The organism is Providencia sp. PROV130, assembly GCF_028482225.1.
Lineage (GTDB): Bacteria > Pseudomonadota > Gammaproteobacteria > Enterobacterales > Enterobacteriaceae > Providencia > Providencia rettgeri.
Window position 1 is genome coordinate 1 of record NZ_JAMPQC010000032.1, and the last position, 57,671, is coordinate 57,671.

The window sequence follows — 57,671 nt, forward strand, 5'->3', positions numbered from 1 at the left end:
TTTAAATACACAGTGCCAGTAATTGTCGCCATAGGATTACTCAATTCCGTTTTATAAAAGGCATAACTATGAAAAAGTACCATTCTTCTATTTTTTTCCGTTAGTTATGCTCAAGTCTTTCTTGTGCATTATTATTGGGCGGTGCATTTACAGCTTCAGCTGCTGGGGATAAATTAACAGTTAGAGCGGGTCAAACGGGTTATTTAGGGGAGTTATATCCCGCGAACCGTAGTGCTTATTTGAATACTCATGCACGGTATCTAAGCCCATTCACCTATCCATTAAGTGATCCCAATATTAACTACCCCATGTTACCTAGGCACGATACCTATCTTAAATTTGCTACTACGAGAAATCATACGATCCAATCTAATTTCCCAAGATATGAAGGTGCGCCAGGTATTCGCTTAATTAATGAAAATGATAGTAGCCGAATTATCGTTTTATTACTCAATGGTACGGTATCGACTTCTTATAAAAACTCAAGCTATCAATCTGTTATCAAAACGGCCACCTTAAAACAATCACGACAAATTGCGGGAAATTTAAAATCCAGCGGGGATTTAGCTTGGGGATTGGGATACAGCTCTACACCAATTAATAATTACTTTCAAGCGGGGGGGACTCCTACGGGGTATATTCGCGCCGATATTACGAGTTTTTCAGCGTTTGCCAGTTCTCAGTCAGGCGGGCCCACAACGGTAGTTAAAGGACGTTATCGATTATCAACCGATGAACAACTCATATTTGGTCAAGGTTCAATTTACTCCTATATGGGTTTCGGTCATGCGGATACTCAGTTACTGGCCGACAGCACACTCAGTATTGAAGCATTAGATTCTTGTACTGTCACCCCGATCACAAGTACTAATATTATCTTTAGTACACAGCTAGCGGGCTATAAACAAAATACATTACTGGAAACACGCCCTGCCAGTATGAGTATTAACTGTGTAACTACGGGTAAATTGCTGATGGTGTTATCAGCAAACCAACAATTATATGGGCAAAATAGTACAGGTACCACGGCGGGCACTAATTTAGCTGGGATGGCGTTGGATTTAGTCTCGGGTAGCTCATCTGAAACTACCGAACGGCCATATATTGTGGCTTCCCAAACCGTGCCTTCATCTGACATCTGCCGCAATGGTAACCCGGATGGTATCAGATACTATGAGCGAGTCAAATTAGGGGATATCACAACGACTAATTTGAAAAAGAACTTATACTTCAACCTATGCCACAATGGTAGTGTTAGAGCAGGTAGTTATCGCGGTAGCATTGATGTATCGTTTTTCTTAGAGTAAATCATCGTCATTGATTTACTCTGTTAGCGCTCAGTCACTTAACGTCATTGAACGCTAATATCATTGAAGTCAGCCAGAAACATGCACTGTATTCGCGGTTTTTTTCGCCATTTTTAATGCACTTTCAATCGAATCTGCAATAGCCAAAGCAACACCTAACCGGCGAGTTCCTGCAATTTCAGGTTTACCAAATAACCGTAATTGCGTATCAGCCCCCAACGCTGCGCCAATATTTGAAAAGATCACATTTTGGCTTTGTAAATTGGGTAAAATAACCGCTGAAGCACTCGGCCCATATTGACGAATCACACCGATTGGGAAGCCAAGAAATGCGCGAACATGTAAGGCAAATTCAGATAAACTCTGTGAAATCAGCGTCACCATGCCTGTATCATGGGGACGAGGCGAAACTTCATTAAAAATGATATCGTCACCACACACAAATAATTCAACACCAAATATTCCGTAGCCCCCCAAAGAGGTAACAATTTTCTCAGCAACATCTTGCGCTTTTTTCAACGCCACTTCACTCATGTACTGTGGCTGCCAAGACTCGCGATAATCCCCTTTTTCTTGTCGGTGCCCTACTGGCGCACAAAAGTGAATGCCATCCACCGCATTAACCGTTAACAATGTGATTTCAAAATCAAAATTAACCATTTTTTCAACAATTACACGGCCTTGACCTGCTCGACCACCTTGCTGTGAGTAATCCCAAGCTTGATTTAATTCGTCTCGAGAACGGATCACACTTTGCCCCTTCCCTGACGAACTCATCACAGGCTTAACAATACAAGGAAAACCGATTTTTTCTGCTACTGCGATAAAATCGGATTTGCTGTCTACAAATTGGTACTCTGATGTTGGCAACTTCAACTCTTCTGCAGCTAAACGACGGATCCCTTCTCTATCCATAGTAAGAACAATCGCTTTCGCAGATGGAACTACTTTTTGTCCTTGTTGTTCCAGTTCCATTAATACCTGTGTCGCAATCGCTTCAATTTCAGGCACAATAATATCGGGTTTTTCAATTGAAACTATTCGCTTCATCGCTTCGCCATCAAGCATGTTTATTGTATAACTGCGGTGTGCAACATGCATCGCTGGCGCATTATCATAGCGATCAACCGCAATAACTTCGATGCCCAAGCGTTGACATTCAATCGCAACTTCTTTGCCTAACTCTCCAGCACCTAATAACATCACTTTTGTTGCTGATTTACACAGCGCAGTACCTAATTGATTCATGATTGATAACCTTACCGACAAAAAAATTACTGCCAATTATATACGCAACCGTTTGCTTTTACTATCAAGGAAAAAATACCATAAGACAAAAAATTTATAATCTTTTGATAATATGGTTAATTATTTAATCTAATGGTGTTTTGTCTCGCCCGGTAATAAAGGGTTCTTTATGAGAAAATTTAATATACTGTTTGCGTAAGATTGCTAACACACAAAATATTAAACCAATCCAAATAAGTGAGAAGCTAATGCCTTTGACCCAATCAAATAGCTCATTAAATAAAAATACGGCTAATAAGAATTGAATTGTTGGTTCTATATATTGTGCTAAACCGATCACCGTTAATGACGTTCGTTTAATTGCCGCGGTAAAAAAGAGCAAAGGAATGATCGTGACTGGAGCCGCTAACATATAAAGAACTTTTATTTGCCAATCCCCTTGGGCCACGGCACTTAAACCATTAGAAGCTAACCACCAAGAGATTGCTATTGCAATAGGCAGCAACCAAAGCGCTTCTAGAAATAAAGACGTAATCACATCAAATCGAATAAATTTACGGATTAATCCATATACCGCAAAAGCACTCCCCATGACTAACGCTAAAATAGGTAATTCGCCATACTGCCAAATTTGGTAACCGACCCCCGCACAAATAAAAATAACAGCCATTTTTTCTGCAAAAACAAGCCGTTCACGAAGGAACAAAACACCAAGTAGAATAGAGAATAATGGGTTAATAAAGTACCCAAGACTCGCGGCTAACACCTGTCCGTGAGTTAATGCGTAGGTAAATGTTGTCCAAGATATCGCCATAACCGACGAACTAAATAAACACAAAATTATCGACCATTTATCAGACCATACCTCGCGCCATAAAGATTTATTTTTAATAATTAAGCGAACAAAAAAAAGTATAGGCACAGACCAAATAAGACGTTCTGCAAGTAGCTCTAAAGGTTCCGCTCCGGGAAGTAAACGATAAAATAATGGTGTGATTCCCCATAAGATATAGGAAAAAATAGCAAGAGCTACTCCCGAGCGAAGCAACATAATTTATCCACAATAAAATCTGATTAAATAATATTAGCTACTTATCATACGCCAAAATGCAAAAAATAAAACTTATCAACATCATAATATAGGTTGAATTATATCAAGTATTCTTAAAATAAAAGGTAACTATATCGCTACCTTTTATTTACTCGCTGCATATATCTTCATCAAAAAACATCACGCTGATGTAATGGTGGTTGCTGCTGCATAAATACACATAATTCCTCTTGTGTCGGCGCTGCGGCAATAGCACCTTTTTTGGTTGTCGCCAATGCACCACAAGCAGTAGCTTGCGAAATGACCTTCATCAGCCCCTCTTTTTCGTTGACTAGCCCATATTGTGAAATGGCCGCCAACAACCCCGCCATAAATGCATCACCAGCCCCTGTGGTATCAATACTTTCTACTAAATAAGCACTTACGGCCATTTGAACCGAAGAAGTGAACACCTGACAACCTTTAGCCCCTTGAGTAACAATTTTTAATTGGGCAGGATAGCTTTGCAATTTGGCGATTGCATTTTCAAAACGACTTTCTTGCGTTAACCACAGCAGCTCATCATCAGAAAGTTTTAAAATATCCGCTCGTTTTGCAAAATTATCAACAACTTGATGCATTTCATCGGGATCAGACCACATTTGAGGACGAATATTAATATCAAAACTCAGTAATCCACCAGCGAGTTTTAGTTGTTCGATAGCTGTCGATAGAGATGCTCTACATTGATGATGCACTAGAGCTAATGAGCAAAAATGCAAAATATCATTACCAAATTGCGGTAAGTTATTTGTCGTTAAAAATTGGTCAGCCGATGGAGAAACTAAAAAAGAAAACTCACGTTCTCCGTTTTCATGCAACGAGACGAGAACAGTACTTGTTTTGTACTTTTCATCAAATTCCATCGCACTAGTATCAACCCCTATATCAAATAAGGTTTTTTGCATGAAATGCCCGAAAGCTTCTTCACCGACTCGTCCAATAAAACCACTATTTTGCCCTAAGCGTGCAACCCCAGCGGCGACATTCACAGGCGCACCACCAGCACAAGCTTCATATTGCATGTTTTGAAGAGGAATTAAATCAATGACTGCATCCCCTAATGCCCAAACTTTCATTATATCTCCTTTGCGAGTTTTATATTTTTAACCTTTATTCATATTCATAAATTACACATTACCAACTCATAAAAATAAAACTAGTAAACGCAAACTGTTAACGTTAACATTGAGTATAAAGAAGCCAGCAAATAAACGCACCTATTATTGAATTTCATGCGCTCATTTTGTTATCGCGATCGAAAAATGTTCAGGAAGCCATAATGAAAAAACAACTTGAATTAGCCAACGAAACCATCAAAACAGCAAGGGAAAGCATGAGCTTGCAGTTCTATCCACAATACCACCTTGCCCCTTATGTAGGCTGGATGAATGACCCAAATGGTTTGATCTATCATCAAGGACAATACCACGCATTTTATCAACATCATCCATTTAGTGCGATTTGGGGCCCCATGCATTGGGGTCATGCAACAAGCACTGATATGGTCCATTGGCAACATCAACCCATTGCGTTAGCACCAAGTGAAGATTATGACCGAGATGGTTGTTTCTCAGGCTCCGCAATTAGTTACGATAACAAATTGTATTTGTTTTACACAGGCCATATCTGGTTAGCAAATCCAGGTGATGACAGCCAAATCATCCAATCACAGTGTGTTGCAATCAGTGAAGATGGTATTCATTTCGAAAAGAAAGGTGTTGTACTTCCTTCCCCTGATGGCTATATGCACTTTAGAGATCCTAAAGTTTGGCAACAAGATGGCAAATGGTGGATGGTGGTTGGTGCAAGAGACTCTCAAGATCAAGGGCAAATCCTCTTATTCAACTCTACTGACTTATTAAATTGGGATCAAAATTATCAAATCCTAGCAAAAACTGACGACGATGATGTTTATATGTGGGAATGCCCTGATTTCTTTCCATTAGGCGAAAAATTTATTGCCCTCTTTTCTCCTCAAGGAAAAAAAGCAAAAAATTATCAATATCGAAATTTATTTCAAAATGGCTATTTGGTTGGTAATTGGTCGCCTAATTTACCTTATCAAATTTCACATTCATTTACTGAGCTTGATTTTGGCCAAGACTTTTATGCACCTCAAACCTTTTTAGCTAAAGACGGTCGTCGTATCGCTATCGCTTGGATGGATATGTGGGAAAGTCATATGCCCACACAAAAACATGGGTGGTCAGGGTGTTTTACTTTACCTAGAGAGCTAACACTGAATGAACAAGGTAAAATTATCTCTAAACCTATAGAGGAATTGAAATCATTACGCCAGTCTGCAAGCCATTTTTCCGCAACAATGTTAGCCAAAAACAGCACCATAGTGTTGAATGAAAATGCGACAAGTTGTGAAATAGAACTTATTTGGGATTTACAACAAAGCCCGGCTGAAAAATTTGGCTTTTGGATTGGATACGGCGTGCAGTTCTATGTTGATAACCAAAATCAGCAATTAACCTTAATGCGTCATTACCCTGAATATACAATTAGTGATAATCGTTGTGCTCCGATACCCCAAGGTCATCAACTTAAAATAAATGCTTTTATCGACCACTCTAGCTTGGAAGTATTTATTAATGATGGTGAACTCAATTTTAGTTGCCGTATCTACCCACACCAAAGTGAACGAGATTTAAGATTATTTGCAATAAATCACCAGGCTAAACTAGAAAAAGCGATTTATTGGGAACTCAAGAAAGCGATTGAATAACTGTCCATTCGATTTGCTTTCTCGGCGAAACTAAAAAGAATTACGTTCTAACAAGTCGCAAGCAACATATTCAACACTATTTTGCTGCCGTTCTTCTATGATGTGCAAAGCGGCTTGTTGACCTAACTGATAGTGCGGTAACACAACCGTACTTAATGGCGGGTAAAATAGCTCTCCGACACCTATCATATTATCGTAGCCAAGTACTGCGATATCTTGTGGGATACGTAAACCACGACTAAGCAGTACTTGGTAAGCTAAAAATGCAATACGGTCATTTCCACAAATAATGACATCAAAATCCGGTTTTTGATTCTTAAAATGACTATTAATTAAAGCTATAACATCTAAATAGTGTTCATCACCTAGCTCTAAATGGTATTGCTGAAGCGATGCTAGCGGTAAATTAGCCGTTGCCCATGCAGATTCCACCGCTTCACGGCGCGTTTTTCCAGCAAGTGTCTCTTGCGGGATATAAAGACAAAGAGGATTCCGATACCCTTTCTCTATTAAGCGATTAACTGCATTCAATTGACCATTAAAGTCATCTGGTACATAAGCTGGAAACTGCCCTTTTTTATCTATGCAATTTGCAAGAACCAAACGATTATTATGTAATCCTTCAGGAATAGTCACTTCTCGAAGCCCCATCGTAGTATAAATAATACCATCTGGCCGCTGGGATAATAATTGTCGGACAGCTCTTTCACTATCTTCACTGGAGGTAATATTAACAACAAAGCTACTCCAGCCGAATTGCCTCGCGGTTTGCTCTATTGAAAGAATGATTTCCACAGAAAACGGAGTTGTTGCTGTATCAAGAGCCAAAACGCCAACTGTCGAAACCCTAGAACTTTTTCCTCTAATCTTACGTGCAGAAAAATCAGGAACATAATTGAGTGACTCAATAGCTTGTTGGACCTGTTTCAAGGTTTCAGGCTTGAGTAATTCAGGGCTATTAATTGCCCGTGATACTGTCATCAATGAAACATTTGCAAGCCGAGCTACGTCTTTTAAAGAAGCCATTAAGTATATTCACTCATCAAACCTAGGTAAGAATAAATTTTAGCATGTTAAATATAAAAAGCACTTAATCTTCGTCAATTCACAAGTTAAGTACTATCACCTAAGAAAACAGCATAAAGTGTACATCTAAGACTTTTTATGACTAATGATTTAAGATATTATTGATTAGCTTTAACAATATTTCTATCTATTACTTTATGTTAAAAAACACATTTAATAAGTAAGTTCACCTAACATGTTACACGTCATTAATCGAATATTACCCAATGACACAAACTTTAACTATTGTTTCTATTTTTATATTAAATTTAACTAGATGATGTTTTTAATATAAATTAAGGTCAGTAATACACTAATAAAAAGAACAACGATCAGTAGAAAATATTATTGTGAAATTATAATTTCACTTTATTTATCTACGTATTTAATCAGATTCGTATGAATATCAAATCAGTTCAACAGGAGTATGGTGATGAATAACACCATTCACGTAATCGTAGAAAGTGATAATGTCTTTAAGAATAAACTGAAACTAATGATGGAATCTTTTGGTTTTATCTTTAGATTTTATAATAACGAAGAAGTGTTTATGAGTAATTATACTTACCCTAGTGAGGGTAATGTAAAAGAATGTATTTTATTATTCTTAAACAATGATGAAAATCGTATTAGTCGATTAAACAATATAAATAATTCATTTGGTATTGTTCCATTCATTGTGCTTGCTGAAGAGCCTTCTATCAGTTTGTGCCGTGAGAGTTTTAAAGCTGGAGCTTTTGATTTTTTCCCTTTTCCTTTCAAGGACATTGAAATTCTAAACTCCATCAGCAACGCAACAGAATTATTTTTAAATATGCATGAAAAGTATAAGAAATATACCTACCTCTCTGATAAATTTAACCGTCTTTCGGTTAGAGAACGAGAGATTATGGATATGATATTAGAAGGTAATACTAGTAAAGAAACCGCTGAAAAACTGTCACTATCACCAAGAACTGTAGAAGTTCATCGCTCTAACATTTATACGAAACTAGGTATTAAATCACTACCACAACTTATTCAAGAATACGAATATATTAATACCTATCCTAAATATATTTAATTTATATGATATGCTCATCTTGTTATAGCGTTATTATTTCTGGTGGTTTGATTCTAAGCCATCAGAAACTAATTACCTAAAAAATGCCAAAGACACTATAATTTAGATAAATATAGATAAAAATTCTGTCAATTTTGAAATAATAACTTGTTTTTATAAGTGATAAACAATAGCTCTACTCTATCACAGACTAAAGAAACCTAAGTGAATTGATAATTCCACTCGTAATAATAACTACTAATACTTGCAAAATAAAATAATACTTTTTTGTGTTACTGAAATATCATTTAAAATAATAGTGCAGTTATCACACCATTTTTTAGTAAGACAATGCGCTTTCTCATCGATATTTATCCATCACAAATCTAAAAAAATAGGGCTATAAACGACATACCAACTTACCTAGCTCAAGCATAATGAGCATCGTTTTCATTTTCTTTTCTCGATACATCAAGTAACGACACAAGCAGATAGATTACGCTTTATTTATCTATCGACTGTCGTTCAAAATGTTGGTAAATTTTTCGCGCTTCGCTGTTTTTATGCTTTTTTGTTGTTGCCCACAAAAACATGCGAAAGCGCTTTTTTTTTGCGGCCCAAAGCATACGAGAGAAGCTATTTGTAGTCTTTAATGTTAATTTCATACTGCTTTAGTTTGCGCCATAACGTTGTCCGTCCCATATTAAGGACTTTATGCATTTTTTGAATTTTACCTTCACAAGCCTGCGCCACTTCAATAATCAAAGCTTTCTCAACTGAATGAATATCCAAGTTAGCGAATCGTTGCTCTACCTTATTTTCCCTAAAAATTTCTTGTTTATAATAGTGAAACTTCAACTTCCCACTCGCTTCCCTTGCTAAAGCCTGCGTAAGTGCAAACAAAATATTGCAGTTCTTCTGAGTTGAAGATAAAGCAACAACTAGAACTGGCTCTCCAGCATGTGAATACACTGGAGCTAGATAATAAAAAATCCCATGTAATTCGATTGGCGCGGCATACAACTTAGCCTGTGCTCCATAAGTTAAATTATCAGATAATAAGGTTGCTATCTCAAAATTGCCACCCAACTCATGACTAAGCCAAAGTGTTTTTCCATCAGAGCTAATCAGAGAACTTCGAATATTATTATCATGTAATGAGGCTAATCCGCCTTCAATAGTTGTATAAGTAAGCTCTACAATATATTTATAATCATCTGAATTATAAATACTTTCTTTTACAGGTGTTGTAGTTGGAAATATTAAATGAATCGACATAGTTATCCTTATTCTTCGATAAGAGTTATCTGATTATGTCAATTTTCCATTTAATTATTATATTCTAGATCAAGTTATTAATTGATAGATTTAAACCAATTGATCCACATCAATTTTTCACAATTAAAAGCAGTTAATCAATATGGTAAAAAACAAAATGGCTAACTTAATTTACCTAAGTTAGCCATTTACACGTTTAAAACGCTCTGATTCACTTAAGAAGTGACAATATTTCCCCACAGGTCATATTCATCTGCATGCTCAACGAATACTTTCACTATATCCCCTGCGTTAACACCAAATTCACCATTAAGATAAACCATACCATCAATTTCTGGTGCGTCTGCCATGCTACGGCCAACAGCACCCTCATCATCAACTTCATCAATAATGACTAAAATTTCTTTACCAATTTTATCTTGTAAACGCTGTGTAGAGATTTGTTGTTGTAATTGCATAAAACGATGATAACGATCTTCTTTAATTTCCTCAGGGACTTGATCCGCCAGCTCATTCGCTTTCGCCCCCTCGACAGGGCTATACTTAAAGCAGCCTACTCGGTCTAACTTAGCTTCCGATAAGAAATCGAGTAGCATTTGAAAATCGTCTTCTGTCTCACCAGGGAACCCCACAATAAATGTTGAACGTAAGGTGAGTTCAGGGCAAATTTCACGCCAACGTTTAATTCGTTCAAGTGTTCTTTCTACAGCGCCAGGGCGTTTCATTAACTTTAAAATTTTGGGACTTGCATGCTGCAGCGGAATATCTAGGTAAGGTAAAACTTTACCTTCTGCCATCAAAGGGATGACATCATCAACATGCGGATAAGGATACACATAATGTAAACGTACCCATACGCCCAGTGAAGCAAGTTGTTCACATAACCCCACCATGCTAGTTTTTACAGGCTGCCCATCCCAAAAACCCGTTTTATTTTTAACATCAACACCATACGCAGAGGTATCTTGTGAAATAACCAGTAACTCTTTTACCCCTGAAGCGACTAAACGCTTAGCTTCATTTAACACATCCCCAATTGGGCGGCTATCTAAATCCCCTCGCATAGAAGGAATAATGCAAAAAGTACAACGATGATTGCATCCTTCGGAAATCTTTAAATAAGCGTAATGTTTTGGAGTTAGTTTTACCCCTTGTTCTGGAACTAAACTCAAGAAAGGATCATGTTCAGGTTTTGGAACATAGTGGTGCACATGGTTAAGTACCTGCTCATAGCTATGTGGGCCAGTGATTTCTAAAACTTTTGGATGTACTTCACGAATTTGGTTCTCTTTCGCGCCAAGGCACCCTGTGACAATCACTTTGCCATTTTCATTCAGAGCTTCCCCAATCGCTTCTAGTGATTCCTGCACCGCGCTATCGATAAACCCACACGTATTCACAATGACTAAGTCTGCATTATCATAGCTAGGAACGACTTGGTAACCATCAGTGCGCAACTCAGTTAAAATACGTTCTGAATCAACTAGGTTTTTCGGGCAGCCGAGAGAGACGAAGCCAATTTTTGGCACCGGATTAGTATTTTGCGACATAACTCACTTCTTTTTTTGTGTTATAAATATTGTTTTAGAAAAATGGGCGAAATTTTACCTGAAGAATTGAGGGAATTGTATAAATTTTTATCGAAAATAATCTGTATTTAACGCGAGAATAATAGAAAAAGTTTGTGTTAATTAGGCGATTTCTACAAACCATTTTTGTAAAAATCACCTAAGAATGTCAATCAGCGATTAACCGAACGAGCAATACGTGAATAGGTGTGACGAACACCACGGATAACAATACTATAATTTAAAATATTCTCAGGTAATGCGATTCCGTTATAACCTGAATCACCAATATGGTGTAAATCTGTCCCGGCCATTTTGCACATTAATGCAATTTGCCGAATAGTTTGTAAATCTGCACCTTCTTGAGAAGTGCCAATCGCCGTCATTGTCATCACGCCTTGGGAATGGCAATAACCTACCATTTTTTGCACAAATTCTAATGAAATCCCAGGTACCGTTCCCGGAGCAGGGAGCAAAATAATATCCGCACCATTGTTAATAAAGGTACGAATATCATCTTCCGTGATGAGTTGCTCTGCCGAAGCATTTAAAACACCAGCAGCGTGCATTTTTCCCGTAATAAGCACAATATCTTCACCCACAACAGCTTTAAGCTCTTTAAGGCTCTGGTTAATTTCCTGATTAGTTACTCCATTGCCAGGGTTCCCCGTTAGAACAATAATATCCGCACCCATTTCTTTTAATTTAAGGGCATTTTTGACTGTTGCTAATCGCCCTTCTGACATTTTCCATTGCGCATCTTGTGTCGGATTATTAAAGCCCTCAGGTACAGGCTCTAAATTCACACCGATTGCTCGTCCCGTTAAACGCTTAAGTGTGCGAATGATTTCCTCAGGTTCAACCCCTTCGGGTAGGCCTTGCATAATCGGTTGATTAACATCAAAAACATTCAATAATAAAATGTCTGCACCTTGGCTTGCGGCTAATTCAGCATTTGTCACCGTCATTAATACGGGTTGAATTGTGCCTATGGTTTCAGAAACCAAAATTCGCCCTTCACTTGCTTTAATTGATTCTAATAGGCTCTTTTTATTGAGTTTTGCAATTTCTGAAGCAGAGCAATCAAGATAACGTCGTTGCATGGCTATACCTTTATTTTCAACAAAATGAATGAAGTGTTCTTTCGCAATAAAATTCACACCTTCAAAATATATCATGTAGACAATAATAAACTGCCTAATAGAACACACTATTAGCAAGTTATTTTTTAAAGAATAATAACTTTTTCTAACACTTAGATTTTTATATAAAAACAAACATTTTTAGCGACTAGTAATTTACTTATCGTAAATTACCTCTTGTTTTTTAGTAATAGTAATGATTATCATTACAGCTCTATATCACTTATGGTAAGGACTAAAATAATGAAACTCGCCTATAAAGCTGCTGTTTCAGGTCTCGCGTTGTTTTCAATCTCAGCATTAGCTCAAGAGTACCCTCTCGGTCACCCTGTGATCAAAAACGGAATGGAAATCCAAGGTGTTTACCTACAACCAATTACAATGGATACCGAAGAAGGCCATCATGCGATGTCTCACTTAGCTGCAGATAAAGCAGATGTCCACTTAGAAGCAGATATTCACGCTGTTGAAGATAACCCAAATGGCTTTGCAGAAGGCGATTGGATCCCTTACCTAACCATTGAATATTCAGTCACTAAACTTGGTGATAAACCACAAACTCAAACAGGCACATTTATGCCTATGGTGGCAAGTGATGGCCCTCATTATGGTGAAAACATCAAATTAGATGGCAATGGTAAATACCGTGTCACCTATAAAATTTACCCGCCATCACACAATAAAGATGTTGCCTTTGGCCGTCATATTGATAAAGAAACAGGTGTGGCCCCTTGGTTCCAACCTTTCGAAGTTTCTTGGGATTTTGACTACGCAGGTGTTGGCCGTAAAGGTAGTTACTAATTTTTTAACCTAAATTAGTTAAGGGCTTAACCAAGGAAATTTTCTTGCATAAGCCCTTTTTTGTTTGTCGTTATAAAAGGATAAACCAAGCCAAAATGAAAACATTACTGAGCTTTTTACTGGTTATCACTTGTACAATAATTCCCCTACCTTCATTTGCTGCAGAAAAATATACTGTCGAATTAGAAATGAAAAATGGTGATCTTATCCCGCGTGTTCTTGAAGTTCCTGCAAAAACGATTATCCGTATTAAAATTACCAACACAGGCACTGAGCCCGCAGAATTTGAAAGTATTCAATTAAGAAAAGAAAAAGTTTTAGCCCCTGGTGCAAGCTCTGTTGTTGTTATCGCGCCATTGAAACCTGGCACATATACTTTTTTTGATGACTTCCATCTTTCTCACCCCAAAGGCGAGATCATTGCGAAATAAAAGGATTTAGCATGGGACAGGTTCTGTTTGTTGTGTGGCGTGAAAGTTTTGAAGCGTTGCTTGTCATTGGTATTATTTATGCGTGGATTAAACGACACCCTGACGCACACAATGGTATGAAATACCTTTGGGCAGGTGTTGCTATTGGAATGATTACCTCCATCCTACTCGCTCTTCTCATCTATGGCGTATTTAATGTCCTTGATGATACGGGGCAATCACTGTTTATGATTTTTATGGAGTTACTCGCTTGTATTCTGATTGTCCAAATGGTGTATTGGATGAACAAACATGGCAGCTCAATGAAATCAGAAATTGAATCAGGAATAAGCCATAATGCAGCTCACCATAACTGGTGGGGCGCCGCATTGATTATTGCTATTGCCATTGCCCGTGAAGGAAGCGAAATCGTCGTCTTTTTATCTAGCTTTATTATGTCGTTAACCGCGTCTAATGCATCGGCTTTCTTTATCGAAGTCGGTGGTGGAATTGCAATTGCAGGTCTTACACTCTATGCTTTCTTATTAACAAATCGCTTAGTGTCATGGTCTATCTTCTTTAAGGTTACCGGCATTATTCTATTGTTCCTCGCGTTATCCCTCCTACTTAAAGGGGTAGAAGAAAGCGCTAATTTACTGATTGAATATGATTTTCCCATCCCTGAGTTTTTAATTTATCCCGCTTGGGATACAACTGCATTTCTTGACGATTCGGGTATTGCTGGTAATTTTATCTCTTCTTTCTTTGCCTATCGTTCACAGCCCATTTGGCTCAGTGTCATAACCTTCATCCTTTATTGGGCTATTGTGATCCCATTGTTTACTCGGAGCAAAAAAAAATGTCTAGCTCACTGAGGCATAGCATCAAATGGGTCTCTATTAGCTTAATACTCAGTATGGCACTACCTAGCTTGGTTCAAGGTAAAGCACTGAGATCCCCTGTACAAACAGGGGATAACATCATTATCGCTAAAGGGGATATTCCCACTCCTGAAAAATATCAACATGCCATCCAAACCTATTTAGCCTTTGCCACTGCTGAATTGGCAGAAATGGTGACGCAATTGGAATTGTTACAACAAAGTTTACAACAAGGAAAGCTAGAGCAAGCCCAAACCGCGTATATTCAGGCTCACCAACATTATGAAACAGTACGCCCGATTATTATTTTATTTGGTAATACGGATAGAACAATTAATCCAAGGGCCGATTATTTCCTTGATAAAGAAACTGATTACCGCTTTACGGGGTTTCATCTTGTTGAATACCAATTATTTATGCAAAAAAATACTGAACTTGCCTTAACGGCAAACCAAGAATTATTACTTAAAGGGCGTGATTTGTATAAACGGGTAGCAACTGAAACCATTGAAATACCTAAGCTCGTGCAAGCCTCAGCTGATTTTATTGAAATGATCTTAGAAACGAAATTGGGCGGTAAAGAAAATATCTACAGTTTGTCTGATTTAACTGATATTGCTGCTAATTTGAAAGGGTCACAAAAAATAATTGAAATTATTAAGCCTTTTATCAAGCCAGAAACCCTTGAAAAAATACAGAAAAATGACCAACTGATTAATCAAATAATGCAGTCATATCAACTATCAAATACGACATATCAACCTTATAGCCAATTACAACTCAAAGACAAAATGGCGCTTTATTCATTATTCACTCAGCAAGCCGAAACCTTAGCAAAATTACGTGCTGAGCTCGATGTCGATGTTTACTATAAATATTAAGGCATACATTTATGCAAGCTAAACTGAGAAATATATTTCAAACCAACGGAATGTCTCGGCGTAATGCCCTAAAAATGCTCGCAATTAGTAGCGCAGCTTTAGCCGCCCCAGCATTAAAAGCACAAGACAAAATCGCCGATTGCCAACTCACTTATGACAAAGCAATCAATTATCTTGGGCCACACCAAGCCGGTGTTTTGACGCCTGAACCCAAAAATGCCTCCTTCATCGCATTTAATATGACGGCAAATTCCATCGAAGAATTACAGACTGTTTTTACTCTACTAACCCAGCGTATCGCTGATTTAACCCAACCCCAAAAAGCGCCTCCAATCAATAATGATAAAATGCCTCCCGCAGAATCTGGTATTCTGGGAGCGCAACAACAACCCGACTCACTAACCATCACCGTTGCTTTAGGTAACTCTCTGTTTGATAACCGGTTCGGCTTAAATAAAATCAAACCTAAATATCTTAGTGAAATGACCAGTTTCCCCAACGATCGGTTAGAACAGAAATGGTGTGGTGGCGATCTTCTTCTGCAAATATGCGCGAATAGCCAAGAAAGCGTTATCTATGCATTACGTGACATTTTGCGTCATATTTCTCCATACAGCTTTCCCCTCTGGAAAATAGACGGCTTCTTACCTGCACGAGACATTGATAGCCATTCCACTCCTATCAATCTTTTTGGTTTTAAGGATGGAACGGGAAATGCACCTGCTGATGACAATTTATTGATGAACGAATTAATTTGGATAACAAAAGGCAGTCAAGAGCCATCTTGGTGTGATGGAGGGACATACCAAGCAGTACGTCTCATTCGCTTTAATTTAGAATTTTGGGATAGAACGCCATTAGAAGATCAAGAAAATGATTTTGGTCGCCATAAAGATTCAGGAGCACCCATCGGCATGAAAAATGAGCATGATGATCCTGAGTTTGGCCAAGACCCTCATGGCGACCGTATTTTATTTGATTCCCATATGCGCCGTGCAGAACCCCGCAATCCTGAACGTTATACTGCAAAATTAAGGCGAAGGAGCTACAGCTATTCACTCGGGTTAACCGAAACAGGAACACTCGATATGGGGTTGGTTTTCGTCTCTTTTCAACAAAATTTAAAGACAGGCTTTATCGATACTCAAAAGCGCCTTAATGGTGAACCGCTTGAACGTTATATCAAGCCCTTTGGTGGCGGGTACTACTTTGTATTACCTGGAATTGAGTCGGCACATGACATACTTGCTGAAAAAATGTTTACAGCCTTAAAACAAACTAAATAATGATATGAATAAAAGCCCCTATTACCCTTGCTATAGGGGCTTTACTTGCAACTCTATCATCAACTATTAGGCATTTTAAATAATAAAATACTGCCTAGATTTAAACATATTATTATTTTTTTCGTTCCTTCACATCCGCTTCAACTTCTTGTTTCCAATCCTCTGATATTGGCGCAGACATTTGCTTCGCTTCCACCGCTTTATTTACCGCACGGTAAGCCTTATCGTATCCAGTCCCATCTTGGACATAACCAGTCGCATTTGAACTTTTAATTCCAATATTTTCTGCTTCAGAAATAGCATCAATATTGGCTCCCAAGAAAATAAAATCCCATTTATCTTCTGTTTCTGCAGACTTAATCATGGCTTTAATTTTCGCTTGAGAATATTTACGGCTACTATTTTCTTGTCCATCTGTAATTATCACAAAAAGAACATTATTATTTTTTGTAACCTTTCTATTTTCTTGCATTTTTTCAATACCGTCTCCTATCGCATCTAATAATGCGGTATAACCACCAACGGGATAATCATCAAGTGTTAGATTAGAAACCTTTTCAATGGGTTCTCTATTATGAAGTAAACTTGTTTTGTCATTAAATAAAATAGTTGTAATGTAGGTTTTTATTTTTTTCCCTTTATTTTCAGTTAATACACTATTATATCCACCGATTGTATCGGTTTCGAATCCTGACATTGAACCGCTTTTATCAAGAATAAACACTAAATCTAAAACATCGGGTTCTTTTTTAGTATCAATAATAGTAGTACTACTAGCTATAGAGGAAAATAAAAACAAAAATGCAGCTGATATGACGGTGAAAACGGATTGTATGGATAAATTCATCGCCGAGTTCCTTGGTGTGGTTAATATAAATATAACCACACCAATCTCGCTTTTTCGCCAATTATTTAAAATAAGATTACTCTGTATACTTAATAAGCATTTTCTTAATTAATTTCAAAACTATTACTTGATAATAATTTTCCTGAGTAAGTAAATAAATAGTATATCCCCTTAAACAATTACTGTTTTAACCAAATACCATTTTCTCTTACTACATTAATTTCTTGAATAAAATTATTATATTTTATATTTTCTGCAACAGAGTTTGATGAAGCGCTTCTAGCCTGTTCATGTACTAACTCAGTGATAGCATGGTGAAATTCTTGGTTTAATTCTTTATGAATATCAACATCATCAGTATTTTTTAATCGTGTAACTAACTGAATTAATTTTTCGGCTTTTATCTGCACATCCGTATTATCAAAAGTAACAGTTGGAACTTCATATATAAATACCATATTGATAGAATCCGCGGCTTCATGATTAGCAGGATCCGGCAACAAATTTTGCCCATATTCACTATCTAAATAGGCAATTAATTCATGTTTATCAAAGCATTTAGATTTAATATTTCCATCTAACTTATCATCATAGAGTGTGATTGAGTCAGGAAAACTTTCGCCTACTGGGTAGCTACACCTAAATATATTTGCATCAATAAGCGTTGCGTTAGAACTACGGGCAGGTAGCGCAAGTTCGTGCCCATTAATTGTAATGGGATAGCTAGTAGGTTTAAACCTATCTTCTTTACCATCAACAGCATAAACTTCAGACAAGGTGTAGTAAACAAAATGATTTGGGTTAATAATCCCGCCAGAGTTATTTTCAAAAACAAAAAAATCTGTCACGTCACCTTCATCACTAACTAACTGGTGTGGTCCACTAGAAAGTAAAACAACACCTTTATCATCCGGTAAAACATCATAACCTTTGCCATCCAGCTTAAACGTAATAGTGTTTGCACTTGGATTACTATAATAAAACTTACCTTTACCACTTAAAAGTTCCATATCGTCACAAGCGGAAAGTAATATAGTTGCAGCTATAAAACAGCTATATTTTAGTATAGTATTCATAATGTTATTCCAAAAATTTTTAAAATCAACTTATTAACTAAAAATTAGAGCTATTGTATGACGCCCTTTAAAATATTATTTTCGATATTAGAAACCATTATTCAGTTATTCGAATAAAATAACTTTACGATAAATGCGGTAGTTACCAATTTAATGGATATAACTCATGCGTTATTATCACGCAATACTTTTAACAATACCTGAAAAACCTCATCCATTAACGGCGTCGTTTGTTGGCTATTGCGAATTAAAGCTACTGTACGAGTTAACTCGGGCTGTTGTAATTGCAAAACTTTCAATTCTGGATCACGTAAATGTACAGTATAAAGCTGTGGTAAAATCGCAATCGCCAGTTTTGAGCGAACTAAGCCATATAGCGTTTCAATGTAATCCACTTGATAGCGAATCTTTAATTTTAAACGGTGACTTTCCACTGTCGCAGCGACCAAGCGTTGAATATTACCTTTCGAAAATACAGCAACATCACGGTTATTGAGTAACTTCCATGGCAAATGAAATCTATTATCCGCTACAGCGTCATCATTATGGATAACAGCCACAAAAGGGTCATCTTGTAGTGGAAAAATAGCTAAATTCTGAGGTACTGAACTATCTAACACACCAATACCGAAATCAATTTCATGGTTGATAAGTTTATTAATTAAAGCGTCATTCGTTTGGTCATAAAATTCAATATTAAGCCTCGGAAAATATTGATTTAATAGTTCAGGCACCGCAGGAAATAACAGAGAACTTACGGAAGGAACTAAGCCAATACGTAATGTTCCGTCCCCTCCTTCCGCGATTATTTTTTGAATTTCACTAAATGCGCGATGAGAAACACTCAGTATTTGCTGTGCATGTGGCAAAATTGCAGCACCTAGCTCCGTTAATGTTACGGATGAAGCTGTGCGATTAATTAGCTTTCCTCCGATAACCGTTTCTATTTGCCGCAAAGCACTACTCAAAGCAGGTTGACTTACCGCTAGACGATTAGCGGTCTCGGTAAAATGACGAAGTTTCGCTAACGTCACAAAATACTGTAGCTGTTTGAGCGTAAGTGCAGGCAGCCTCTGCCAAGGTTCTATCATAATAATGTTCTTTTACTTTTATTGGATTAGCCAATATTTCGATTCATTATAACCATTTCTTATCACATGATAAATTTTATCATCTTGGCAAACGTTTGCGTTGCTCATAAAGTAACAATCATAAATTGTAAGAATGGTATCTTTATGTGCATAACAGAACAAAATAGGCGTCACGTCATTCAATCTGCTAAAGGCGAAAAGCCTTTTGACCTTCTACTCGCTAATGCCAATATTGTTGATATGGTAACCGGTGAAGTTCGCCTTGCAGATATTGGGATTACCGGCAACCTAATTGCTAGCGTTCATCCTACTGGAACCCGTACTGACGCAAATGAAACCCATGATTTATCAGGCTATTTCATTTCACCCGGCTTAATAGACACTCATGTCCATTTAGAAAGCTCACACTTACCCCCTGTACGTTATGCCGAAATAGTTCTAGCTCAAGGAACAACAGCTGTATTTTGGGATCCCCATGAACTTGCCAATGTATTAGGCCTAGAAGGTGTACGTTATGCTATTGATTCTAGCCGAAATTTACCGTTAGATGTCATGGTTGCAGCTCCTTCGTCAGTGCCATCAACACCTGGCTTAGAAATGTCTGGAGCGGACTTTGCTGGGAAAGAAATGTCAACCATGCTGAGTTGGCCGGAAGTTCGTGGTGTGGCCGAAGTCATGGATATGTTTGGTGTGCTCCATGGCAGTGACAGAATGGAAGAAATTCTAAATGCAGGAATTACATCAGGTAAGCTTATAGAAGGCCATGCAAGAGGTTTAAAAGGAGCTGTTCTGCAAGCTTATCTGGCTGCCGGCGTCACCTCTGATCACGAATTAACCTCAGCTGAAGATGCCCTTGAAAAGCTACGTGCGGGCCTTACATTACAAATTCGTGGCTCTCATCCTTATCTCCTTCCCGATATTGTTGCCGCATTAAAATCTTTACCGCATTTGTCATCACAAATTACAGTATGCACGGATGACGTGCCGCCCGACATATTAATTGAAAAAGGTGGCATTATTGCGTTACTAAACCTGTTAATTGAACATGGAATGCCAGCAACGGACGTACTGCGCTTTGCTACATTTAACGCTGCAATACGCTTGCAACGCCATGACCTTGGCCTGATTGCTGCTGGGAGAAAAGCAAATTTAGTCATCTTCGATTCATTGGAAACGTTGAAAGCACAAGCCGTGTATGTATCAGGCCAAAAAATTGCAGAAAATAACCAACTTATCAATGCATTAAGCGCACATAATGATATTTTACCACCACGAGATACCATGCAACTCTCGCCAATCACCCCAAATGATTGCACATTAAAAATTGATGGAATCAATGATGGTAGTGCGCGTTTACGTCATATTCGTGGAGCACGCTTTACCCAATGGGGCGAGATTGACGTACAAATCAAAAATAGCGTGGTACAAGTGCCGAATAATTTCAGCCTTATCCGAGTTCAACACCGTCACGGCCGCCACGATGCTTTACCTCAGATAGCCTTACTTGAGGGTTGGGGGGAATTACGCGGAGCCATTGCGACTAGCTATTCACACGATTCACATAACCTCGTTGTCCTTGGTCGTGACCCTGATGATATGGCCATTGCCGCTAATTTATTAATCGAGAGTGGTGGAGGTATGGCACTAGTACAAAATGGTCAAGTTTTAGCTCATGTCGCTATGCCAATAGCCGGTATGCTATCTGATTTACCCGCAACTGAGCTGGCTGCTCAATTTCGCCAATTGCGTGAATTAAGCAGTGAAATCGCTGATTGGGAGCCACCTTATCGAGTCTTTAAGGCTATTGAAGGAACCTGTCTTGCTTGCAATGCAGGCCCACATTTAACCGATTTAGGATTAACGGATGGAACAACACGTCAAATCGTTGACGCTGTCATCCATACTGCTAAGCACGCATAGAAAATTAATAATAATGATAGGAGAGCCAATTAATGGCTGACAATTCAATAAATACGCCAACATCAGGGAGTTGGCTGGAAAGGCGCTTTGCTTTACGTGAGCGCGGCAGTTCAGTAAAAACAGAGTGTTTAGCTGGAGTGACCGGTTTTTTAGCCGCAGCTTACCTGCTTGTGGTGATCCCCGGTTTACTTGCCGTTGGAGGAATGGATAAAGGAGCCGCAACCACCGGAACAATTATTGTCTTCGTCATTGCCAGTTTATTAATGGCATTCTATGCAAACTTACCTTTTATTGTTGGCCCTGGTATTGGAGGCTCAGTCCTTGTCGGTATTACACTTGCAGGCAGTGAAGGTATTGACTGGCAAATAGGGCTCGGCATTGCTTGTTGGTCAGGGATCTTATTTTTCCTATTAACTAAATTTGGTTTGCGTGAAGTTGTTACACGCTCTGTCCCACAATCAATTAAACTCGGATTAACTGCATCAATTGGCCTTTTCGTTGCCGTATTAGGCTTTCGAAATGCAGGATTAGTACTCGCTAACCCAAAAACAAATGCATTAATGCTTGGTGATTTTCTTTCCCCCGGAGCATTAGTTGCACTTGCTGGCTTTTTCGTTGCAATTGCACTACAAGCTCGCAAAATACCGGGCGGAATTTTATGGGCTATTTTATTTGCAACCCTCTTAGGTATTCCTTTTGGTGTCACAAAATTACCTGACAGCTTTATTGGTATTCCACACTCTGTGGCCCCTGTATTAGGGCATGTAGACTTGATTGGCGCATTAAATATCGCGTTTCTCCCTTTCTTATTTGTCTTTTTTGCTGCTGAGTTTTTCTCAACTATGGGGACAACATTAGCAGTTGGCGGAGAAGCGGGTTTATTAGATAAAGAAGGGAATATGCCAAATATTAACCGTCCCTTTATCGTTGACTCAATTGCTGCAGCATTAGGGCCATGGGTTGGTATTCCTGCAGCAACTGCACTTATTGAGTCTTCAGCCGCGGCAGAGGCTGGGGGTAAAACCGGTATGACAGCTCTTGCTGCAGCCTTTATGTTTTTATTAATGCTGCTATTTACACCTATTGCATTAATGATCCCAGCACAAGCCACGGCTCCTGCTCTAATTTTAATTGGACTAAATATGTTCAGTGGCTTACGAAAAGTAGACTTAGGCAATTTTACCGATGGCTTACCCGTATTAATGATGGTGATGATTACGCTAATCGCTAATAGCTTTGGTACGGGTATCGCCGGTGGGTTGTTATTCTACATCTTAATTAAAGCCGTTGCTGGCAAGTGGAGAGAAATTCCAATTAGCTTGTGGATCCTTGCGGTACCTCTTGTTTATTATTTCTCAACACTAGTGAAACACTAGACCATTAGTGCCAGAAAAGCCGATTTTTTCACTGTCGGCTTTTCTATTCTAATAAATTTAGTTTAAAACTGCATGAGCTTCTATTTCTATTAACCATTCCGGCAAAGAAAGCCCTGAAACAATAACCCAAGATGAGGCTGGTGGATTGTTTGGAAACTTTTCTTTTAATGCTTTCGCAATGTCAGCTTGTTCCTCATGGCTATTAAAGCCCTCTTTGATGTAAATACGTAGCATAGCTACCTGAGATAAATCGCCACCTGCCGCATGCAATACATGTTCAATATTGATTAATGATTGTACGGTTTGTTCGTATATACCCCCAGCAACAGTTTCTTCTGCGGCATTTACGCCAACCTGCCCCGATAAAAATAATTGTCGGGTTCCCGTTATTTCTATAGCTTGGCTAAAGCCATACTGCAAAGAATTAAAGATAGAAGCTGGGTTTATCGATTTCTTAGTCATTTTTATTCCATCATTAATAAAACAGTGAGGCAGTATAAGCCATTTACTTTTTGATTCATTAAACATCAAGCAAACGTCATTTGATTGGTATTCAGAAAGCATCAAAAGACACGTTGATTTAAGGTACCTAAGAATAAATACGAATACGCTCAGCTAAATAATTTGCACATTGCGTGACACTCATCAACTGATTTTCCCAATCAACAGAACCCCCTGTTAAATAGGCGTTTTTTGCTACCACTAGGATTGATGCCAATTCCACTGGCATTAATTCAGCTGCCCAAATAGCGGCCTCCCCCTTTGAAGTAAATAGCCCTGTTTCCATGGTGTACCACATCCGTGCCAATGTCAGTAAAACATTGCGCTCATCACCTTCTAGGGATAACTCTAGGTTAGGGAGTGAATCTAACATAGCGCGGTGAATATCGTGCAAGCCAATAATCGGTAAGTGGTAAATCTCTTGGTACCATAAACTTACCGCTTCTTGTGACGCTTGGGCTAACATGAGTGTGAACTCTGGATCTTGAGTTTGCCCTTCAAATACCCCTTGCTCGTAATCTGTACGTAACCACTCCCCATAAATTAATTCGCATTTTGCAGGGTAAGACAGTGAATTTAATTCACTTGCTAAAAATACGGCAACTTCAAGTGGTCGCCGGCCTTCTGGATCAATCGGATATAAGCCAGAAATATCCATTAAATCCCGCACAAGTTGTTCACGACATATATTCGTTATAGGAGTATCAACCACCACAAGTATATCAATATCACTCGTTGGCCGTAATCCACTCGAAACAGAAGAACCATGCAAATAAACAGCAATTAATGAATCAGAAAAATATTTTTGTAGAATAACCAAAGCTTGTTCTGCTTGTAGAGGGGTCTTCATTAAAATCGCGTCCTAACTTATTTAATTAATATAATTATAATGTAACGATTCTATCTATTCCTTGAATAAAACACAGATAAAAAAATAGCCCCTGATTAGGAGCTATTTAATCATCCATACATAGTTAAATTAGTGGAGGAATTGACGGTAAAATAGGCACTTCAATCACTGTTGGCCCATTACGCTTAAATGCCTCTTCGCAGGCTTGTTTAATGTCTTCTATAGTTTCGGCTCTCACCGCAGCACAACCATATCCTTTTCCTAAAGCCACGATATCTAAATTTGGAATATCAAGCCCCGGAACCCCCGGTGTTTCCTCCAATACTGCAAATGATTTTAAAATGCCATATTCATTATTTTTCGGAATGATAAACACAATAGGTAAATTCTGCTGCGCAGCACTCCATAAGCCTTGAATTGAATACTGCATGGAGCCATCACCAATAATTGCCATCACTGGGCGATGGCGCCCGCTGTCCCTTTCGGCTAATGCAATTCCCACACTTGCTGGTAAATTCCAACCTAATGAACCACTTGCAAAAGTATAGAATGAGTCAGGAAATTCGATTGGCCATTCACGATGAAGTTCACCGAGGTTTGAAGGGGACTCTTCCACCAAGACGGTTTCTTTTGGTGAAACTTCCCTCAAGGTGCGAAATAATTGTGTTGCACTCAGTGTTGGGCTATTGCAACTTTGTTCAGCTGCTGCTGGGTACGGTGCCATTCCATGAGGTTGTTTTTCCACTTTTTTTGTCGCAGTACGAGGCGCAACCAAGTTAATTAACCCTTCTAATGCGAGTACAGCATCACTTAACAAGCTATCTCCAATAGGAGCTCTACCCACTTCGATTGGGTCATCTGTAATGTGTAGTAATTTCAGTCCTTCAGGAATATAACTGCCTGCAACATAAGGATAATACCTAAATACAGGAGCCCCAATAACAATGGCTAAATCATGTCCTTCGAGTTTTTCAGATAACGGTTTTGTCGCAAAAGGTAACCCACCTGCATACAGAGGATGAGTTTCTGGGAATGGCGGACGTTCAGATGCAGGCGCAGCCCACACTGGAGCATTTAATTTTTCAGCAAGTTTAATGCCGATATCCCAACCTTCCCCTCTTGCAATGGCGGAACCATAAATAAGTACAGGATTCTTCGCATTCGATAGAGCAGAAGCAAACTCTTGTAGTCGAACTGGATCATAACCAATGCGCTGCGGCACAGAACGAACAACAGCTTCTTGTGCTAGTGCGGGTTTATCCCAATCATCCAATGGGATAGATAAAAATACTGGCCCGGCAGGCGGTTGCAAAGCCATTGCATACGCTCGCATAAAAGCAGCTGGGACATCTTCTGCACGCACTGGCTGGTAGCTCCATTTTACCCAGGGTTTTGGCAACGTTTCAGGCTCAATGTTGGTTAGCCAAGGCTCCATCAATAACATTTCTCGTGTTTGATTTCCCGCCGTAATAATTAATGGCGTTCGGTTCATATAGGCAGTCAAAATATTACTCATGGCATTACTTAACCCTGCGGAAGTATGTACATTCACCATCGCAACTTTACGCATTCCCTGCGCGTAACCATCTGCGGCGGCAACAGCAGAGGCTTCCTGTAATGTTTGGATATAACGAAAATCATTTGGAAAATCTTTTAAAAATGTTTCTTCTGTCGAACCTGGGTTGCCAAAAATGGTTGTAATATCTAACTTACGTAATAAATCATAGGTGACTTGACGGATCGTTTTTTGCATTGAAAACACTCCATAAAAAATATTCAAATTATCTAATAAAAAGAAAATTTAGAGTTAAAAAACTCTGTTAAACTCACACGCCATATCATTATTAAATAATTAAAATAAAACCTAACTCATTGTAATTAGGTACTATAGCAAAAAATTGATTAACGATATATTCAGGTGAATTTTCCTTTTAAGTCCATCAAAAAGAAAGGTAATGACAATACACTTATGAAAACAAGCCATTAAATAACAGCCAAATTAAACAGTCTCAATAAGATGGTAAAAAAAACCAAATATAAACCTGAAACAAAATTATCAAATAGCGTTTAGTGATTATATTTGTACTTATTCTATTCAAAAGTAACCATCAGCGATTTACTATTGATGAAAGGCCATATTTTTAGCGTTAACGACAATGAGGTCCCTAGATTTCTGAGGATGGTCCTACCTATAGACTAGACAATATTTTCACTCATTATCCAATAATGGATTATTTACCTCATTTTTCACTCTAATCTCCCATTTTCTTTTATGTTGTACATCACACTTCTTATCATTTCTTGGTAACATAAGCCTTCACTTAGATAAGTTCCCGAAAAAGCCAACTTTCTTCCTACATAGCCATCTTTAAATGAGCCTTTTCAACAGAAACCTGCTGTTCATGCTGTCTCTCGCTATTTTTAACTAAGAAAATTTACACATGAGACTTCACTGCCACCCATTCAATACTTAGTCTAGGGTTAACTAAAAGTTATAGATACCCAAACAAAACTCATTGTTAAATAAAAGTTGCACAAAGTAACTTGATTTATCGCTAATGTTAAATAACAACAGTGAAAGTTCTGGTAAACTAACTTGAGGTAAAATAATGATCCTAGATGCCAGCTACACTTTATTAGTCGCTTGTTTGGCGCTGTTGATTGGTATGTTTGTTGTCAAATACACACCTTTTCTACAAAAAAATCATATCCCTGAAGCCGTTGTTGGCGGCTTTATTGTTGCTATCATTCTATTAATTGTTGATAAAACTGCAGGGTATTCATTTACTTTTGATGCTTCACTACAAAGCATTTTGATGATTACGTTCTTTTCATCAATTGGATTAAGCTCAGATTTTTCGCGTTTAATAAAAGGTGGTAAGCCACTTGTCTTATTAACGATCGCAGTGACTATCTTAATTGCTATTCAAAATACCGTTGGTATGGGAATGGCTGTCATGCTTAATGAAAGTCCATTTATTGGTTTAATTGCTGGTTCAATCACGCTTACGGGTGGCCACGGCAATGCAGGGGCTTGGGGACCAATATTAGCTGATAAATATGGTGTGACAGGTGCTGTTGAATTAGCTATGGCGTGTGCAACATTAGGCTTAGTCCTCGGTGGGTTAATTGGTGGCCCTGTTGCTCGCCATTTATTGAAAAAAGTTACGATCCCTAAAAGCACTGAACTCGAAAAAGAAACTATCGTTGAAGCTTTCGAACAACCGAGTGTTAAACGTAAAATTAATGCCAATAATGTTATTGAAACCATCTCAATGCTAATTATCTGTATTGTTGTAGGTGGCTATATTAGTGAGTTTTTTAAAGATACCGTTGTGCAATTACCTACCTTCGTTTGGTGCTTATTTGTCGGTATTATTATTCGTAATGTCCTAACGCATGTATTTAAACATGAAGTTTTTGAACCTACCGTTGATGTTTTAGGTAGTGTAGCCTTGTCATTATTCTTAGCAATGGCGCTAATGTCCTTAAAATTCGGTCAACTCGCTAGTATGGCAGGCCCTGTTCTGATTATTATTGCTGTACAAACGGTGGTTATGGTTTTATTTGCTACATTTGTTACCTTTAAAATGATGGGCAAAGATTATGACGCCGTTGTTATTAGTGCCGGGCACTGCGGGTTTGGAATGGGTGCGACACCAACCGCTATCGCTAACATGCAGACCGTCACTAAAGCATTCAGTCCTTCCCATAAAGCCTTTTTAGTCGTGCCAATGGTGGGGGCATTTATTGTCGATATTTCAAATAGTATCTTAATTAAAATCTTTATCGAAATCGGCACGTATTTTACCTAGTGCACAATCATAAAGGCTAGGCTATAACCTAAGTATATAGTCTGGCCTTCGCTTTTTTATCTCTATTTAATTTAAACCGCTTAATTTCCTTTCACCATTTTCAGCACAAAATGAATAGTTGTTCAGATTAATTGGTATTAATTCGGTAGAATATGCGAATTAATACCAATAGTCGGTTTCTGTGAGTAAAGGCAAATAATAGGTTTCTTAAAATGAAATTAAGGCATCTCGATATTTTTTATGCGGTCATGACCTGTGGTTCTCTAACTCGTGCAGCAGAGGTTTTACATATCTCACAACCCGCTGCCAGCAAGGCCTTAAAACATGCGGAACAACAACTTGGCTTAGTACTATTCCAGAGAATTAGAGGAAAGCTAATTCCCACAGCTGAGGCAAACCTGCTATTTGAAGAAGCGAAGGAAGTTTATCATAATTTAGATAAGCTCAGAATTTTAGCTCAAAATTTATCACGTGACCCGCAAGGCAAATTAGCCATTGGTTGCTTACCTAGCTTAGGGCTAAACTTAGTACCTGAAGTGACCGCTCAATTTATTAAAAAACACCCTAATATCAAACTCACGATCGGTACACATCATACAACCGATATTCTGCAGTTATTAACCCAACAAGATCTCGATATTGGTATTGGCTTTAATCTTGAAATTGAAGGCGGTATTACGGTTTTACCTATTGCAGATATCCCATTAGTTTATGTGGATAGCAAATTACCATTACACTCACCAGTCTCCCTCACTGATATTGACCAGGAGCGTTGGATCCACCCTGGCTCTGATTCTTTATCTCAGCTATTACAAAAACGTCATGAGTTTGCAGAATCAAATATTAGTGTGCATACCTATCATATGGCCGCAGAATTTGTCCAAGCTGGTTTAGGTTGTAGTATTACCGATATTTTTTCAGCCGAACATACATTACCTGAATCAATGATTTACCCTTTACAGGAAGGCTTACACCTTGCCGTATCCGTTTTTCATCGCGCAGACAAACCATTAACTAAGGCTGCACAGAATTATGTTAATACCTTGGCATCCACACTTGAAAAAAGAAATAAAGTAGTTAACCAAAAGTTATACTCTGGTAATGAAAACTCAATTGTTTAGTTAGCTTATTCACCGTTAAATAATAACATCTTGGTTATTATGGGTTACGGATTATTATGACTAAACATGTGGTGGTTATTGGAGCTGGTGTGATTGGTTTAAGCACCGCCTATGCATTAATTAAAGCAGGCCAAACCGTAACATTAGTTGAATCTGATACAGATGTCGGTATGCACACCAGTTTTGCTAACGGTGGGCAACTCAGCTATCGCTATGTTTCTCCTCTTGCTGATGCAGGCGTTCCTTTACAAGGCCTACGTTGGATGGGGAAAAATGACTCCCCCTTAAATTTAAAAATAACGCCTTCATTACAACAGTGGTCTTGGCTAGCGCAATTTACATTAGCTTGTAACCGTAAAACCAATAAAATTAATGGTACCCACCTTTTACGTTTATCGCTCCTAAGCCAAGAAATAATGAATAAATGGCGTAACAATGGTGATATTGCCGATTTTGCTTGGGAAAAATCAGGGAAATTAATTATCCATCGCGATCATAAAAGTTTTCAAAAAGCCAGTGAAACGGTTGATAAACAATTTCAAAAAGTATTAACACCCGCTGAAATTATTGAACTAGAGCCTTCTTTAAAGAATATACAGTCTCAACTAGTCGGGGCAATATATGCTCCTGATGATGAGAGTGCAGATTGTTATTTATTTTGCAAAAATCTACTGCAATATTTACTCATGCAACCGCAATTTAAGCTTTGTTTGCAGCACAGTGTTAAATCTTTCATTACACAAGATAACAGCATTACAGGAATAGCCACTCACCAGGGAACTATCCAAGCTGATGATTTTATTGTTTGCGCAGGTAATGGTAGCCGCGAGTTATTAAAACCTCTGAATATTAATGTCCCTATTTTAGGGTTAAAAGGATATAGTCTAAGTGTCAAATATCCGCAAGCTGAGCATATTGTTCCGAAAATTAACGTCACTGATTACGGCAATAAAATTGTCTATGCCAAACTTAATGATCAATTACGTATTGCTGCAATGGTTGATATTGGTTATGACAGCCAAGGCTTACGTGAAAATAGAATACAAGCTCTTAAGAAGATTATTAAACATACCTTTCCTGAATTACCTAAAATCGACGATGCTGAAAGCTGGTGTGGGTTACGTCCCTCAACGCCAAAGGGCCCACCGATATTAGGAAAAACAACCTATAAAAATTTATGGCTTAATATTGGACATGGTAGTTTAGGATTTACTCTTGCCGCAGGCAGCGCGGAAATATTGACTCAATTAATTACAGAACAAAAAACGCCAATTTCATTAACTGGATTAACGAGGTAATCATGTCCATCAAACGTAACAACCCGAAACCACGCTTAGCTGATAGTGTTGAATATGCAGGGATAGTTTATTTATCAGGGCAAGTACCTAATGACCTAACAGGTGATATTACCCAGCAAACTGAAGATGTTTTAGCTAAAATTGATACGTTATTAGCAGCCAGCAACAGTAATAAAACACAAATTTTATCTGCTCAAGTTTGGATTAAAAATATGGCGAGAGATTTCTCTGCCTTTAATGCAGTATGGGAAAATTGGATGCCTGTGGAAAATAGCCCAGCTCGTGCAGCAGTTGAAGCAAATATGGCACGCGAGCAAGTCCTTGTTGAAATTATGGTGATTGCGGCTCAGCGTTGATCTCTGTTTAGTGATATTTTAAATATAAAAAAGCAGTGAAGCTGACTGCTTTTTATTACTCTACCAATTTAATCTTCTATTTAATTTTATAATATCCGATTAAATAATGAATTTAATCAATTTCGTTAGACTTATTATAAAATAAAGACTTTCATTTTCACCCTCCTTAACTATTATCAAATCAATTTCAATAAAAATAAATAGCTAATAAAAAATTATAAATGAAGAAAAAATAATTATTAACTGGAGAGACTAAATGAAAGAAACCGTGATTGAATATATTTTATCGAAGTTATATGACTTAGGCATTGAAGATATTTTTGGTGTTCCTGGTGATTATTCATTTCCTATTAATGACGCTGTTTGTGTTAGTTCTCGACAGCGTTGGATTGGTAATTGTAACGAACTAAATGCAGCCTATGCCGCTGATGGCTATGCTCGAATAAAAGGTGCCGCTGCATTATCAACCACATTTGGCGTTGGCGAATTAAGCGCACTCAACGCAATAGCGGGTTCCTATGCAGAAAGGTTACCGATATTTCATCTTGTCGGAATGCCACCAAGCCAATCAAAGAAAAAACGTCTAATTAACCATCATTCTTTAGGTGATGGTGATTATGATGTTTTCTATAAAATGAGCCAGCATATTGTCTGCGCCCATGCCATTATAACCCCAGAAAATTGTATTGAAGAAACAGAGCGATTAATCACTTGTGCCTTACACGAGCGTCGCCCAGTTTATTTTGGATTACCTGCTGATTATGCTGTAAAAACTGTAGTTAAGTCACCTCATAATATGGTTCCATTAATACCAAAAACCAATCCAGAAATACTAAAAAACATTATCCATCTCATCTTAAATAAATTAATAAATAGCCAGCAACCCTGTTTATTAGCAGGGTCAATATCTCTACGTTTAGGATTACAAAAAAGCTTACAAACTATTATCGAAAAAACCAATATTCCCTATACAACCTTTTATATGGATAAGAGTGTTTTAGATGAAACTAATACACAATATATTGGAATGTATGCGGGGGAGTTCATCAATCCACAAGTGACTTCATTTGTAGAAAACTGTGATTGTGTTTTAAATATCGGCACTATAATGTCAGATTTTAATACTGCTTGTTACACCTCTAATATTGAAGAGGGAAACATAATACACATTATGGATAATTACGTTGTGATTAGTGGCCAACGCTACGATGAGATTTATATGAAGGATGTCATCTCATCGTTAAAAGATAAATTGACATCAACTTCTAATTATTATTTTTATCATAATAATTACCCTAAAGCACAATCACTTGGTACACCAATAAATTCAAAAACACAAGAAATAACGGAAACATTCTTATACCCTCGTTTAGAAAAAATGCTCAAGCCTAACGATATTATATTTGGTGATACAGGAACATTTACCATGGGCTTATCATTTGCACTTTTACCTAAGGGGGCATCATTTCATTCTCAATCTTTATGGGGATCAATTGGCTGGGCCACTCCTGCTGCATTAGGAGCAGCTTTAGCATCTCCCTCCAGCCGTCTTATTTTAATAACTGGTGAAGGTGCTCACCAATTAACAATACAAGAAATTAGTCAATTTTCACGATTTGGGCTTAAGCCTATTATTTTTGTTCTAAATAACGACGGCTACCTTATCGAACGACTATTTTGTAAAGAACCTGAATATTATTATAACGATGTTACTCAATGGAATTATGCACAACTACCTTCGGCATTTGGGTGCGATGATTGGTATTGCCAAAAAGTAACAACCTGCGATGAACTCAATGATGCCTTACAACATATTGAAACTCTCGATAGCGCAGCTTACATTGAAATAATGACAGACAGGTATGACGCATCAAAGTATTTAGTAAAAATGGGAGAAGCTATTACATCTATATACTAACTATATTGTTTGTAGCTAGCTCCGCCATCTAAAATGGCGTGAGCTATTAGAAATAAAATTACATTGTATTTAATTTATACTCACTAACTTTTTCGTTTTACATGTAATCTCTGATGAGATCACGCCATTTTTATAAGCAACAATGTCGGCCATTATCGCTAAAGCAATTTCTGGCGGTGTTTTACTACCAATTGGAATACCAATCGGAGCATGAATGCGTTCTATTTCCTCTTCCGTCATCCCACCGGATGCTATAAGCCGTTCACGACGGCGAGCACTAGTTCTTACTGACCCCATTGCACCAATGTAAAAAGCATCTGTATTAACCGACTCCATCAGTGTTAAATCATCAATACGGGGATCATGGGTTAAGGAAACAATGGCGGTATTTGGAGAGCAACCCTGTTCTTCTAAATAGCGGGCGGGAAATAAAGAAATAACCTCAACTTGAGATGGAATTTGTGGTGCAAACCGCGCTATTTCTTCTTCTCGGTGATCGCAAATAATGACCTCAAAACCTAATGTTAACGCAAAATTAGCGCAATAAGCCCCCACAGTGGAAATGCCTGCAATGATTAGGCGAGGAGGAGCCGCAATGTATAACTGAATTTTATCGCCATCACGTTCTATCTGTGTTGGTTGTTCTGACTTATTAGCTATATGAATTTCACCACTCTGCGGCAATAGAACTTTTTTGATAATGGCAGAATAACCTAATAACGCATTTTGGATCTCAACGAGATAATTAAGTGATTTTTCATTATTTGGTAGATATTCAATCAAAACATCTAAACTACCATCACAGGGTAAATTAACTTTAGTCTCAATCCCGCCTCTTCCATAGCGAACAACTTGGCTGCTACTCACATAATTATTATTTTTTATGCGCTGAATAAAATCCTCTTCAATACATCCACCAGAAAGTGAACCTATATATTGACCGTCCTGTTTTGCAACCAACAAAGAACCCGGGCTTCTCGGCGAAGAACCATAGGTATTTAATACGGTACATAACCAAATTGGTTGCTCTTTTATCCAAGCAACGGCTTGAGAGATAACAAAAACATCTTCACGCAACATATTCATCCCTTATTCGTTATCAACACTTGGATAATCAATATCTTTCACAACATTTTCATCATTTATGTCCAGTTTATAGACAAAATTATCCTGTAATATTGATTTTGCCCCTTCATCGCCGGACAATTTAATTAAATCTGAATAATATTTTGCAGATATTCCCACTGGATGCCCCGGTAAACTATTATATACTGGCCGTACTAACGTATGTTGTTTTAATTCATTTGCTATACGTATAAATAATCTACTATTGATGTATGGCATATCTGCTAAATGAATTATCCACCCATCTAAATTTGAAGTGTTTTTAACACCAAATGCGATTGAATCACCTAACCCAGTACTATTTATCAATGAGTATGGAATATTAAATTGTAAACAATTATTAATGACGCCTTCATTCTCAGGCCGAGTTACTACATGAATAGGAATTCCGCTATCTATTGAATTAAAAAGTGTTTTTTCAAATACCGTGCTTTTCCCTAGCCCAAAATTTAATTTACTGCCTTTACCTCCAGCGTTTTGAAAACGCTCACTTTTTCCTGCTGCCAATATCAAAATACAAATATTCATGGTTTTTATTCTAAATCGATATACTGATTGCGTATCTCATAAATAAAGTATATTCAGTAAGATCACAAGAACTACCTATCATTAATTTGAAAATTATTAAGAGAAGTATAATATTAATGTGATACAAATAATTTTGATGTAACTATAAAAATAAAAATACCGATGTAATAAAAATAAGTGTAAGGGTGTATTATGAGCAAAAGCAATGTCGAACTCTCCCGCAGACACTTTCTAAAATGTGCCGTTATAGCGGGAATATCTGTTTATTTAGCCCCTTTGTATAGCCGTGCTTTTGATGTGCTATTCGAAGAAAAAATCCTTCAATCTCCTGACTGGAATCCAGTCGATAAGCAAATCAAATTTCGTATTGATGGGTTTGCCAAAGTCCAAGGGGAGAAAGTCTTTGCCAGAGATATTCGCGCACGCGATATTCCTCACTGGCCAAAACAGCAAGGTCATGCATTTTTACTACGCGTAACTCAAGCCGATAAAATTTACCAAGGCTTTAATCTTGATCTGCTGAAAGATGGCCTCATGCCTGACCGCATCGTAACCGCGAGCGACTTAGAAAAAGATGGTGTCGCTTTCCCTGAATTTTATGGCGATGATTTATTGCTTCCGGAAGGGAAAACCCCCGCTTACCTTGGCCAAGCCGTTGCATTATTGATTTACCATGATTTTGCTAAATTCCGCTTTGCCAAAGAAACCCTAAAATTCCGTGACGATGTTATCCAATACGGTGCATTTACCGGCCCACTGGAACGGGACCCATGGGGAAGCTACCGTGGCGTGCGAATTGGCAGTGAAAATCCTTATGATCCTGATATTTACTCAAGCCTAAAAGATATGCCAATCTCCCCTATTGGCATGAAAAAACACTTGCCCGTTTGGCCAAAAGGCCGTGAAGGTGGGAAATTAGATCAACAAGGCATGCTATATGCTGATGAACTCGCCAAACAGTTGGAAAATCCGCCAGAAGACTGGCTTGTGATCAAACGAAAATACTTTTCTCAATCGATTGATACTGCTGCCTTAGAGCCTGATAACGCTAACGGTTGGTACGACGCCAAAACACAGTCATTCCATCTGGTTATTCCTACGCAGTCCCCTCAGGAAGTGGCGGAATCATTACCCGAGATGCTGGCAAAATCGCATTTCCCAATTAAACAAATTTTCCTACACCCTTGTTTTACAGTTGGTTATGGTTCTAAAGACCATACCCCATTCCCGTATTATGGTGCGATGGCAACGTTATATGGTGACGGAGTTCCTATTCGTCTGGCTAATGACCGCTATGAACAATTTCAATCCACCATCAAACGCCATGCTTTTGATATGGATTACACCTTAGCGGTGAATAAGAAAACACAGAAAATCGAAGCCCTTTCAGCGTCTTTTATTGGTGATGGCGGTGGCCGCTGTAATTTTACACCTTCCGTTGTCATGGTTGGCGCAACAGGCGCCCAAGCTATCTATTACATTCCGCGTAGTGATTTATCTGCGGTCGGTATTGCATCACGAGCCGTGGATGCGGGTTCAGCCCGCGGTTATGGTACCTTACAAGCCATGGCAGCAACCGATATGTTGATGGAAGAAGCTGCAAAACTACTCAAAGCCGACCCCATTGAGTTCCGTCTTAAAAATATCATCAAGTCTGGGATGAAAAATACCCAAGGGGCAATCCCTGGCGGTGCAATTCGTGCCGATGAAGTGTTAACCCGCTGCGCTGCCCATCCAATGTGGACTGACAGAACCAAGCGTAAAGCTGATTTTGAAGCAAAAAATAGCGGTAAACTATTCGGTACTGGGATTTCTTGTGTGCAAAAAGACTTCGGGACAGGTGCGGAATCCTCCTTTGCTCGTGTAGAACTCACCCCCGAGGGTAAAATTGCTATTTACCATAGTGGTGCAGAAATTGGTACGGGCATGTCCACGTCCCAATCGGTGGTTTGCGCTAAGTGGTTAGGAAAGCCTGCGGAACAAGCTCATTTTTCGGTTGTAGATTGGTCAATTTTACCTATGGTGTCGACAGGTAACCCGTTTGCCATGTCACAAGATGAGCAAAACCACCTCGCGCAAAACCCATTATGGACACCGAATTACTGCTCACCGGCGAGCGCTAGTAATTCAGCCTATTATTTCACCCATAGTACAGACGCAGCCGCACGCCTTATATTTGAACATGGGTTATGGCCCGCTGCCATGTCAATTTGGCAAGAAGGCATTGGTGGCGGACAAGCTGCCCCTCTAGTTGTTCGCCGTGAAGATGCACGTTGGGTTGCTGAAGGCTTAACGGCTGATGGGCTCGAGGTGCTTAGTTTATCGCGCTTAATTGAACGCACTTTTGCAATGGGTGGGGTAACTGGCGCAGTCTGCCACGTATTTAACCGCTGGCAATGGGCTGAAGCCGATTTCCCAATTCAGGGTGAAACTCGCCGTTTACCGATTGATGGGCTATCACTACGATTTGCCGATAAAGAATACCAAGTTTGCCACCGCGAAAAAGCCTATTACCCTGATACACAAAGAAATAATGCTGGAGTCACTTACTACAGTGCAGTCGCTACCGTGAGTGAGCTATCCATTGATAAGGCAACTGGACAAGTTGAATTGCTGAATCACCATAGCGTGGTGGAGTGCGGTAATCTTATCGTGCCACAACTGGTTTCAGGGCAAATTCAAGGTGGATTAGCTATGGGTATCGGCCATGCCCTCCATGAATATTTACCTCTCTACGAAGATGGTCCCGGTAATGGGACGTGGAACTTCAACCGTTATCATCTCCCTCTAGCCAGCGACGTTGCAGTTTGGCAGCAAACCAATGAAGTCCTGCCAGGGCTTTCGGATACAGACCCGCCAAAAGGTGTTGCTGAGGTTGTTATGATCCCGGTGGTTTCATCCATCGTCAATGCCATTGCAGATGCAACTGGTCATCATTTCTTGCATTTGCCTGTACGCGCAAAAGACATTTTAGAGGTAATATCATGAGCCTAAATTTCCTTCCCCTCACTTTAACCATTAATGGCCAACAGTATGGACCAATGGACGTGCCTGAAGGCCTCATGATGATCGACTTCCTTCATGAATATGTTGACCTAACGGGCTCTCGTCTAGGCTGTGGCCAAGGGATCTGCCATGCTTGCGTCGTTATCTTAGATAACCCTTCCGGCACCAGCGAAGAGATCCGCACCTGTATTACTGGCGCGCATTTTTTCAATAATAAAAGTATTCGAACTATCGAAGGGGCTGCCGCCAAAGAAGAAAACGGGGAAGTAAAATTATCCCCAGTTCAGCAAGCTTTTGTTGAACATTTTAGTTTTCAGTGTGGCTACTGTACCCCAGGGTTTGTAAATGCGGCTACCGTGTTTATTGAAGAACTTCAGCGAAACCCCGTTGCAGAAGCGGACTTAGAAGAGGCTATCAAGCAAGCCCTAAATAACCATATTTGCCGCTGCACAGGCTATGTACGCTATTATGAAGCGGTACGTGACGTTGTTCTAGCGACTCCTGGTCTTATCAAGGAGGCAATAAAATGATCAAACGAATTATTTTATGGTTGATAGCCATCGCTATCATCGTTTGGGCGGTGCTGTATTGGTATGAAAGCCGTACCTTAGATGGTCCGGTACAAAAAGTGACAGCGACACCTCAGGAAATTGAGCGAGGTCGTTATCTCACCCTTGCCGGTGACTGCGCTGCGTGCCACACCAGTGCTGATGGCGCGCCATTAGCCGGTGGTTTTCCACTCGATACCCCATTTGGTACTATCTACAGCAGTAACTTAACCCCTTCAGCCGACTTTGGTATCGGCCGCTGGACAAAAGATGAGTTTTATAAAGCACTGACCCAAGGTATCTCTCCACCGAGTAAAAATCTTTATCCAGCAATGCCTTATACGTCTTACAAAGGGATCACTCGTGAAGATTCTGACGCTATTTACAGTTATTTGATGAGCCAACCAGCGGTTGATGTCGCGCCACCTGAAAATTCATTGCCATTCCCACTAAACCAACGTATGGCCATGATTGGCTGGAATTTATTGTTTTTTAATGATAAGCCACTCCCAGATAGCTCACAAGGTAGCTCCCCTGAATGGCTACGTGGTCGGTATTTAGTTAACGTATTAGAGCATTGTGCTGAATGCCATACGCCAAGAGGAAAACTGGGTGAAATGGATTTAGATAACTTTATGCAAGGCGGTGCGTTAGGTCGTTTTGTGGCGCCGGATATTACCCCAAAAGCGCTTGCAGAGCGAGGATGGACAAAAGAAGATTTACAGCAGTTTTTCATGACTGGGCTCGCTCCGCAAGGTTCCGCCTACAGTGATATGCACCCTGTAATTTATCTGAGTTCACAACATTTAACCCCAGAGGATAATAGCGCTATAGCCACCTATTTAATGGGCGATAACCCACCAGCAACTTCGCCATTAAGAATGGGGGAAGGTAACGCTCAAGGACGCCAAATTTATTTAGAAACCTGCTCAGGTTGCCACTCCTATGATGGCAGTGGTAAACCGAATGTGGCGGTGGCAATGAAAGGAAATTCGACATTGCGTGATGCGGATAGCACTAACCTAATTAATGCGATTTTAGATGGTTTGCCTGAGCAACCATTCCCTAATAACCAAAACATGCAAAGTATGCCCGGGTTTGCCAATAAGCTAAATGACCAACAAATTAGCAACTTAGTGAACTTCCTTCGCGTTCAATGGGGAGGACAACCTGCGGATGTCACCCCAGAGCAGATTAAATCTTTGCGTCAATAATGACGAAAAATGAACTATCTGGCTTGTTAATATTTAACGAGCCAGATAATTCTCTAATTAATGTCCATATAATAATATGCTTTATATAATAAAATATATATTGATTTAATTATTCATTAATAAGAACTACTATCATTTAAATAAATTACATTTGAATAAAATTCAGTTATTTTATTCAATACTGTCATATTAAGATGACTCCAACAGTATTATTCACTTTCTTATCTAAATCCCTTTACTCGTTCTTGATATATCAATACAGATACCCATACTATTTATGTAACTTACTGAGCTATCTGATATTAGTCATCGAATTGTGAGCCAATTTAATCGAAATAAAACAATCTTACAGTGCATGGCTAAAAAGTATTATTTATCTCCATTGTTCATAATAAAAAACCCTAAAAATATAATCAGGGAGTACACTATGTCGGGACATATTTCTAGACGCAATTTTATCAAATTAGGCACTATTGCGGGCATTGCAGTGATGGTCGGCAAACTCCCTTTTGCGATAGCAATGGAGCTCGACTCTGACTCTCCATCAACCGATTGGATTGGTCAAAATGGTAAAGCACGTTTTCGCTGGGATGGCGTTGAAAAGGTCACTGGCCGTAAAAATTTTGCTCGTGATTACCGCGCTAAAGACATCCCTGGCTGGCCTAAAAAACAAAGCTATGCCTTTATGTTAAAAGCAACAGAGGCAGATAAAACCTTTGAAGGTATTGATATTTCAATGTTAGGTCCAAATTTACAGCCTGATAAAGTTGTTTTACAAGAAGACCTTATCCGTGATGGCTTGAATATTCCTCAAGACACCAGCATGGGGAAAGGCTTCTATGGCACTAATATTCTAGTGCCTCTAGGGGATACCCCGCCAATTATTGGCCACCCAGTTGCTATCTTGATTTATCATGATTTCGATAAATACAGTGCAGCGCAGCGGATGTTACGCTTTGCGACAAATACCGTAAAATATGGAACGGTGACAGGGCCAAAACCGCCCGCTAACTACGGTGCAGCACGATATGTGCGTATTGGTGGCTACACCCCGCTTTCGCCTTCTATCTTTTCCCCTTATCAAGATTCAGGTATTAAAGGCGGGTTCGATGGTAATACGCCTATTTGGCCACCTTATGACCCCAAACACGCCATTTCTATTCCACCAGTGATCCGTAAAGATCGTGGTGGTGGTTTTATTCAAGCCCTTCATCAGGCAGAAAAAAGTCCTGATAAACAAGAAAAAGCGATGGATTACGCACGACAAATTGAGCAAGAAATCGCAGCTGCTCGCCAGAATCCCGATAAATTTGTGATTGAGCGCCATGGTTTTTCACAATCCATTGACCCTTGTGCGATGGAGCCAGATAACTGTAATACTTGGTATGACGCACAAACCAAAACATTGCATATCTTAACCGCGACACAGTCTCCCGCAGGAGTCGTCAACGCCGCTGCTGAGTTATCGAAGCACAACAAACATTTTTCCGTCGAGAACATTGTGCTATTAACTGGTTCGACCGTCGGTTATGGCTCAAAAGACTATTCGGTTTTTCCTTTCTATTCCATGGTCGCCAGTTTCTATGCTGATGGCTTGCCTGTTCGCATGGCAAATGACCGCTATGAACAATTCCAAATGGGGATGAAACGTCACTCCATTGAGATGGATGTCACCATTATTGGTGATAAAAAAACGGGTAAATTTGATGTATTAAAAGGCACTTATAACTGTAATGGTGGAGGTCGTGAGAACCTCTCCGTGGCCGTATCGCACGTTGCGGTACGTGGTGCCCAATCTATTTATTATTTCCCTAAATCTGACCTTACCGCTCTCGCCATGGCCACTCCGGCTGTCGAAGCGGGCTCAATGCGTGGCTTTGGTTCCTTGCAATCAATGGCAGTCACTGAATTGATGGTCGATGAAATCGCTCACAACCTCAATATAGACCCGATTGAACTGCGCCGCCGTAATGCCATTTTAGAAGGCTACCCAAATACACAAGGTGGTGTAATAGCCGGTGACCCACGCAATGTCGAAATGCTAAATCTTGCGGAAAAACACCCGATTTGGGTCGATCGTGAGAAAAACAAAGTCGATTATGAAGCGAAAAACCCCGGTAAGCTATATGGTGTTGGCTTTGCGCAAGTACAGCAAGTTTATGGGTCTAGTGGTGTCCCAACGATTCTTTCTCTTGAGTTTGATATCAATGGCAAGCTAACCATGCGCCATTGTATGCAAGAAATTGGTACTGGTGGTACAACCGCACAGCAAGTGATGGTGTGGCAAGCACTCAGCAAAGCCCCTGATGTGGTTGAGTTTGGGGTAACTGAATTTGCAGAACTGCCACTCAAAACCAGTTGGGCAGATCAGAAAAAACAAGACGAGCTGTCCAAAACTGATCCCTACTGGACACCTGCGCTGATCCCTGACATGAGTTCATCGAGTGGTGTTTATTATATTGGGTTTGGTACACGCCAAGCGGGCCATTTCTTATTGGAAAATACCCTATGGCCTGCAGCCAAAAGCATTTGGAGCGAAGGCCCTGGTGGCGGTGCTTTCAACGGCTTAAATGTTGAATTTGCAGACATTCGTGTCGGGCCAGATGGTATTGGTGGCGGCGGAATGAAGCCCATTCCTTTTGACATTTTAGCCAAAAGAGCCCATGAGATGGGGCTCATCACCGGGGTTGCTGTTCACGGCTATTCAAGCTGGCAGTGGGCTCGCGCAGAGTTCGATATCCCGACTGTGGGTTTAAAGAATCTCCCTCTCGATGCAATATCCGTTCGTTATGGCGAGGGTGCGCCACAAGAACTGAAAAAACAGATGACCACTGGCGGTTACCATTTTATTAAACGTAAAATTGCCTATTATCCACCAACACAACGCGCAAAAGCAGATCCAACAACGGTCACACCCGCTTCTTGCCTCGTTGAACTCAACGTCAATACCATGACGGGTGAGGTCGATGTCATGCGCCATCATATGATTATGGACCCCGGTACGATGATTGTCCCTGAATTGGTTTCAGGCCAAATTCAAGGGGGTACCGCCATGGGTATTGGCCACGCATTGATGGAAGAATTGCCACTGTATGAAGATGGGCCAGGTAACGGAACATGGAACTTTAATCGCTATGTTCTGCCACGTGCAAAAGATGTTGCGGTTTGGCAGCAAACCATTGATTACTTACCTCCGCTATCAGAAACTTCACCACCAAAAGGCATGGCTGAACTGGGGATGATCCCAATCTTACCTGCGACGAGTAACGCATTAACCCATGCGACAGGCAAGCGTTTCTATGAATTCCCTATCACGGTAGATAAAATTAAAAAGGCACTCTCATGAAAATCAACAATGCCGTTCCGATTATTGAGCGCAAGCCACTAACACTGACTATTAACGGTCAAAAAATTGGTCCTATTGATGTCCCTGTTGGGATGCCAATGATTGAGTTTCTACATGAATACCTTGACCTCACCGGTACTCACTTTGGTTGCGGCCAAGGCATTTGTCATGCTTGCACCATTATGGAAATTCAGCCCGATGGCACAACGGTTGAAAGCCGTACCTGTATCTTTGGCGCCCATTATTTCAACAATAAAAATATTGTTACCATCGAAGGGCAAGCCAAACTGGATGAACAAGGCAAAGTCGTTGAATTAACGCCAATTCAACAAGCTTTTATCGAAAATTTTTCATTCCAGTGCGGCTATTGTGCCCCCGGTTTCGTCACGGGTGCGACAGTATTTCTTGATAAACTGAAGAAAAACCCAGTGAAGCGAGACCAACTCGAACATGCGATTGAAGAAGCCCTCAATGAGCATATTTGCCGTTGTACAGGTTATGTACGCTATTATGAAGCTGTGAGGAAAGTCGCTCTCGACACTCCCGGCTGCGTGATCGACTAGGGAGAAATATCATGGCTAAATCCAGCTCTCTACGTAAAAGCATTTATATTATTATCTTATTATTCATCGTATTAATGCTTGCGATCCTATTTGGTGCTTTTCGTACTTCCAGTATCGGCCCTAATTTAGATAAACCGCTGACTTCAGAAGAAGTCGCCAAATTACTGCCAAGAGGGCAAGAACTAGCAACCGCTGGAGATTGCTTTGGTTGCCACTCATTACCTGAAGGGCCATTGGCCGCGGGCGGGCGTGCTATCGGAACCCCTTTCGGCACCATTTACTCCACAAATATAACGCCTGATAAGCAATTTGGTATCGGTAACTATACCCGTGCTGATTTCCATCGTGCTTTGAAAGACGGTATTGGCAAAGAAAGAGGTAATCTCTACCCTGCCATGCCGTTTGTATTTACCCATATGACGACATCGGATGATATTGATGCCCTGTATGCTTATGTGATGTCACTTCCGCCAATTAATGTGCCAAACAAAGAAAATACTGGCGTATTTGTCCTACCCGTTCGCCCATTTATGAACTTCTGGACTTTGCTCAATTTCCCTAAACAAAATGCGCCCCATGACCCACAGCGTTCTGCTGAGTGGAACCGAGGTGCTTATATTGTTGAAGGTCTAGCGCACTGCGGCGCTTGTCACTCACCACGTAACTTAATGATGGGTGTCGAGTTTTCACGGTCACTTCAAGGGGGAGAAGAAGCCGGCTTAGCGATCCCTGATATCACGGCCGAAGCGCTTTCCAAACATGGGTACGATACCGCCTCTTTGAGCCAGTTTTTACTTACAGGTAATGCCCCACAAGGCTCTGCATTTGCAGATATGAGCACAGTAACTCATTTTTCGACTAGTCAGATGAAAAAAAGCGATGTTGATGACATGGCGATTTATTTAATGACGGATAAACAAGGAAAAATACTTGGTGCCAAAGCTTCGCCTGCACCATTGCCAGAAGCAAACTCACCAGAAGTAGGTAATGTCAGTCAAATCATGGAAACTGGCCGCTTAATGTATATGTCTACCTGCGCAGGCTGCCACGGGATCACCGGAGAAGGCGTGCCAAATGGCATTCCAGCATTAAAGGGTAACGCCATCTTAGCGATGGACAGCCCCGAAACCTTTATCAGTGTAGTATTAACGGGTATTCCAACCACCACTTTCCCAAATGGGCAACGTATGTATGCGATGCCAAGTTTTGCTGATGATTTAACGCCACAAGAAATGGCAGATTTAATATCATGGGCGCGCGCCGAATGGGGGGGACAAGGTAAACCCGTCACCGCCGAACAAGTTGAGAAACTGAAAAAAGCGGCGCAGTAATCATTCGTCGCTTCTCTTCAAATAACTTATTTATTGAAGGGAAGCGACATAATTATTTTCATTGATACATTCAAGTGAAATATATCAACGTACCTCACATTAAATAAGAATTTCAAATTAAAGATATTCGCTTATTTCTATTAAAAGAAAACCAATATATAAACTGGGTTTCCTCTCACATCACCTGACTCAAACATTCACGCAATCCATGAGTATTTTCCAATATTATCCCTCATTAACAATCACTTACTAAATGCCTAACAAAAATTTCCCCCAGCACATACAGTCACAACTCAAATTAATAACCTATGTTATAGTTAATATACAAATAATAACATTAAATTATCATTTATTGTGATTAGCAATGTGAAAGGAAAATATATGCAACTAAATATCAATGGAAGATGGATTGAATTAAGCAATATTTCTCCATCAACACCACTTCTTTACGTATTACGTAATGATTTAAAGCTCAATGGCCCCAAATATGGCTGCGGTTTAGGCGAGTGTGGCGCTTGTAGTGTACTTATTGATGGCAAAGTCGTTCGCTCGTGCTCAACACCGGTATCAACAGTAGAAAATAGAAAAATTACCACGCTAGAAGGCATTAGTGATAGCGAGACACTCCATCCCGTGCAACAAGGATTTATTGATGAGCAAGCAGCACAATGTGGTTATTGTACGAATGGCATGATAATGACATTGGTTGCTCTGTTTAAACGTAACCCTAATGCAAGTGAAGAAGAGATAAAAAAAGAACTCGTTTTTAATTTATGCCGTTGTGGAACCCATGTAGAAATATTAAAAGCCGCTAAAAAAGCTAAAATGATCATCGCACAAGGTGGTAAAGCATGAGTATTTTAGATATCACTCGACGCCGTCTGCTGCAAGCTGGTGGGCTCATCGTTGTCAGTAACATGTTGCCTTCTATTTCATTTGCAGCAGAAAAAATACCAAACAAAAATGCAGCTATTCCTCTGAATTATGTCGATAGTTTTATTGCTCTTGCCGCTGATGGTTCGGTGACTGCATTTAATGGTCACGTGGATTTAGGGACAGGAATTCGTACCTCACTTGCACAAATTGTTGCTGATGAAATTGGTGTCTCTTTTGAATCAGTGACGATGATACTCGGAGACCCGCAAAGCACACCAGATCAAGGGCCGACTATCGCCAGTGCGACCATTCAGGTCACGTCTATCCCCTTACGCCATGCTGCTGCTCAAGTTCGCATACAACTAACATCTCTTGCTGCAAAAGCGTTAAATGTACCAATAGAAACTGTTCGAGCAGAGCATGGATATGTTTTTGTCACCACCCAACCTGAACGCCGTTTGAGTTATGCGCAATTGGCAAAAGGACAAGATCTCCATTTTGAATTAGATGAAAACGTAACCTTAAAACCTGTTTCTGAGGCTATTTATGTCGGAAAGCCGATTCAACGCGTAGATATTCGTGCAAAAGTAACAGGTGAGTTGACTTGGGTACATGATATGCGAGTACCTGATATGTTACATGGCAGAGTTATTCGCCCCCCTTATGCAGGTACAGACAGTAGCGCACCACTTGGAAATAGTTTGCTTTCGATTGATGAAAGTTCAATTGCTCACCTAAAAGGCATTGTAAAAATTGTACGCATCAATGACTTTGTTGGTGTCGTTGCAGAACGTGAAGAACAAGCGATAGACGCTATGCGTCAGTTAAAAATCCAATGGAAAGAATGGCAAGGATTACCCGATTTAACCCTCGATAAGCTTCATGACACTCTTGATAGATTACCCAGCCAAGATAGGATATTGCGAGATGATGACGGTGTTGACAGCGCCTTAGCCAATTTACATAAAACCGTAGATGCAGACTATGTTTGGCCATACCATTTACACGCATCAATTGGACCATCTTGCGCTATCGCGGATGTCCGCGGCGATAAAGTCGATGTCTGGTCAGGCACACAAAACCCTCATGACCTGCGAAAAGATTTAGCACTACAACTCGATAGAGACCTATATCAAATACACATTCATCGCATGGAAGCATCAGGGTGCTATGGTCGTAACTGTGCTGATGACGTGGCAGCCGATGCCGTTTTACTGTCTCAAGCGACAGGACGACCTGTACGAGTGCAATTAATGCGAGAACAAGAAGCGGGTTGGGAGCCAAAAGGCACCGGGCAATTGATTAAAATTCGAGGGGGAATTGATCAAAATAATGATGTCAGCGCTTACGAACTCAGTACTCGTTATCCATCAAATAACGCCGCTACTTTATCGTTGATTTTAACTGGGAAAAAAGAAAATAAACCGGATATTCAACAGATGGGAGACCGCACGGCTATCCCTCAATATCGATACCCACATATGCGCGTTATTGCTAAAGATACCGCGCCTGTTGTTAGGGCATCTTGGATGCGCGGAGTTTCAGCGCTCCCAAATGTATTTGCCCATGAATCTTGGATTGATGAAGTTGCTTATTTAGCACAGCAAGATCCTATAGCATACCGCTTGAAATATTTAGATGATCCTCGAGCTATCGCTTTAATTAGTGCTGTAAAAAAACAGGCGAATTGGGTTGATGGGCCGATGCATCAAAAACCATCCCCTGTCACCGAAGAAATTGTGAGTGGTCGAGGGTTTGCCTGGGCGCGTTATTTCCACAGTAAATTTCCGGGTTTTGGTGCTGCATGGGCAGCTTGGGTCTGCGACTTAACTGTTAATCGCCGAACAGGACAAGTGCTTATCAAAAAAGTCTATGTCGCCCATGATTGTGGCCAAATGGTTAACCCAGATGGCGTTAAACACCAAGTCCATGGAAACATTATTCAATCCTGTAGCCGGGTATTAAAAGAGTTTGCCACCTTTGATAAATCAGGCACAACCTCCCTTGAATGGGGCGGATACCCTATTCTACGTTTCGATGAGTTACCCGAAATTGACATTCAATTAATGGAATATCCCAATGAACCCCCTATGGGAGCGGGTGAATCTGCATCGGTGCCAAGCGCTGCCGCGGTAGCAAATGCGCTATTTGATGCATTAGGTGTACGTATGCGGGAAGTTCCATTTACCCCTGAACGTATTCTGCGAGCATTAGATATAGCTGCAAAAAACCAAGGAGTGGCTCATGAGTAAGGCAAAAAAACTATTTGGCTACAGTGCGCTCGCTATCGTTATTGTTGCGGTGGGGGGGCTTGCACTGAGTTGGCAATCTGCCATTAAGCCATTACACACTAATTCGACACAAAGTTTTACTGACGCTCAAATTGCCCGTGGTGAAAAATTAGCGGCACTAGGTGATTGCGCCGTTTGCCATACACGGCCTGGCGGTGAGACAAATACCGGGGGTTTTGCGATGGAAATCCCCTTCGGCACGATTTACACCACAAATATAACACCTGATATAGAAACAGGGATTGGTAGCTGGTCATATGAGGCATTTGAACGGGCTATGCGTTATGGTGTTGATCGTGAAGGGAATTATTTATACCCTGCATTCCCTTACACGGCTTTTACTCATACTTCCGATGATGATTTATATGATCTCTATGCATGGTTAATGAGCCAAAAACCCGTTCGTTATCAACCACCAAAGACATCGTTAAACTTTCCCTTTAATATTCGCCAAGGAATTTGGGCATGGAATCAGCTGTATTTAACCGCCGGGCCAATCGAACCAGACAGTTCACAAACTGATGAATGGAACCGAGGTGCATACCTTACCGAAGGGCTCGGCCATTGCAGCGCTTGCCACTCCCCACGTGATATTTTATTTGGTGAAAAAGGCGGAGATAGCCACTTGATGGGTGGAGATGCTGAAGGATGGAGTGCACCAGCGCTGCGAGGTGACCAAGCCTCACCTGTTGCTTGGAGCCATCAGGATATGGCAGAGTTTTTGCGTACAGGATTCTCGGCTAACCATGGTGTCGCAGCAGGCCCGATGGCACCAGTTATCAGAGAAGGAACCTCTCAACTAACCGAAGAAGATAGACAAGCTATTGCAACCTATTTGACTTCTGAAGTTGATCATCCGCAGGTCACATCGCAAGCCGTAACAATCGTACAGCAAACAGAAGATAAAATTGAACCACTCTCTTCTGAAGGGGCAAGGTTATATTCAGGGGCTTGTATGGCATGCCACGCTCAAACGAAAGGTGCGCAAATGTCAGGTGTACGACCCGCTTTAGCCTTAAATACGAATCTTTATGCAGATACCCCAGATAATGCCATTCGCGTTGTATTAAATGGAATCGAGTATGAGGCAACAGAAGGGCTTGGTAGCATGCCTGCTTTTCGTCATAATTTAAGTGATCAGCAAATAGCAGTACTCTTAAATTACCTAAGAACAACGTTTACCGACAAGTCACCATGGCCTGATTTGGAACAACAAGTTAGCCAACTACGCGCGGAAACAGCAGCTAAATAATCCGTTCATCTTTAGCGTAAATAACAGTCATAGATATGACTGTTATTTACGCTATTTATATCTCCTCAAGAAAATGAGATATTCCATCTCAAAAAAGAAATAACTAAAAGCACGACTTATTATTTTCTGTAATGCCTAAATAACTCTCAAACTAAGCAGATATCTACCAATTATTATTTAGTGGTTATCGTGAACCTATTTTCTAGATGAGGAAAAAACATACACTCTACTTAACAATATCTCAGACTATTAATGACCAAACACGCATTGTCCCTGTGATAATCACGTCATACTATAGAGAATTGCATGGCTAACACGTTTGCCTACTCTCATTTGTTGCGATTTGTGGTATTTTAGTCTCTGAAAATAATCGTCAAATACACTCACAGAATTTAGTTAACTCAATACGTTAAAACAGACAATACTATGACTGATAAGCAAAGTTTCGAATCCCATACACCAATGATGCAGCAGTATCTAAAACTAAAAGCACAACATTCAGACATACTGCTGTTTTATCGCATGGGTGACTTCTACGAACTGTTTTTTGATGACGCTAAAAAAGCCTCTCAATTATTGGATATTTCCCTCACTAAGCGGGGGCAATCTGCAGGGCAACCGATCCCTATGGCCGGTGTTCCCCACCATGCTGCCGAGGGTTACTTAGCCAAATTAGTACAAATGGGGGAATCCGTCGCCATTTGTGAGCAAATTGGCGACCCAGCCACCAGCAAAGGGCCGGTTGAGCGCCAAGTAGTACGTATTGTCACCCCGGGAACTATCACCGATGAAGCGCTATTAAATGAAAGGCAAGACAACCTGTTAGCCGCAGTATGGCAAGACCAACAAGGTTTTGGTTTCGCAACGTTAGATATCACCTCAGGGCGTTTTATTATTAGTGAAATCGCCGATGAAGAAGCACTGCAAGCTGAGCTGCAACGCACCCGCCCGGCTGAACTTCTGTATCCAGAAGACTTCGCCAGTATGGCATTAATTGAACACAATAAAGGCTTGCGCCGCCGCCCATTGTGGGAATATGAGCTTGATACGGCAAAACAACAGCTCGGTTTACAGTTTGGTACGAAAGATTTAATCGGCTTTGGGGTTGAAAATGCCCATAAAGCGCTCAGAGCTGCGGGTTGCTTATTACAATATGTGAAAGACACACAACGCACGTCACTGCCCCATATTCGCAGCATTGTGATGGAAAAACAAAATGATAATGTCATTTTAGATGCAGCAACTCGTCGCAATTTAGAGATCACCCAAAACCTTGCAGGTGGCACAGAAAACACACTCGCCGCCATTTTAGATAGGTGTGTGACTCCGATGGGTAGCCGTATGCTAAAACGTTGGTTACATACCCCATTACGTAACATTCAAATATTAAATAACCGCCAACAAGCTATCAGTGCACTGCAAGAATGCGGCTTTGAATTACAACCATTTTTACGTCAAATCGGCGATTTAGAACGGGTATTAGCGCGCTTAGCGCTGCGTTCCGCTCGCCCACGTGACTTAACCCGTATGCGTTACGCATTCCAGCAATACCAAGATATTCATCAAATACTGAGCCAATCGAGTAGTTCGTATTTACAAGCCCTTCAAAATCGTATTGGCCAGTTTGATGAGCTACAAGACTTACTTGAAAAAGCCATTATTGATGCACCACCCGTGTTGGTACGTGATGGCGGTGTTATCGCCCCAGGTTATAATAGTGAGCTTGATGAATGGCGCGCCCTTGCTGATGGAGCAACTGACTACCTCGATAGGCTCGAAATACGCGAAAGAGAAAAATTGGGGATCGATACCCTAAAAGTGGGTTATAACGCTGTTCATGGCTACTATATTCAAGTTAGCCGAGGCCAAAGCCATTTAACACCTATCCATTACGTCCGTCGCCAAACGTTAAAAAATGCGGAACGCTATATCATTCCTGAACTCAAAGAGTATGAAGATAAGGTATTGACATCAAAAGGAAAAGCGTTAGCCATTGAAAAAGCACTGTATGATGAGTTATTTGACATGCTATTACCTCATCTTGCTGCGCTGCAAACCAGTGCCGAAGCTCTCGCTGAGTTAGATGTCCTAGCCAACCTAGCTGAAAGAGCACAAACTCTAGGTTATGCTTGTCCACAACTCACTGAAAAACCAGGTATCCAAATTACTGAAGGTCGCCATCCTGTGGTTGAACAAGTACTCAGTGAGCCGTTTATCTCCAATCCGTTATCACTATCGCCACAACGTCGTTTATTGATCATCACAGGTCCAAATATGGGCGGTAAAAGTACCTATATGCGCCAAACAGCATTGATTACCCTGTTAGCGTACATCGGTAGTTTTGTCCCTGCAAGCAAAGCGGTGATAGGCCCAATCGACCGTATTTTTACCCGCGTCGGTGCCTCTGACGACCTTGCATCTGGCCGTTCAACCTTCATGGTCGAAATGACAGAAACCGCGAATATTCTTCATAATGCAACAGAACATAGCTTAGTACTGATGGATGAAATTGGTCGCGGTACTTCAACCTATGATGGTCTTTCCCTTGCTTGGGCTTGCGCCGAAAACTTAGTTAATAAAATCAAGGCAATGACGTTATTTGCAACGCATTATTTTGAATTAACAACACTACCTGAAAAACTCGAAGGTGCGGTCAATATTCACCTAGATGCTATTGAGCACGGTGATACCATTGCCTTTATGCATAATGTTCAAGATGGCGCCGCCAGCAAAAGCTATGGCCTTGCTGTCGCTTCTCTTGCGGGTGTACCAAAAGATGTGATTAAACGGGCAAAACAAAAGCTTAAAGAACTCGAAGTTATCTCAAACAATGCCAATGCAAGTCATGTAGATAGCGCCCAGCTTAGTTTTTTAACCACAGAAGATGCTGAACCCTCACCCGTACTCAGCGCATTGGAAGGGATTGACCCAGATAAGCTCACACCCCGCCAAGCTCTAGATTGGATTTATCGGTTAAAAGATATGGATAACTAAGATGGATGAGTATACACAATTACTCGCACCAATCAGGCAGTTTTTGCAATGTGAAACGCCTGATTTGTGGGTAGAAAAAGCCAGTTTGCCTGAGAACTTGCCCATTATTTTAAAAGATCATCTGTTATGTGAATTAAAAGCCGCGCAAAGTGCGATGTTTTTAATTCGCAAGTATGCTGTCGATAAAGAAAGTGCTGCAGTGCTACTTGAATGGTTTAAACCTTATGAATCATTTGCTTATGACAGGGTTGGTGACATCCATACATTAAGAAACAAAAATCAGGTTTCTAAACAAATATTGGCAAAAAAACAATCACCTTATAGCCAAGATTTAATTGATAAAATGGTCTTGCTGATCAAAGAAGAGCTTCATCATTTTTACCAAGTTTTAGAGATTATGCATGAACGTAATATTCCATACGATGGCATCAATGCAGGCCGTTATGCTAAAGGGTTGTTGAGCCATATCGACCCTCACGATCCAAAAACCTTAGTTGATAAACTAATTATTGGTGCTTATATCGAAGCGCGTTCTTGTGAGCGCTTTGCTAAACTAGCCCCATTTCTTGATGAACAGCTGGCAAATTTTTATATTTCGTTATTACGCTCAGAAGCTCGCCACTATCAAGATTATTTACACTTAGCGCAATTAATTAGCAAACAAGATATTACTGAGCGAGTTAATTATTTTGGTACTATTGAAGCAGAATTAATTTCGACACCTGATGATGATTTTAAATTTCATAGTGGACTCCCCATTAACTAAGTTCATTCTTTATTACTTATAAATAAAAGGCCCCTATAAACCTTAGCTTATAGGAGCCTTTAGCTATCTAATTAACACCTTACATATTAAATAGCGACTCTAGGGTCAACTCTTCACCATGTAAAATATCCTTTAATCGCTTTAAACCTTCAACTTGGATCTGGCGAACACGTTCTCTTGTTAACCCAATTTCACGGCCAACTTCTTCCAGAGTCTCAGCTTCATAGCCTAAAAGCCCAAAACGTCGTGCCAAAACCTCCCTCTGTTTTGGGTTCAATTCATATAACCATTTAACAATATTATCTTTTAAGTCATTATCTTGAATTGTATTTTCTGGACCTGAATCATTATCATCAGACAATACCTCAAGCAAAGATTTCTCTGAGTCCCCTGCAATTGGTGTATCAACAGATGTGATACGTTCATTTAAACGTAACATCCTACTGACATCTTCAACAGGTTTATCTAGCTGCTCAGCGATCTCTTCGGGGCTTGGCTCATGGTCCAACTTTTGGGCTAATTCACGTGCAGTACGAAGGTAAATATTGAGTTCTTTAACGATATGAATAGGAAGGCGAATAGTTCGAGTTTGGTTCATGATAGCGCGTTCGATCGTTTGACGGATCCACCACGTTGCATACGTCGAGAAGCGAAACCCTTTTTCAGGATCAAACTTTTCAACTGCGCGAATCAACCCAAGGTTCCCTTCTTCAATCAAATCGAGTAATGCAAGGCCTCGATTATTATAACGACGTGATATTTTTACAACGAGACGAAGGTTGCTTTCTATCATACGCTGTCGTGATGCAATATCACCACGCAATGCACGTCTTGCATAGAAAACTTCTTCTTCTGCTGTAAGGAGTGGTGAGAACCCAATTTCACTAAGATAAATTTGAGTGGCATCCAGAACACGCTGATTTGTGTTCTGGAGTAAATCCATTTCGTCATCTAGCTCAGTAACCAGATCCTCTTCTTTAAACTGACTCTCGTCAAAAGTGTCATTTAAATTACTTTCATCGAGGTCATTATATAACTCGTTAACTTTCAGCGAACTTTGGCTCATCAGTGACTCCTACCCTAGATAATGCGGACAGAATGTCAAAGCACTCTGCCCAGTTTATCGTTGCGGCAAATAGCGCAACGGGTTTACTGATTTTCCCTTGTAACGAATTTCAAAGTGTAATCTAACCGAACTGGTTCCAGTACTACCCATAGTCGCTATTTTTTGACCTGCAGTGACGTCCTGCTGATCACGCACAAGCAATGTGTCATTGTGGGCATAAGCACTTAGGTAGTCATCGTTATGTTTTATAATTATTAGATTTCCGTATCCACGCAAAGCATTACCTGCGTAAACGACTTTTCCTGGCGCAGCAGCGAGCACAGCTTGACCACGAGAACCGGCTATGTCTACCCCTTTGTTCCCGCCTTGAGCGTCAGAGAAACCTTCAATCATTTTCCCATCAGCTGGCCAACGCCATTTTATTGACGAATTATTCGTGCTACTGACTGCGGTAGAAGCGGTTGTTGTCGAGGTTGTTGTTGTCGTTGAAACTTGCGTTGCAGGTTTCTTATTATTAGGCAACATTTTACCTGAGGTTTGACCACCACTATTTGCAGGATACTCATTAGTTGTTCGAAGATCAACCGCTTGCTGATGACTATTTGATGAATTTGCGGCTAATTGAGTGCTCGAGTTCACATTTGTGTTACCAATATTAATAACCTGTCCTACATTGAGGCTGTATGGTTCTGGAATATTGTTTCGCGATGCTAACTCACGGAAATCATTACCTGTTAAGTATGCAATATAGAATAGTGTGTCACCACGCTGCACCGTATAACTATTACCGTTATAACTACCTTTTGGAATACTGCCATAGTCACGGTTATAGACAATGCGCCCTTCACCATTGGTTGTTACTGGTGCTGAACTACGACTTACAGGTTGTGTATTTGAATTATTCGATATATTAGGACGAGACGACGGCATTGCCGTGCTCATACCCGTATTTGGTGACGAGGCCGGTGTCGTCCTTTGCACCGTTTGCTGGCGAGACTGACTATCATTCACACTCGAAATAGGTGCTGCTGTATGATACGGTGTAGAACAACCAGCCAATAGCGCTCCGCTAAATGAAAAGATGACGGCCCATCGAATTCTGCTTATAGGGCTAACAATTTTCATGCTTCTTCTCCCGTGAAGAAAAATCTGACGTGACAATTCAAAACAATGTCAGCAATAGAGTTATCATAAAATATTTCACTTATTAAAGCAGAAATACAAAATAGTGAACAAGTTAAATATATTAAAAATATAATAAATTGAGAGTATGACCTAACGGTTTAAGCTATTCTCTCAAATTCAGTTGGGTAAAGTATCATATTTGGAATGGTTTTACTGCTATTTGAGTTAATGAAACCTTTGCAATGATATTTTATTTAAACCCATTATAAAAATACTCAGGCTTTTATTAAATACCATTGCAAGTAGATTAAAGAAGATCGCCAGCGATCAATGGGACAAAACGAACTTTTTCGATAACATTTGTATGGTAATCATTACCTCGTCGGGTAATTAGCTTTAGTGCTTGTTCTTTATCACCGACAGGTAGAACCATTCGCCCACCGTCTTTTAATTGCCCTAATAGCAGAGTCGGTATTTCTGTTGGTGCTGCGGTAACAATGATGGCATCAAAGGGCCCTTTTGATTGCCAACCTTCCCAACCATCACCATGACGAGTTGAAACATTGTGTAAATCAAGTTGCTTCAAGCGCCGTTTGGCTGCCCATTGCAAGCTCTTCACCCGCTCAACAGAAAAAACATGCTTAACCAAGTGGGCCAATACTGCGGTTTGATACCCTGAACCTGTCCCTATCTCAAGAACGTGATCATCCGGTGCTAAAGCCAATAGCGCTGTCATTTTAGCAACAATATACGGCTGTGAAATAGTTTGCCCATGACCAATAGGTAATGGGATATTGTCATAGGCTTTATGGGAGAGCGCTTCATCCACAAACCGTTCCCGAGGAACAAGTGAAATGGCATCTAATAGGCGCTCATCGTGAATTCCCTGTTGGCGTAATTGAGCCAAAAGTTCTTTCATGAGCCCTGTTTTCATTTTACTGACACTCCTGATTTTTCGAGCCACTCTTCCACTAATGAGTGTGCTTTATAAGCGGTTAGGTCAACTTGTAATGGCGTAATTGAAACATACCCATTTTGCACAGCCTCAAAATCCGTTCCAGGACTGGCATCACGGATCTCCCCAACTGGCCCTAACCAATACAATGTATTCCCTTTTGGGTCCTCTAGGCTATACACCTCAGAGGCAGCATGACGGCTGCCACAGCGAGTGACTTTGATACCTTTAATTTCTTCGTACGGGATATCTGGTACATTTATATTTAAGATATTCCCTGCACGCAATGGGTTCTTCTGTAAGAGCGCAAGAATATCGCATGTCACTTTAGCCGCACTTTCATAATGCGTTTCCCCATCTAACGATACCGCAATTGAAGGTAAACCTAAGTGACGGCCTTCAGTTGCCGCTGCAACAGTACCTGAATAAATAACATCATCCCCTAAATTAGGGCCGCAGTTGATACCAGATACAACAATATCAGGGCGTGGACGTACCACTTTATTAACCCCAATATAGACGCAATCCGTTGGCGTTCCCTCTTGTACAGCAAGGTCACCATTACTTAGCGTTTGAATTTTAAGTGGTTTATCTAATGTTAATGCATTCGAAGCCCCACTACGATTGCGATCAGGCGCAATCACCTGAACATGATAATATTGGCGTAGTGCTGCCGCAAGAGTTTGAATTCCCGGCGCATTTACCCCATCGTCATTACTCAATAAAATCTTTAGCATCGACATTATCCTGCCCATTTTGATTAATAATTTCTCTTACAACACTGGTCGCAAAACAACCCGAGTTTAAGAAAAAATTCAGTTTTACCGTCGAGTCGTCCAACCATTCCCATTGTAAGTTTTGGGGTTTAGTTATCACCGCTCGTCTAGCTGGAGAAACTCGTTCACGCTGCATTAAAGAGATAAAAGGTTGATAATCAACTAAACACTGAGCTTCAAATGCCAGTGCTTCATCCTGAGTACCCAACTCCCCATCACCCGGTAATGGCGCGGTAATGCTTAATTCGTTGGACTCCAGGCGAGGTTGCAATGTAGCAAACTCATCTTGTGTCGCGACAAACCAACTTCCCCTGCCAGTTAATTGCAATGCGTCTCCCAACATCACGTGTTGAGCGGTATTATTTGCAATACGTTCGCTTGCCACATAGTTAAACATTGCACTACGAGCAGCTGAAAGATAGAAGCTACGCTTGTTGCGTTCACGTACGTTGATCTCTTGGTTTGCCCAACGTAACGCTTGCGTTAAATTTTGTCCATCACGCCCAAAGCGTTGTTCACCAAAGTAATTAGGCACCCCTGATAATGCAACTTTCTGTAAACGCTGTTCAACATCTTTTGCATCCGAAATATCACGCAACGTTATTTCAAACTGGTTTCCTTTCAAGGAACCAATACGTAATTTGCGTTTTTGCCGAGTGACAGCCAGTATTCGGCAGCCTTCAAGTTGCCAAGTCGAAAAAACAGGCGTTTCTTTACCTGGCATTTGCAGGCAAAACCACTGCTCCGTTACTGCATGCCTATCTTTTAAACCTGCGTAACTGACAGCTCTCGCTGAAATTTTAGCAAATTTTGCTAGTTGTTCAGCAACAAACACTGTATTACAGCCTGTTTTTTCCACACGAACCATAACGTGTTCGCCTTCGCCATCTAGCTCAAAGCCTAAATCTTCTTTGACGATAAAATCTTCAGGGACACTTTTTAACGTGCCAGAAGATAATGGCTTACCATGCAGGTACTGAACATTCATTACTTTCATTACTATT

General features: G+C 40.2%; 47 protein-coding genes (1 of these 47 running past the window's edge). 26 read left to right on the plus strand and 21 right to left on the minus strand.

What is annotated here, in order from left to right; translation table 11 throughout:
- Positions 1 to 134: 134 nt before the first annotated feature.
- Positions 135 to 1,307: a hypothetical protein gene (locus PSF28_RS20295; protein ID WP_272685570.1), complete on the plus strand. Its 1,173-nt coding sequence runs from the start codon at positions 135 to 137 to the stop codon at positions 1,305 to 1,307.
- 69 nt (positions 1,308 to 1,376) lie between these two features.
- On the opposite strand, the gene purT is transcribed toward PSF28_RS20295, so the two are convergent.
- The 3 genes from purT to PSF28_RS20310 all read right to left on the minus strand — a co-directional run bounded on the left by purT (position 1,377) and on the right by PSF28_RS20310 (position 4,724).
- Positions 1,377 to 2,555 carry a formate-dependent phosphoribosylglycinamide formyltransferase gene (gene purT, locus PSF28_RS20300; protein ID WP_210839645.1) on the minus strand — a complete coding sequence of 393 codons (1,179 nt, stop codon included), beginning with the start codon at positions 2,553 to 2,555 and terminating at the stop codon, positions 1,377 to 1,379.
- A 124-nt stretch (positions 2,556 to 2,679) separates the two neighbouring features.
- Positions 2,680 to 3,606 carry an EamA family transporter RarD gene (gene rarD / locus PSF28_RS20305; protein WP_210839647.1) on the minus strand — a complete coding sequence of 309 codons (927 nt, stop codon included), beginning with the start codon at positions 3,604 to 3,606 and terminating at the stop codon, positions 2,680 to 2,682.
- 170 nt (positions 3,607 to 3,776) lie between these two features.
- Entirely contained in the window at positions 3,777 to 4,724 is a 948-nt protein-coding gene (locus tag PSF28_RS20310) for an aminoimidazole riboside kinase (RefSeq protein WP_272684364.1), read from the minus strand.
- Between the two features lie 203 nt (positions 4,725 to 4,927).
- Between PSF28_RS20310 and PSF28_RS20315 the strand changes: the two genes are divergently transcribed.
- A complete protein-coding gene (locus tag PSF28_RS20315; protein WP_210839652.1) occupies positions 4,928 to 6,382 on the plus strand; it encodes a glycoside hydrolase family 32 protein in 1,455 nt (484 codons plus the stop codon).
- A 30-nt stretch (positions 6,383 to 6,412) separates the two neighbouring features.
- Here the strand turns inward: PSF28_RS20315 and PSF28_RS20320 are convergent, their stop codons facing one another.
- Positions 6,413 to 7,408, minus strand: a complete 996-nt coding sequence (locus PSF28_RS20320) for a LacI family DNA-binding transcriptional regulator (protein WP_272685571.1) — start codon at positions 7,406 to 7,408, stop codon at positions 6,413 to 6,415.
- 472 nt (positions 7,409 to 7,880) lie between these two features.
- Between PSF28_RS20320 and PSF28_RS20325 the strand changes: the two genes are divergently transcribed.
- Positions 7,881 to 8,510, plus strand: a complete 630-nt coding sequence (locus PSF28_RS20325) for a response regulator transcription factor (RefSeq protein WP_272666497.1) — start codon at positions 7,881 to 7,883, stop codon at positions 8,508 to 8,510.
- Positions 8,511 to 9,125: 615 nt separating this feature from the next.
- Here the strand turns inward: PSF28_RS20325 and PSF28_RS20330 are convergent.
- The 3 genes from PSF28_RS20330 to PSF28_RS20340 all read right to left on the minus strand — a co-directional run bounded on the left by PSF28_RS20330 (position 9,126) and on the right by PSF28_RS20340 (position 12,438).
- Positions 9,126 to 9,767 (minus strand): helix-turn-helix domain-containing protein, encoded by a 642-nt coding sequence (locus tag PSF28_RS20330; protein WP_210838105.1) that lies wholly within the window; start codon positions 9,765 to 9,767, stop codon positions 9,126 to 9,128.
- 215 nt (positions 9,768 to 9,982) lie between these two features.
- A complete protein-coding gene (gene rimO / locus PSF28_RS20335) occupies positions 9,983 to 11,317 on the minus strand; it encodes a 30S ribosomal protein S12 methylthiotransferase RimO (protein WP_210838103.1) in 1,335 nt (444 codons plus the stop codon).
- Between the two features lie 191 nt (positions 11,318 to 11,508).
- Positions 11,509 to 12,438 (minus strand): DUF7916 family protein, encoded by a 930-nt coding sequence (locus PSF28_RS20340; RefSeq protein WP_210838101.1) that lies wholly within the window; start codon positions 12,436 to 12,438, stop codon positions 11,509 to 11,511.
- A 282-nt stretch (positions 12,439 to 12,720) separates the two neighbouring features.
- Between PSF28_RS20340 and PSF28_RS20345 the strand changes: the two genes are divergently transcribed.
- The 5 genes from PSF28_RS20345 (at position 12,721) to efeB (ending at position 16,736) form a co-directional block, all read left to right on the plus strand.
- Complete coding sequence (locus PSF28_RS20345; RefSeq protein ID WP_004913787.1) at positions 12,721 to 13,278, plus strand: iron transporter; 558 nt, start codon at positions 12,721 to 12,723, stop codon at positions 13,276 to 13,278.
- A 95-nt stretch (positions 13,279 to 13,373) separates the two neighbouring features.
- Positions 13,374 to 13,709, plus strand: coding sequence for a cupredoxin domain-containing protein (locus PSF28_RS20350; protein ID WP_210838100.1), 336 nt, complete (start codon positions 13,374 to 13,376; stop codon positions 13,707 to 13,709).
- An 11-nt stretch (positions 13,710 to 13,720) separates the two neighbouring features.
- Entirely contained in the window at positions 13,721 to 14,563 is an 843-nt protein-coding gene (locus PSF28_RS20355; RefSeq protein ID WP_272685572.1) for an FTR1 family iron permease, read from the plus strand.
- A complete protein-coding gene (locus tag PSF28_RS20360) occupies positions 14,548 to 15,450 on the plus strand; it encodes an EfeM/EfeO family lipoprotein (protein ID WP_210838096.1) in 903 nt (300 codons plus the stop codon). The genes PSF28_RS20355 and PSF28_RS20360 overlap by 16 nt, the downstream gene beginning before the upstream one ends.
- Positions 15,451 to 15,461: 11 nt before the next feature.
- Positions 15,462 to 16,736 (plus strand): iron uptake transporter deferrochelatase/peroxidase subunit, encoded by a 1,275-nt coding sequence (gene efeB, locus PSF28_RS20365; protein WP_272685573.1) that lies wholly within the window; start codon positions 15,462 to 15,464, stop codon positions 16,734 to 16,736.
- Between the two features lie 112 nt (positions 16,737 to 16,848).
- Here efeB and PSF28_RS20370 read toward each other — a convergent pair whose 3' ends face one another.
- From PSF28_RS20370 to PSF28_RS20380, 3 genes are all read right to left on the minus strand, one after another.
- A complete protein-coding gene (locus PSF28_RS20370) occupies positions 16,849 to 17,583 on the minus strand; it encodes a vWA domain-containing protein (RefSeq protein WP_210838092.1) in 735 nt (244 codons plus the stop codon).
- Positions 17,584 to 17,762: 179 nt separating this feature from the next.
- Positions 17,763 to 18,659, minus strand: coding sequence for a hypothetical protein (locus tag PSF28_RS20375; protein ID WP_272666491.1), 897 nt, complete (start codon positions 18,657 to 18,659; stop codon positions 17,763 to 17,765).
- Between the two features lie 164 nt (positions 18,660 to 18,823).
- Positions 18,824 to 19,750, minus strand: coding sequence for a LysR family transcriptional regulator (locus PSF28_RS20380; protein ID WP_210838088.1), 927 nt, complete (start codon positions 19,748 to 19,750; stop codon positions 18,824 to 18,826).
- Positions 19,751 to 19,894: 144 nt separating this feature from the next.
- Between PSF28_RS20380 and PSF28_RS20385 the strand changes: the two genes are divergently transcribed.
- Positions 19,895 to 21,670 carry an adenine deaminase gene (locus PSF28_RS20385; protein WP_210838087.1) on the plus strand — a complete coding sequence of 592 codons (1,776 nt, stop codon included), beginning with the start codon at positions 19,895 to 19,897 and terminating at the stop codon, positions 21,668 to 21,670.
- A gap of 32 nt (positions 21,671 to 21,702) precedes the next feature.
- Positions 21,703 to 23,046, plus strand: coding sequence for an NCS2 family permease (locus tag PSF28_RS20390; RefSeq protein WP_210838085.1), 1,344 nt, complete (start codon positions 21,703 to 21,705; stop codon positions 23,044 to 23,046).
- 57 nt (positions 23,047 to 23,103) lie between these two features.
- On the opposite strand, the gene PSF28_RS20395 is transcribed toward PSF28_RS20390, so the two are convergent.
- The 3 genes from PSF28_RS20395 to mdlC form a co-directional block, all read right to left on the minus strand.
- On the minus strand, positions 23,104 to 23,508 hold the full coding sequence (locus PSF28_RS20395; RefSeq protein WP_210838083.1) for a RidA family protein: 405 nt from the start codon (positions 23,506 to 23,508) through the stop codon (positions 23,104 to 23,106).
- A 127-nt stretch (positions 23,509 to 23,635) separates the two neighbouring features.
- A complete protein-coding gene (locus tag PSF28_RS20400) occupies positions 23,636 to 24,397 on the minus strand; it encodes an aminoglycoside adenylyltransferase domain-containing protein (protein ID WP_210838081.1) in 762 nt (253 codons plus the stop codon).
- A gap of 124 nt (positions 24,398 to 24,521) precedes the next feature.
- Positions 24,522 to 26,150: a benzoylformate decarboxylase gene (mdlC, locus tag PSF28_RS20405; protein ID WP_272685574.1), complete on the minus strand. Its 1,629-nt coding sequence runs from the start codon at positions 26,148 to 26,150 to the stop codon at positions 24,522 to 24,524.
- 856 nt (positions 26,151 to 27,006) lie between these two features.
- On the opposite strand from mdlC, the gene gltS reads away from it, so the two are divergent.
- The 5 genes from gltS (at position 27,007) to PSF28_RS20430 (ending at position 32,905) form a co-directional block, all read left to right on the plus strand.
- Positions 27,007 to 28,212, plus strand: coding sequence for a sodium/glutamate symporter (gltS, locus tag PSF28_RS20410; protein WP_210838077.1), 1,206 nt, complete (start codon positions 27,007 to 27,009; stop codon positions 28,210 to 28,212).
- 212 nt (positions 28,213 to 28,424) lie between these two features.
- A complete protein-coding gene (locus tag PSF28_RS20415; protein ID WP_272666486.1) occupies positions 28,425 to 29,333 on the plus strand; it encodes a LysR family transcriptional regulator in 909 nt (302 codons plus the stop codon).
- A 56-nt stretch (positions 29,334 to 29,389) separates the two neighbouring features.
- Positions 29,390 to 30,631 carry a D-amino acid dehydrogenase gene (locus PSF28_RS20420; RefSeq protein ID WP_272685575.1) on the plus strand — a complete coding sequence of 414 codons (1,242 nt, stop codon included), beginning with the start codon at positions 29,390 to 29,392 and terminating at the stop codon, positions 30,629 to 30,631.
- A 2-nt stretch (positions 30,632 to 30,633) separates the two neighbouring features.
- Positions 30,634 to 30,987 carry a RidA family protein gene (locus PSF28_RS20425; RefSeq protein ID WP_004913831.1) on the plus strand — a complete coding sequence of 118 codons (354 nt, stop codon included), beginning with the start codon at positions 30,634 to 30,636 and terminating at the stop codon, positions 30,985 to 30,987.
- Between the two features lie 256 nt (positions 30,988 to 31,243).
- Entirely contained in the window at positions 31,244 to 32,905 is a 1,662-nt protein-coding gene (locus PSF28_RS20430) for an alpha-keto acid decarboxylase family protein (RefSeq protein ID WP_210838073.1), read from the plus strand.
- A 69-nt stretch (positions 32,906 to 32,974) separates the two neighbouring features.
- Here the strand turns inward: PSF28_RS20430 and PSF28_RS20435 are convergent, their stop codons facing one another.
- Both PSF28_RS20435 and PSF28_RS20440 read right to left on the minus strand, forming a co-directional pair.
- Complete coding sequence (locus PSF28_RS20435) at positions 32,975 to 33,985, minus strand: XdhC family protein (protein WP_109912020.1); 1,011 nt, start codon at positions 33,983 to 33,985, stop codon at positions 32,975 to 32,977.
- A 9-nt stretch (positions 33,986 to 33,994) separates the two neighbouring features.
- Entirely contained in the window at positions 33,995 to 34,558 is a 564-nt protein-coding gene (locus PSF28_RS20440; RefSeq protein WP_004913840.1) for a nucleotidyltransferase family protein, read from the minus strand.
- 192 nt (positions 34,559 to 34,750) lie between these two features.
- Between PSF28_RS20440 and PSF28_RS20445 the strand changes: the two genes are divergently transcribed.
- From PSF28_RS20445 to miaE, 11 genes are all read left to right on the plus strand, one after another.
- Positions 34,751 to 37,546: a xanthine dehydrogenase family protein molybdopterin-binding subunit gene (locus PSF28_RS20445; protein ID WP_272685576.1), complete on the plus strand. Its 2,796-nt coding sequence runs from the start codon at positions 34,751 to 34,753 to the stop codon at positions 37,544 to 37,546.
- Positions 37,543 to 38,094, plus strand: a complete 552-nt coding sequence (locus PSF28_RS20450; RefSeq protein WP_210840361.1) for a (2Fe-2S)-binding protein — start codon at positions 37,543 to 37,545, stop codon at positions 38,092 to 38,094. The genes PSF28_RS20445 and PSF28_RS20450 overlap by 4 nt, the downstream gene beginning before the upstream one ends.
- Positions 38,091 to 39,326, plus strand: a complete 1,236-nt coding sequence (locus tag PSF28_RS20455; protein WP_210840360.1) for a c-type cytochrome — start codon at positions 38,091 to 38,093, stop codon at positions 39,324 to 39,326. Before PSF28_RS20450 ends, PSF28_RS20455 begins: the two co-directional genes overlap by 4 nt.
- A gap of 427 nt (positions 39,327 to 39,753) precedes the next feature.
- The gene (locus tag PSF28_RS20460) at positions 39,754 to 42,672 is read left to right on the plus strand and encodes a xanthine dehydrogenase family protein molybdopterin-binding subunit (RefSeq protein WP_210836801.1); all 2,919 of its coding nucleotides are present in this window, start codon (positions 39,754 to 39,756) and stop codon (positions 42,670 to 42,672) included.
- Positions 42,669 to 43,235, plus strand: coding sequence for a (2Fe-2S)-binding protein (locus tag PSF28_RS20465; protein WP_004260707.1), 567 nt, complete (start codon positions 42,669 to 42,671; stop codon positions 43,233 to 43,235). Before PSF28_RS20460 ends, PSF28_RS20465 begins: the two co-directional genes overlap by 4 nt.
- A gap of 11 nt (positions 43,236 to 43,246) precedes the next feature.
- The gene (locus PSF28_RS20470; RefSeq protein ID WP_247605300.1) at positions 43,247 to 44,566 is read left to right on the plus strand and encodes a cytochrome c; all 1,320 of its coding nucleotides are present in this window, start codon (positions 43,247 to 43,249) and stop codon (positions 44,564 to 44,566) included.
- 381 nt (positions 44,567 to 44,947) lie between these two features.
- Positions 44,948 to 45,421, plus strand: coding sequence for a (2Fe-2S)-binding protein (locus PSF28_RS20475; RefSeq protein WP_198641354.1), 474 nt, complete (start codon positions 44,948 to 44,950; stop codon positions 45,419 to 45,421).
- Complete coding sequence (locus PSF28_RS20480; protein WP_272685577.1) at positions 45,418 to 47,694, plus strand: xanthine dehydrogenase family protein molybdopterin-binding subunit; 2,277 nt, start codon at positions 45,418 to 45,420, stop codon at positions 47,692 to 47,694. The genes PSF28_RS20475 and PSF28_RS20480 overlap by 4 nt, the downstream gene beginning before the upstream one ends.
- Positions 47,687 to 48,985, plus strand: a complete 1,299-nt coding sequence (locus tag PSF28_RS20485) for a c-type cytochrome (protein ID WP_210836796.1) — start codon at positions 47,687 to 47,689, stop codon at positions 48,983 to 48,985. The genes PSF28_RS20480 and PSF28_RS20485 overlap by 8 nt, the downstream gene beginning before the upstream one ends.
- Before the next feature lie 426 nt (positions 48,986 to 49,411).
- Complete coding sequence (mutS, locus tag PSF28_RS20490) at positions 49,412 to 51,979, plus strand: DNA mismatch repair protein MutS (RefSeq protein WP_272685578.1); 2,568 nt, start codon at positions 49,412 to 49,414, stop codon at positions 51,977 to 51,979.
- Between the two features lies 1 nt (position 51,980).
- Entirely contained in the window at positions 51,981 to 52,745 is a 765-nt protein-coding gene (miaE, locus tag PSF28_RS20495; protein ID WP_210836795.1) for a tRNA isopentenyl-2-thiomethyl-A-37 hydroxylase MiaE, read from the plus strand.
- A 79-nt stretch (positions 52,746 to 52,824) separates the two neighbouring features.
- Here the strand turns inward: miaE and rpoS are convergent, their stop codons facing one another.
- The 6 genes from rpoS to ispF form a co-directional block, all read right to left on the minus strand.
- Entirely contained in the window at positions 52,825 to 53,811 is a 987-nt protein-coding gene (gene rpoS / locus PSF28_RS20500) for an RNA polymerase sigma factor RpoS (protein ID WP_102140104.1), read from the minus strand.
- 54 nt (positions 53,812 to 53,865) lie between these two features.
- Positions 53,866 to 54,936: a murein hydrolase activator NlpD gene (nlpD, locus tag PSF28_RS20505; protein ID WP_210836792.1), complete on the minus strand. Its 1,071-nt coding sequence runs from the start codon at positions 54,934 to 54,936 to the stop codon at positions 53,866 to 53,868.
- A gap of 307 nt (positions 54,937 to 55,243) precedes the next feature.
- Complete coding sequence (locus tag PSF28_RS20510) at positions 55,244 to 55,870, minus strand: protein-L-isoaspartate(D-aspartate) O-methyltransferase (protein ID WP_004913875.1); 627 nt, start codon at positions 55,868 to 55,870, stop codon at positions 55,244 to 55,246.
- Positions 55,867 to 56,628: a 5'/3'-nucleotidase SurE gene (surE, locus tag PSF28_RS20515; protein WP_004260729.1), complete on the minus strand. Its 762-nt coding sequence runs from the start codon at positions 56,626 to 56,628 to the stop codon at positions 55,867 to 55,869. The genes PSF28_RS20510 and surE overlap by 4 nt, the downstream gene beginning before the upstream one ends.
- Positions 56,606 to 57,664, minus strand: coding sequence for a tRNA pseudouridine(13) synthase TruD (gene truD / locus PSF28_RS20520; RefSeq protein WP_210836791.1), 1,059 nt, complete (start codon positions 57,662 to 57,664; stop codon positions 56,606 to 56,608). The genes surE and truD overlap by 23 nt, the downstream gene beginning before the upstream one ends.
- On the minus strand, positions 57,630 to 57,671 hold the 3' end of the coding sequence (ispF, locus tag PSF28_RS20525) for a 2-C-methyl-D-erythritol 2,4-cyclodiphosphate synthase (RefSeq protein WP_004260732.1). It continues 471 nt past the right edge of the window; only the last 42 of its 513 coding nucleotides appear in the window; its start codon lies beyond the right edge, outside the window; its stop codon occupies positions 57,630 to 57,632. The genes truD and ispF overlap by 35 nt, the downstream gene beginning before the upstream one ends.

Coding starts and splice junctions, on each gene's coding strand:
- PSF28_RS20480 (WP_272685577.1), top strand. CDS start 45,418: ATGAGTATTTTAGATATCACTCGACGCCGTCTGCTGCAAGCTGGTGGG.
- PSF28_RS20450 (WP_210840361.1), top strand. CDS start 37,543: ATGAGCCTAAATTTCCTTCCCCTCACTTTAACCATTAATGGCCAACAG.
- PSF28_RS20440 (WP_004913840.1), bottom strand. CDS start 34,558: ATGAATATTTGTATTTTGATATTGGCAGCAGGAAAAAGTGAGCGTTTT.
- PSF28_RS20455 (WP_210840360.1), top strand. CDS start 38,091: ATGATCAAACGAATTATTTTATGGTTGATAGCCATCGCTATCATCGTT.
- miaE (WP_210836795.1), top strand. CDS start 51,981: ATGGATGAGTATACACAATTACTCGCACCAATCAGGCAGTTTTTGCAA.
- PSF28_RS20425 (WP_004913831.1), top strand. CDS start 30,634: ATGTCCATCAAACGTAACAACCCGAAACCACGCTTAGCTGATAGTGTT.
- rimO (WP_210838103.1), bottom strand. CDS start 11,317: ATGTCGCAAAATACTAATCCGGTGCCAAAAATTGGCTTCGTCTCTCTC.
- surE (WP_004260729.1), bottom strand. CDS start 56,628: ATGCTAAAGATTTTATTGAGTAATGACGATGGGGTAAATGCGCCGGGA.
- PSF28_RS20445 (WP_272685576.1), top strand. CDS start 34,751: ATGAGCAAAAGCAATGTCGAACTCTCCCGCAGACACTTTCTAAAATGT.
- PSF28_RS20460 (WP_210836801.1), top strand. CDS start 39,754: ATGTCGGGACATATTTCTAGACGCAATTTTATCAAATTAGGCACTATT.
- PSF28_RS20325 (WP_272666497.1), top strand. CDS start 7,881: ATGAATAACACCATTCACGTAATCGTAGAAAGTGATAATGTCTTTAAG.
- purT (WP_210839645.1), bottom strand. CDS start 2,555: ATGAATCAATTAGGTACTGCGCTGTGTAAATCAGCAACAAAAGTGATG.
- PSF28_RS20435 (WP_109912020.1), bottom strand. CDS start 33,985: ATGTTGCGTGAAGATGTTTTTGTTATCTCTCAAGCCGTTGCTTGGATA.
- truD (WP_210836791.1), bottom strand. CDS start 57,664: ATGAAAGTAATGAATGTTCAGTACCTGCATGGTAAGCCATTATCTTCT.
- PSF28_RS20415 (WP_272666486.1), top strand. CDS start 28,425: ATGAAATTAAGGCATCTCGATATTTTTTATGCGGTCATGACCTGTGGT.
- mdlC (WP_272685574.1), bottom strand. CDS start 26,150: ATGCAAAAAACGATCCGTCAAGTCACCTATGATTTATTACGTAAGTTA.
- PSF28_RS20330 (WP_210838105.1), bottom strand. CDS start 9,767: ATGTCGATTCATTTAATATTTCCAACTACAACACCTGTAAAAGAAAGT.
- PSF28_RS20390 (WP_210838085.1), top strand. CDS start 21,703: ATGGCTGACAATTCAATAAATACGCCAACATCAGGGAGTTGGCTGGAA.
- PSF28_RS20395 (WP_210838083.1), bottom strand. CDS start 23,508: ATGACTAAGAAATCGATAAACCCAGCTTCTATCTTTAATTCTTTGCAG.
- PSF28_RS20360 (WP_210838096.1), top strand. CDS start 14,548: ATGTCTAGCTCACTGAGGCATAGCATCAAATGGGTCTCTATTAGCTTA.
- gltS (WP_210838077.1), top strand. CDS start 27,007: ATGATCCTAGATGCCAGCTACACTTTATTAGTCGCTTGTTTGGCGCTG.
- PSF28_RS20355 (WP_272685572.1), top strand. CDS start 13,721: ATGGGACAGGTTCTGTTTGTTGTGTGGCGTGAAAGTTTTGAAGCGTTG.
- PSF28_RS20485 (WP_210836796.1), top strand. CDS start 47,687: ATGAGTAAGGCAAAAAAACTATTTGGCTACAGTGCGCTCGCTATCGTT.
- PSF28_RS20465 (WP_004260707.1), top strand. CDS start 42,669: ATGAAAATCAACAATGCCGTTCCGATTATTGAGCGCAAGCCACTAACA.
- PSF28_RS20430 (WP_210838073.1), top strand. CDS start 31,244: ATGAAAGAAACCGTGATTGAATATATTTTATCGAAGTTATATGACTTA.
- nlpD (WP_210836792.1), bottom strand. CDS start 54,936: ATGAAAATTGTTAGCCCTATAAGCAGAATTCGATGGGCCGTCATCTTT.
- PSF28_RS20370 (WP_210838092.1), bottom strand. CDS start 17,583: ATGAATTTATCCATACAATCCGTTTTCACCGTCATATCAGCTGCATTT.
- PSF28_RS20320 (WP_272685571.1), bottom strand. CDS start 7,408: ATGGCTTCTTTAAAAGACGTAGCTCGGCTTGCAAATGTTTCATTGATG.
- PSF28_RS20380 (WP_210838088.1), bottom strand. CDS start 19,750: ATGATAGAACCTTGGCAGAGGCTGCCTGCACTTACGCTCAAACAGCTA.
- PSF28_RS20475 (WP_198641354.1), top strand. CDS start 44,948: ATGCAACTAAATATCAATGGAAGATGGATTGAATTAAGCAATATTTCT.
- PSF28_RS20340 (WP_210838101.1), bottom strand. CDS start 12,438: ATGCAACGACGTTATCTTGATTGCTCTGCTTCAGAAATTGCAAAACTC.
- rpoS (WP_102140104.1), bottom strand. CDS start 53,811: ATGAGCCAAAGTTCGCTGAAAGTTAACGAGTTATATAATGACCTCGAT.
- PSF28_RS20420 (WP_272685575.1), top strand. CDS start 29,390: ATGACTAAACATGTGGTGGTTATTGGAGCTGGTGTGATTGGTTTAAGC.
- PSF28_RS20510 (WP_004913875.1), bottom strand. CDS start 55,870: ATGAAAACAGGGCTCATGAAAGAACTTTTGGCTCAATTACGCCAACAG.
- PSF28_RS20350 (WP_210838100.1), top strand. CDS start 13,374: ATGAAAACATTACTGAGCTTTTTACTGGTTATCACTTGTACAATAATT.
- PSF28_RS20345 (WP_004913787.1), top strand. CDS start 12,721: ATGAAACTCGCCTATAAAGCTGCTGTTTCAGGTCTCGCGTTGTTTTCA.
- PSF28_RS20315 (WP_210839652.1), top strand. CDS start 4,928: ATGAAAAAACAACTTGAATTAGCCAACGAAACCATCAAAACAGCAAGG.
- PSF28_RS20375 (WP_272666491.1), bottom strand. CDS start 18,659: ATGAATACTATACTAAAATATAGCTGTTTTATAGCTGCAACTATATTA.
- rarD (WP_210839647.1), bottom strand. CDS start 3,606: ATGTTGCTTCGCTCGGGAGTAGCTCTTGCTATTTTTTCCTATATCTTA.
- PSF28_RS20385 (WP_210838087.1), top strand. CDS start 19,895: ATGTGCATAACAGAACAAAATAGGCGTCACGTCATTCAATCTGCTAAA.
- mutS (WP_272685578.1), top strand. CDS start 49,412: ATGACTGATAAGCAAAGTTTCGAATCCCATACACCAATGATGCAGCAG.
- PSF28_RS20400 (WP_210838081.1), bottom strand. CDS start 24,397: ATGAAGACCCCTCTACAAGCAGAACAAGCTTTGGTTATTCTACAAAAA.
- efeB (WP_272685573.1), top strand. CDS start 15,462: ATGCAAGCTAAACTGAGAAATATATTTCAAACCAACGGAATGTCTCGG.
- PSF28_RS20470 (WP_247605300.1), top strand. CDS start 43,247: ATGGCTAAATCCAGCTCTCTACGTAAAAGCATTTATATTATTATCTTA.
- PSF28_RS20310 (WP_272684364.1), bottom strand. CDS start 4,724: ATGAAAGTTTGGGCATTAGGGGATGCAGTCATTGATTTAATTCCTCTT.